Consider the following 42,995-nt stretch of genomic DNA (forward strand, 5'->3'; position numbering starts at 1 on the left):
CGGTTATCGGCGCGTAAGCTATGGACGGAGCGGGGTTAAATCTATGTTATTTATGGCAGCTATGGCGGCCAGACGCTCTAACTCGTCATTGAAAACATTTTTTAATCAGCTTATTTCCGCTGGAAAGAAAAAAATGGTGGCATTAACTGCTTTAATGCGGAAAATCATTGTTATTGCTAATGCCAGAGTGAGAGATGCAGGAACGAAGTTAAATGTGTCAAATTAGGCAAATTTAAATCATTGAAAATATGTTCTGAAACATAGTTGATCTCCCTATATTGGCACCATGCCGCTTTCGGGAGATCCTTCGCGCAAAAAGACGCGCTCAGGACGACGTAGATCGGAGACGAGGATCAGAGGATTTTTTTACAAGCTGCGTCAAATAGAATCGTATACGAAGTTTATGATTGATTTCATGAAAAAATAGGTCTATAACTTGTGCCAAATAATTGTGAGAGGAGCCCAAATAAATGATGTCTGTTGATAATATAACGAACAATAACCAAACGATAGCAGAAGATGATTTCCTCGAATACGCATTAGCTCATGGTTTTGGTGATTTACATTTTAAAGTGGATCCTGAAACCGGGATGAAAGCTATGATTGCCATTCACAGTACCAAACTTGGTCCTGCTTTGGGTGGATGCCGTTTCATTGAGTATCCAAGTACTGCTGCTGCATTAAACGATGCCATGCGTCTTGCCAGAGGGATGAGTTTTAAAGCTGCTTCAGTTAATCTGCCTTTAGGCGGTGGAAAATCAGTCATCATGAAACCCAAGGGTTCATTTGACAGAAATGCTTACATGCACCAGTTTGGTAAATTTATTAATGAATTAAATGGCCGATACATCACTGCTTTAGACAGTGGCACCGTATTAAGCGATATGGATATTATTGCAGAACATACAGATTATGTTGCCAGTCTGTCCAAATATAATGGCGATCCATCACCATCTACTGCCAAAGGCGTGTTACGCGGCATACAGGCTGCTGTTGCATTCAAACTGGGCAAAGACAGTCTCAAAGGCCTTCATGTAGCAATTCAGGGCTTGGGGCATGTAGGTTTTCTGCTGGCACAACATTTACATGAATTAGGCGCAACACTTACCGTTGCTGATATTTCTCCAGCAGCAGTAGAACAAGCTGTTCGCGAGTTCGGAGCAAAAGCAGTACCTACAGAATCCATTCATAAAGTGCCTTGTGATGTTTTTGCCCCCTGCGCTTTAGGTGCAATTATCAATGACATCAGCATTCCCCAACTGCAGACGACCATCATTGCTGGTGCCGCCAATAATCAGCTGGCACACAGTTATCATGGTAAAAAACTGCATGAAAAAGGAATTTTGTTTGCTGCTGACTATGTGATCAATGCTGGCGGATTAATTTTTGCAGCGTCTAAATATCTGCACACTCCAGAAGAACAAGTAAGCAAGCAAATTGATGGAATCCATACGTCACTGACTGAGATCTTTACTCGCTCAGCCAAAGACAATCTGCCTGCAAGTGAAATTGCTGATACTTTAGCTCAAGAAAAACTGGCTTAATTCAGGGGTGTAAAATGAAACATGTAGCACTTACACCTGAATTGTATGACTATATGCTGGATAAATCTCTGCGCGAACACCCCTCATTACAGGGGTTGCGCAAAGAAACATCCACTATGGAACTGGCTAATATGCAGGTTGCGCCTGAACAGGCGCAATTCATGCAATTTCTTTTACGTTTGACAGGTGCTAAAAAAGTCTTGGAACTGGGTACTTTTACCGGTTACAGTGCGTTGGCTATGGCTCTGGCTTTGCCAGAAGACGGCCAGCTTATTACCTGTGATATCAGCGAAGAGTGGACTAAAAGGGCTCATCCATTCTGGAGAGAAGCAAAACAGGATCAAAAAATCAATTTACGTATCGGTCCTGCCCTTGAAACCCTCTATACTTTAATTAATGATGGTTGGGAAAAACAATTTGATTTTATTTTTATCGATGCGGATAAAACCAACTATGTTAACTATTATGAACTGGCATTAAAACTGATTAAACCTCGAGGATTGATCGCTGTAGATAATGTCTTTTGGGACGGCCATGTAGCTGATCCTGATGACAATACTGCCCAAACCCGGGAAATAAAAAAACTGAACGAATTAATCAAAAATGATAAGCGAGTTCATGTGAGCCTGTTACCTATATCTGATGGCTTATTCCTGGTTCAACCAGTTGAGTAATGTTCAGGGACAACAGTCTGAATGGAATGAATATAAGGAGAATCTGACAATGAATACAACAAAAAGTAACCCCTGCGGATTAGATGGCTTTGCCTTTTTGGAATTTTCAGGTCCAGATAAAAATAAATTGCACCAGCAATTTATCGAAATGGGTTTTCAGGCAGTAGCGATTCATCAAAGTCAGGATATCACCCTGTTTCAACAAGGCAATATACAGTTTATTGTCAATGCAGCGCCTGATTGCCAGGCTGCCGCACATGCCAAAACACATGGCGCAGGCGCCTGTGCTATGGGTTTTAAAGTGCGTGATGCACAAGCAGCCTTCCAATACGCTATAACGCATGGCGGTACAGCCTTTGAAGATGCTCCAGCAACCCATCATGGTTTACCGGCTATTCAGGCTATTGGTGGCAGTGTGATTTATTTTGTTGATGATACGCACCAACCCTTTACCGACTTATGGAACTGGAATAAAACATCTGCCGCAACTGGTAACGGCCTTGTAAACATTGACCATCTGACCCATAACGTTTTTCGTGGCAACATGGATAAATGGGCTGAGTTTTATGCGTCCATTTTCAATTTTGAAGAAATTCGCTTTTTTAATATTAAAGGCAAAATGACCGGGCTTATCAGTAGAGCATTAGGAAGTCCCTGCGGCAAAATCAAGATTCCTTTAAATGAATCCAAAGATGATGTATCGCAAATTGAAGAATTTTTGCAGGAATATAAAGGTGAAGGGATACAGCATATCGCATTAACTACAGAAGACATCTATGAAACGGTTCATAGCCTGAGAGAACAGGGAGTAAAATTCCTTGACGTTCCAGATACTTATTATGAAATGCTTGGTGATCGCCTGCCCTGGCATCAAGAGCCTGTACACCTGTTAAATGCTGAAAAAATTCTGATAGACGGTGAAGCAGATCCTAAAGACGGCCTGTTGTTGCAGATTTTCACAGAAAATATTTTCGGCCCCGTATTTTTTGAAATCATTCAGCGCAAAGGCAACCAGGGCTTTGGTGAAGGTAACTTCCAGGCCTTGTTTGAAGCAATAGAGCGGGATCAAGTCCGACGTGGCACCTTAAAAGAATGCTGCTAAGGAGTCATTATGAAACTTGCCAGTTTAAAATCAGCACTGTCTCGCGATGGTGAACTCTGTGTGGTCAATCAGGCATTGACCACTGCCATTCGCGTGCCGCAAATTGCCCCAACGCTGCAATATGCACTGGATCACTGGAGCCAGGTTGAAGCCAAACTTAAAGTGGTCTACCAACAGCTAAATGAAGGTGTTGTGGAAAACAGCTTTGCTTTTGATGAAGAGCAATGCACCTCCCCTCTTCCCCGGGCTTTTCAATGGGCTGATGGCAGTGCCTATGTCAATCATGTGGAACTGGTGCGCAAGGCACGCGGTGCAGAAATGCCCGCTGATTTCTGGACTAACCCATTAATGTATCAGGGTGGTTCGGATGCCTTTATTGGCCCCAGAGATCCGGTTTTCGCCGCAAGTGAAACCTTTGGCATTGATTTTGAAGCCGAAGTTGCTGTCATTACGGATGATGTGCCCATGGGTATTAACAAGAAGGATGCCGAACAGCACATTAAATTATTGATGCTGGTCAATGACGTATCCTTACGAAATTTAATCCCTGGTGAACTGGCTAAAGGCTTTGGCTTTTTTCAATCCAAACCTGCGAGCAGTTTTTCTCCGGTTGCTATTACTCCAGACGAGTTAGGCGCCGATTGGGAAGCTGGACGGGTTCATTTACCGTTGGTAAGCCATCTGAATAATGAATTGTTCGGTCAGCCTGATGCTGGCGTGGATATGACCTTTTCTTTCCCTGAACTGATTGAACATGCCGCAAAAACCAGAATTTTAAGTGCGGGAACAATCGTAGGTTCAGGCACTGTGTCCAATCTGGATCGCAGTAAAGGTTCTTCCTGTATTGCAGAAAAAAGGATGCTGGAAATTATCGAGCAGGGAGAAGCCAAAACACCGTTTATGAGTTTTGGCGATACCATACGCATTGAAATGTTCGATAAACAGGGTAACAGTATTTTTGGTGCTATAGATCAGCAAGTACAATGCTACCCTGCGGATAAAGCATGAAATTATACGATTATTTCAGATCTACAGCGTGTTACAGGGTTCGCATTGCGCTGAACCTGAAAAACATTGCTTATGAAAAAATCGAGATTCATCTGGTAAATAATGGTGGGGAACAGCACAGCCCTGAGTATCAGCACATTAATCCTCAGGGGCTGGTCCCCAGCCTGGATGTGAATGGCCATATTATCAGCCAGTCACTGGCCATTATTGATTATCTGGATGAGGCCTTTCCGCAAATTCCTTTGCTGCCGGCAGATCCTTTGATTAAAGCTAATTTGAGGGCTCTGGCGTTGATTGTTGCCTGCGATATGCACCCTCTTAATAATTTAAGAGTATTAAATCGTTTAAAAGAGCAATTCAAAGCCAGCCAGGAACAGGTCACGGAATGGTATCACCATTGGCTTAAAGCTGGTTTTGATGCTTTTGAAACACAGTTAAGCCAGTTGGAACGCAGCAAGCCAGTGAGTTTTGGTGCAGAAGTTAGTCTGGCAGACATTTGCCTGATACCTCAGGTCTATAACGCCAAACGCTTTAATTTTGATTTGACTGCTTATCCACTGATTCATCAAATCAATGATTATTGCCTGACCTTACCCGCCTTTGAAAAAGCAGCTCCAGAGGCGTCAAGCTAAAGGGTAGCCCGGTCTGCTTGCAGCCGGGATCACATGTGCAATCCCGATCCCGGCTGCAAGCAGACCGGGCTACAGGTTCCGAGAGTCTTGTATCTCAGAGGTCTTCCAAACTCATGAAAATGCTCTCAAGCACATTTTCGATGTTTAACAATACTTCATCATTCCAAAAGCGTAATACGATATATCCCAGAGAATTTAAATAGGAAGTTCTTTCTTCATCGTATTCTTTATTTAAAATATGTTGTCCGCCATCCAGTTCAACAATCAACTTTCTTTGAGTGCAAATGAAATCGATTATGTAATTTCCTATAGGAACCTGGCGCTTGAATTTATAGCCTTGTAAACGGTGAGCTCTGAGATAAAACCATAAATGTTGTTCAGCATCTGTAGTGTTTTGACGTAATAATTTAGCCCGCTGTCTCATTTGTTCATCAGTTTTAACCACTATTATAACCCTCTCCCCCCGCCCTCTCCCGCGAATAGGCTTCAGTTTATTATTCATTGTCCTTTCGCGGGCGAGGGAGCTTTGGCTCAATGCTACATTAAAATTAGCTCTATTACCCAACCAAATTATTTTTCTCATGACAATGACAAGAATCGGTATGGATACCTCCCCCGCGAACAGGGTTCAGTTACTATTCATGTTCCTTTCGCGGGCGAGGGAGCTTTGGCTCAATGCCATATTAAAATTAGCTCTATTACCCAACCAAATTATTTTTCTCATGACAATGACAAGAATCGGTATGGATACCTCCTCCGCAAACAGGATTCAGTTACTATTCATGTTCCTTTCGCGGATGAGGGAGCTTTGGCTCAATGCCACATTAAATTAGCTTTATTACCCAACCAAATTATTTTTCTCATAACAATTACAAGAATCGGTATGGATACCTCCCCCGCGAACAGGGTTCAGTTACTATTCATGTTCCTTTCGCGGGCGAGGGAGCTTTGGCTCAATGCCATATTCTAATTAGGTCTATTGCCTGAACATATTATATTCATTATTTTTCATAAAATGAATGTCCGTTTACCATCAGTGAACCGTTCCAACAAGCGGCACAATCTAAAGCCCCCTCGCCCGCGAAAGGAACAGGAATAATGCGCTGAAGCCTAATCGCGGGAGAGGGCGGGGGGAGAGGGTAATTTTTCCTTCTTTCAAAACCAAACCTTATCAAAATCCACCGTAACCACTCCATTCGGAGTCTTCTCCAACATACTCCAAACTGTCTTGCAGCGCTGCAAATAACCTATTAACAGATTGTTATTGGAACACCGATAACGAACCGGCATCGCATCATACACTTCATTAGTCTGCACCGCCTGACACTGCTCCCCATTAGCTAATTCCACCGCCCAGGGAAACGTTCTGGACATGTCTAAGGTCGCATGCTGCTCATTATTCAAAGGAGCACTTACATTAATCTGTACACTATCCCCTACCCACGGTGACTGAGGACATAGGGCTTCCATCCGTTTGCCTCCTGTTTTAACAAAACAGGGATCATAAAATCTACCTTCCGCCTGACAACGCCAGGCATCTTCACGCGTAATCAATTGCGACTGGCTATAACATACTCCATCTACAACCCTGGTCACTACCGGCTTCACCTGTTCCACCACATCACCAAAAGGCCTATATAATTTTAAGACGGTATCACCAGCCATTGCATGAACAGCACAACACCACAACAACACCAATAAAACTCTTTGTTTCATGTATCACTCCTGCTGATTTTCGTATGTCCTGATTTAGTGTATTATCGCATTTTAAGTATCGTTACCGATTTTGGAGTACATAATGACAGAAGTCTTTAGCATAAAACAATGTCTGGATGGGGAAATCAGTGTTGATGAAACCGTCACAGTCAGAGGATGGGTTAAAACTCGCCGTGATTCAAAAGCAGGATTATCATTCATCAGCCTGCATGATGGTTCCTGCTTTTCCCCTATTCAAATTGTAGCTACAGACGCCTTGTCTAATTACCATGATGAAGTAGTAAAACTGAATGCCGGATGCTCCCTGATTGCTACGGGTAAACTGGTTACGTCTCAAGGTAAAGGACAATCTTTTGAAATTCAGGCGGAGCAGATTGAAGTGGTTGGCTGGGTAGAAAATCCGGACACGTACCCCATACAAGCCAAACGCCATACCCTCGAGTTTTTAAGGGATGTTGCCCACTTGCGCCCCCGCACTAATACCATCAGTGCAGTAACTCGCATACGTCATTGTCTGGCTCAGGCCATACACCGCTTTTATGATGAGCAAGGTTTTTTCTGGATACATACCCCTATCATTACTGCCAGCGACTGCGAAGGTGCTGGAGAAATGTTCCGTATCTCCACTCTGGATTTACTGAATCTGCCTAAAACAGATCAGGGTCAAATCGACTTCACTAAAGACTTTTTCGGTAAAGAAACGTTTTTAACCGTATCAGGTCAACTCAACATTGAAGCCTATTGCATGGCTATGTCCAAGGTATATACCTTCGGCCCAACCTTCCGTGCAGAAAACTCCAACACCAGCCGTCATTTGGCAGAATTCTGGATGGTTGAACCTGAAATTGCTTTCGCCACTCTGAATGACATTTGTGATTTAAGCCAAAGAATGCTGCGCTATTTATGCAGAACCGTATTAAACGAACGGGCAGATGACATGGACTTCTTCAATCAGTTCGTATCTCCTGGTTGTGTTGAGCGCATGGAACTTATGGCCGATGCCGATTTTGAAATAATGACCTATACCGATGCCATTAAAACGCTTGAATCCTGTGGTCACAAGTTTGAATTCCCGGTCAGTTGGGGATTGGATTTACAATCAGAGCATGAACGTTATCTGGCTGAAGTACTCTGCAAAAAACCGGTAATCCTGACCAACTATCCTCAGGAAATCAAAGGCTTTTATATGAGGCTGAATGATGATGAAAAAACGGTTGCCGCTATGGACGTTTTAGCACCAGGAATAGGTGAAATCATCGGCGGAAGCCAGCGTGAAGAACGCCTGCACATTCTGGATAAGCGTATGGATGAATGTAATCTCAATAAAGAACACTACCAATGGTACAGAGACCTGCGCCGTTACGGTACAGTTCCTCATGCTGGTTTTGGTTTGGGATTTGAGCGCTTAATCAGTTATGTCACCGGAGTCAGCAACGTACGTGACGTGATACCATTCCCCAGAACACCGGGGCATGCTGATTATTAAAATGTAGCCCGTATTAGGCAATAGCCGTAATACGGGAGCGTCATACTCATGAACCCAGTATTTCCCGTATTACGGCTATCGCCTAATACGGGCTACGAATCGGGCGTAAATGCCGTTACAACGATGCAACAGCAGGACGATTTTCCTCACATTGACACTCTGCAATGGTTATTCCTGCTTCAGTAGATGCTGCCCTCGACAAAGGTTTATTTCTCGGAGTAAATAATCTTGGTGAAGTCAGTTCGGCACTTGGTATTGGAGCACCTGCATCTTTCTCATCATATTCTTTCTGATTAAAATCCAGACCAGGGATAAAACCTCTGGGAGATGTTGCTGTCTCAGGTTTAATCAAATCATCACCAACATCCCCTTCTAACGCCGAAGTTCTTGATAATGGATGAGAGCTTGATCTTTTTCTGCGTGAAAATAACATCATAAAGGAACTGCTGTTAGGCAGTGATGATGATTGTTCTTCAGTATCATTTTTCGCAATGGTTGAATCTTTCTTGGTTAACATCCTTATTACTCCTTGTTTTTAATACTAATCCTGTAGAGATAAAGTACCCTCATGCAACACAAACACTTTATCCATGCGTTGTGCAATTTGTGGATCATGAGTCACTATAACCAAAGCCGTATTCATCTGTCTATTTAAATCGAGCATCAAATCAAAAACTTTGGATGCTGTGGTTTGATCCAGATTACCTGTAGGCTCATCAGCCAAAACGCAATGGGGCTGATGCACTAAAGCCCGCGCTATGGCTACTCTCTGGCGTTCTCCGCCAGATAATTGCGCCGGCTTATGTTCCTTTCTGTGTTGCAAACCGACATGTTCTAACATGTCAGAAGCCTGTTGCTCGGCATTTTTTACCGCCATACCCGATAATAATAAAGGCATAGCCACATTTTCAACCGCTGTAAATTCTGGTAGCAAATGGTGAAACTGATACACAAATCCTAACCGTTGATTCCGTAATTGGCAACGTTGTTTTTCACTGATTTTTTGCCAATCCACATCACTGATGGTGACTTCCCCACTGGTGGGTTTATCAAGGCCACCCATCAAATGCAATAAGGTACTTTTACCAGAACCGGATGGACCAATAATGGCAATCCTGTCCCCTTTGGCTATGGTTAAATCAATTCCTTTTAATACTTCTACATTTGCAGAACCATCATTGTAGGATTTACATAATTTCTGACTGTTTAAAATGACATTACTCATAATGCAAAGCCTCCGCTATTACCGTTTTTGAGGCGCGCCAGGCGGGATAAATTGTCGCAGCAAAACTCATTAATAAAGCCATGGCACAAATCTGCCACAGATCACTGAATAAAATTTCAGAGGGTAAATAATCCACAAAATAAATACTGGAAGATAAAACCTGCACATGAAACAGGGATTGCAGGTAATTCACTATAGCTGTGGCATTGCTGGCCAAAATAAGACCAGCGCCCAAACCAAGAGTAGTGCCGACAATTCCAACCATCATTCCTTGTACTATGAATACCCATAAAATAGTAGATGGTGTGGCACCTATAGTTCTTAGAATAGCTATTTCAGCCTGTTTGTCATTCACTACCATGACTAATGAAGACACCAGATTAAAGGCGGCGACAGCAATAATCAGCAGTAAAATCATGAACATCATGGTTTTTTCCAGTTTCACCGCTTCGAAAAATGCACCAAATTGTTGTGTCCAGTTACCTACCTGATACTCTTCACCTAAAACATTGGATATGCGTTCAGATAATTCAGGAGCCAGATAAACATTATTAATTTTCATTTTAACGCCGGTCACATCATCACCCAGCTGCAATAGCTTCTGTGCATCAGCGATGTTGATAAAGGCCAGTTTGGTATCAAAGTTAAAACCGGTTCCTGCAGAAAAAACACCAACCACATTGAAGCGTTTAAACCGAGGAATCATGCCCGCCGGCGTCACCGTTGCCTGAGGAATCATGATGGTCACTTTATCACCTAACATTACCCCAAGGCTGTCTGCCAGACCTTTGCCCAGGATAATCCCGAAATGCTTCAAATCGTTCATGGATCCTGCCAGCAATTTATCATTAAGATGAGTAACGGCCTCCTCTTTTTCAGGCAATACTCCTGTCAGGACTATAGGCAAAACCTGTCCCTCATGAGTCAACAAACCCTGGCCACCGACATAAGGGGCAATCGCTTTAATCTCGGGAATGCCTTGCAGTTTTTTTTCCAAATCAGGCCAATCTTTTAACTTTTCATTGAGCCCCGTCACTGTGATTTCAGGAGCCATACCAAAAAAGCGATTATGGATTTCATGATCAAAGCCATTCATCACTGACAGGACAGTAACCAATACCATAACGCCCATGCCAATACCCAGCATAGAGCTTAAAGAGATAAAAGAAACAAAATGGTTCTTTTTCCGTGAACGGGTGTACCGCAACCCTATAAAGAGTGCTAATGGTTTATACATAGTCAGTATATTTTAAGTGAAAGTTCTATTGTAGAGAAAAACTGGGGCTGAGGATATAGCTAGAACATCACTCACAAATGCTCACGGTTTTAAAACCTTAATAATCCCTTAATTAAAATAACTTATAATCTTCTAATATATCATAGGAGTAATCATGCCTTTTCCAAAACTGTCAGCCGTATTAAATAACTGCCCTTTACACGCTTTAACACCAGAAATAAAAGAAGAACTGTTAAAGTTCAGAGAGCATGCTGACTACGATAACAAGCACAATGCTGATTATTTGCTGTTGAAGGATAAATTTGCCGCTTTTTACGGCTTTAATCCCGCGGAATTCAGCTGGAAGCAGTTTGCTGATGTTTTGGGATCTTATAATGCATTTGATACGCAAATTATTATGGGACCAGTTTTACGTTTGTTTATGAAAGACAAGATGATTAGCAATGATTTCATCGCTATCATCGCACAGGCTAATGAAGTCTCTCCCGAAGAGCTTATTAAAAATTATACCGACCTCAATCCAAAAACAGCTCGTTATGAGAGTTTGGCACCCGATGAATTATTTACCGATGTAGGGCAATATTTAGGTTTAAGCCTGCAATACACTCCCCAGGATGGCCCCAGCAGATTAATCGTAGCGCAAGATCCTGTAGCTCAGGTCAACATATTTCATAACGGTGGAGCCGAGGGCGCCCAGACGGGTGGACATTGGGAAAGAACGGCCAAAGGAGAAGGCAGTGTTGATTGCCAAAATCGGGATGACACACAATTAAATCACTTCTTGCCTCTATTAGGACAGGATTCAGCAGTTAACCCTTATGGTTTTGACTTATTAAAAAAACACGTTCAGCTGACAGCTCGCTCTCTTAAAGAGAAAAAGAATTTATATAAAGAATTCGCAGAATTAATTACCACTGCAAATCAGATCAGCCAATATCTGTTTAATATTGTTTCTGTTCCCCGCGAGCTTGCGATAAAACTGCTTGGTAGTGACTTAACAGCAGACGCAGCCCTATTTATTTCCGAATATAAATTTGAAGAAATTCATCCCAATCAGATTTATGAGCAATGGATTAAAGCAGACGCTTCCCAAAAACCAAAACTTGGAGAGTATGAGCAGTTGATCATGAATCGCCTGTTGATGCCAGTAATAGCAGCCAGTTCAGACGCCAATACGCCCGAGAATAAAAGTGGTTTAACTCAGGCACAAACTGATTTTATCAGCCGCGAACACAAAGACAGCCGCCTTTTTGAAACCTGGTATGACAACGAAGACGTATTACGTCTTGTATGGGCGATGCATCAAGACCTCCCTGAGTCCCAGAGAAATCAATTTATGGATCCCTATGTGTTTTTTGACACATATAATAGACACGATATTGATGAAGAAATCGCACTGTGCGTCAGGCAATTAGTGGAGGCACCTGACAGACGTTATTACCCCTTTATCATAAAACCGGAAATTGGCAGTGCTCATTACTATGCCGGAATCATTCGTAAAGACATAGTGAAGGGTGAACCCAGACTGACTACATTCTTATTTAACCCTACCGGCTCTCCCGAACAGGTGGTAAAAAAATTAAAACTGCCCAGCCATGTCCTGATAGGTGGTGAATCTTTAGTATTATCCCCTCATGAAGTGCAAACCAGGGATAAGGATAATGGAAGACTGGTTTCTTGCGGCCCTCTTTGTGTTGAATTTATTGGCTATGCGCTGCAAAATCCAGGCTGGATAGACAGTCTTGATGAGCGATTTGTATTACCTCCGAAACTGCAACAAATCAAAGACAGTAACCTCGAAGAATATCAGGCACACATAACAGCATTGCGCGAACAGCATTATCAGGCTTTGGCAAAAGTTCCTGATGGGCAATTATCAACAATTTTAGATGATCATTTAACATTCAGCACGTTCATTTCAGATGAATTAAAAGCAAAAGCTCGACGTAGACAAATTATAGATTTAAAGGATGATCCTTTTGATGAGGTTGATCCTGCTGATTATGAAGAAGATGGTGAAGATATTTTCAGCTTCAGCTCTGATGGAGAAAACGATCCTCCTCCTGAGCCTTCAGATGATGAGGTAGATGAGCCACAAGTGGTTACAGACGTTTTACCTCAAACGGATATTCTTCTGGCAGAACAGGAAGAGCAGGCTCTTGAAGAAGCAGAACATGCTACACGTTCCAGCTCCGATGAAGAAAACGTTCCTGTTCTCCCTGCTGAACCTTCAGATGATGGAATAGATGAGCAACAAGGGGTTATAGACGTTTTACCTCAAACGGATATTCTTCAGGCAGAACAGGAAGAGCAAGCTCTTGAGGAAGCAGAGCACGTTGCACATTCCAGCTCCGATGAAGAAAATGCTCCTGTTCTCCTTGAACCTTCGGATGATGGGGTAGATGAGCCACAAACGGATGTTGACGTTTTACCTCAAACTGATGTCCTGCTGGCAGAACCAAACGAGGAAGTGGTTGAAGAAGTAGAGCATGTTGCAAGTTCCAGCTCTGATGTAGAGGACAATTCTACTCCCAGAGAACCTTCTAATCTGACAGCCACTGAAGAAAAAAAACACGATGATGGTCATGAAGGTCTGGATAACTTACCAGGACCTGCAGCAATAAATCATCCGGCAACGAGCACACTTACAGAGGTCATAGAAACAGAACTTCTCGCAGAAGAAGAACAACCCACTGCATTCGCTGACAATGTGGTTACCCCGCCAGTTCTCGCAGAGTCTGATAAAGAAAGCTCAGAAGAAGAGCAACCTAATGCATTATCTGACAATGTAGATGCCCAGCCAGTTCTTGCGGAGTCTGACGAAGAAAGCTCAGAAGAAGAGCAACCCGCCGCATTGGTTGACAATGTGGTTACCCAGCCAGTTCTTGCAGAGTCTGATAAAGAAAGCTCGGAAGAAGAGCAACCTGTTGCATTTGCTGAAGAGAAACCTTTTGTAGCAGAGAGAGCTAAGCCTGCTCTCTTGCAAGCAGAACAAAATTTTGAGAAGCAATTTAAGTTTGGTGCACTTGATAAAAAAATTGCGAATCTGTTGGCACGCTTGTCTGAAGCAAAGCTCAATAATGATACTGCTCAATATCATAACTTGAGAGAAGCTTATTTCGCGGCAAAAAATCTGAGAAGAGATTTAACAGCGGCAGGCGTAGTGTATTTCAATAATCCTACTAAGGAACAATATCGCGAATTTAAAACATCATGTGATGGGTATTTAAAAACAGCTCATAAAACGCTGGATAAACACCGCGGTTGGTCAGAATTTCTCGTGAATCTTGCCATAGGCATATTTACTGCGGGATTAGGATTGTTGATCAAAGGGGGAATTAATCTCGCAAATAACCATTCGTTCTTCCATGTCCATAAAACGGCTTCCGCCAAACTATTAGATGACATCGAAGAAAGTGTTAAAGACGCAAGCAAAATCACACCAAGCGCTTAAGCTTACTGTAGCCCGGGGGCAGCATGACCTCAAGTCACTAATGGAGGATACTCAATGTCTTCCGTTGTTTGTTTTCTGAACTTTTTTCCGCCTAGAAGAAGCGAAAACAGGGCAATGGCTATGATAAATCCATGGGCGCCTGCTTTTAATTGACAGCGTTTTGATTGCAGGACGTCCTCACCCACCCTGAAATCCTTTCTCCAGCCTTTGAAGCGTCTGCTTTTGATTGCATCCCAAATTCCATGAGTGAGCATGGCTACTCCCAACATTTGCGGAGAAGACAATGGCGCTTGCATCACTTTTCTTTGAACAAAAAGATCAGCTAAATCATGTTGCGCTAATAAAAACAAACCACTGGTTGCACGAGGGTTGCATTCGATGATGTATAAACCGCTACTCGTGCGGATAAAATCAAAAGCAATTTGCCCGGTAAAATTATATTTTCTGATAAAAGCCTCGCAGAAATGGCGAATATCCTCATCTTCAACCGGTTCAAAATAAATAGAAGCCGAATCATAAAGCCGATGTTTGGGCAAATAAGCCGTATGAGCGAGCAACTTCCCCTTAGAAGCAATACTGTAGCTGCAGTATTCTTTGCCTGGCAGATACTCCTGCATCAACCAGCCACCAGAATGAGATTTTTTCAATTGCTCAAACTGTATGGAGCTTATATTTTTATAACAAGCCGTACCGAATCGTGAATAAATCTGCTTGATCACTTTATTCCGAGTTTCCGCAAAAGAGGTATCCGTAGTCAATAATCTGGTTTTAGGTATCTGTATTGGTAAACCCTCCACCAACTGCAATACCTCTTTTTTATTGTGCGCTGCAACCAACAACTCAAAATCATCACAAAATACTTCTGTCCCTTGAGGTAAATCATCCTTTATCTGCGCCACATAAAAAATTTCTTCGCACAAGGGAATAATTAAATCAATTTGATATGTAACACAAATCTCAATCAACTCTTCCTTAAATACTAAAGGTTCAAAGCGCGGTGAAGGTAAAAGACGGTACCCCCTGCTTCGTTTCGCAAAACGAACCAAAGGATATTTACAACTGTCCGCACAATAAACCTCATAACCACTGGCGCTCAGATTATTTAATAAAGTTAAGCCCACAGGAGTTCTTATACCGGTTAACAGGATTCGTTTGACCATAATCGTTATACCAAAGTAGCCACATGAATATCGAGCCAGAATTTCCTGGCTTTTTCGCCGCCTCTAATCACTTGCTCCACGTCATTACCCTGAGCTTCGTCACTTAATTCCTTTAAACGCTGCCCATGATCTTCATCAGCAACCAGATGAGTCATGATGAATCTGGATTGTCCTGGCTGCAAAGCAAGTCTTGCAAAATGAGGCATGAGATAAGGCTTGATATGGCTGGCTATGTTTTCCAGGACATACATGGCACCCACATATTCAAACTGGTCATCAGGTGTAATACCCATCCAGTACTCATGAAAAGCCACAGGCTCAGGGGGTGAATCATCACTAGGCTCAGTTCCCATGTTTTGCAGATCAGCCTGTGCTAATCGATAATGGTATTGTTCCTCTTCAGCAAGCTCGCTAAACACTTGTTTCAATTTGGGATGAAGGGCTTTTTCGGCGGCAAATTTCAATCGGTCACCACTTTTTAAAGTGTAATGAAACATCATATTCAAGAAACGCCGGTATTCGTCCATCCCTGAATCAACAAAATGGACACTTAAATCCTGCGCCATAGAGTGACACATTGCATCAAGTTTTTGAGTTGCCTGGCTGTGCTTTTTTTCATCTGTCATAATGTGGCCTTATCGTTAATGATGGGAAATAAATGGTGACAATGAGCTAATATCTGCGATTTTTTATTAAGATGCTTTTGAGGAAGTTCGGATAACAACATGACTCCTCTTTGCAGCATGCCGCCTTTTTCGGGACGTCCGGTAAATACTGGAACTGGCATTGCCTTATCTACTGACCAACACTTCCCTGTATGGGTCAGGGATAACTGTAAAATAACGCCTGTTTTGCAGGCCAAGGTGGGCATAATCGATAAAAAATTACCTAAGGACCAGGCAATCATCCCCAGCTTTGCCGCCCCTTCTCTTTCAACTTGTAAAGGACAGGCCGGATCAAAATGATTGATGGACACATAATCAATGGGTTGTAACACATGGGGTGAATGGCCAATGATGACATCAACGCCCAGTTCTATTAACGTCAGGGCATGGTCACGCTGCAATTGATCAGGCCAATATTCATATTCATAACCCCAATGAGGGTAAAAAATAATGAAATCACAATGCGCTTTTAAATGGTGCAACGTCTTTTTAATCCGCTCCCAATCCGGTGATTGATGGCTGTTACCAAAATGCTGGACAGGAATACTTTGTGGTGGCGCAGCCCCTGCTTTCAAATGATTGATACCAAAAGAGGCTGAAAAAACACCTATTGTTATCCCGTCTAACGATACGATTTGATAATCTTCATCAACCCCAGCTCCACCAATACAATGAAAACGAGCATCTTTTGCCAAAATCGCCTGGCGAGTGGCCTCCAAACCCTCTACTCCCTGATCAAGAGCATGATTGTTACATAATGAAAACAGGTGTTGGCTTGATGCAGGCAGTCCTTGCCAATTATCAAGGTACTCAACAGGTGCATTATAATGAAAGGTTTCATACACCAGTCGCGGAACCGGTTTATTGGGTGCAATAGGTGTTTCCATATTGTTAATGGTTAAAGAAGCCTTACTCAATACATCTTTTACTCCTGGTGAAAGGGCATTTTGCCATCCTTCACGAATCCACATGATGTCACCCACTGCAGCAATATTGACATGACGCTCTGGGCAGCCCGTGTTGGCCGCAAGATAATTTACCGTCCATTGCCGCATGGCCTGATAATGCTGAAAGTCAGTTAGTGTAAGCGGATCACATCTGTGCTTAAAACTCTTCCGAATGTACGCCCAGTTTAAATCCCAACGCCATAAAGGCCAGCGCTGGTATTCATAACGAATGTGCTGATACCACTTCATGTCTGGCGTCATAATAATACTTCCGGACCACGTCTGAATGCAGACCACCATATTTTTGCATAACCCGAATAAACCGGTGCTTTTTCCTTCGCTAACAAAGGCTCCAGTTCCTGATGGATTTGTTTTAAATTGTAACCGGGCACTCCGGGAAATAAATGGTGTTCAATATGATAATTCAACCCATTCCAGATATAAGTCGTGAAACGATTTGATTTCACAGTAGTTGCCGTATGCAAGGGATCGCCCTTCCACTGGTTGCAAAAATGATCCGCAACTGATTTAAGACCATTCCATGGAGAGGTAAGTAAAATGGGTAACAACCAGCACTGCACCATGTGTTGCTGCCAGTTCAACTGGCAACCCAGCCACCAGATGAAGCCTAAAACTGAAACAAGCACGGCAAGTTGCAGGCAATGCCTCAGGATTTGCTGGCGGTTATACTGTTGCAAAGGATAGAGTAAATTAAAATGGATTATGGCTAATGGTGCACCAATGAGAAAGACCCCATAATACATGAAGTTCAGCTTCAGAGAGGCTTCACCGGTATTGTACGCATCAGGATCTTTCTCCGTCCTGTTATAGCGATGATGCAATACATGGCCATGACGTGCCGGCGCATAAAGCACCAGGAAAATAAAGGATAAAAAATGCCCGAAAAACGCATTCAACTTGCGACTGTTAAATAAATTGTAATGCCAGGCCTCATGAATGAGCTGGATTAGCCCATTGATAAAAAAACCTAACAGCAAGCCAACAATGAGTTTACCCGGCCAGGAAAGCTGTAAAATCAATGCGGCTCCCGCTGCCCAAATACTAAAAAGGGTGATTATTTTCACTACTACATAAGCTGTTCGCTTTTGCCTGGCTCGTTCAATCAAAGCAGGCGATATCCCCCAAAACCGATCTTTATCCATAATGCAGACCTCTAGAAATAAACGTAACGTGGCACTCTTTTTTGATAGTGCAGATAGGACATACCAAAACGCTTGTGTAAGAATTGCTCTTCAATCAGCACCAATTGATGAATAAGAATAGAAATCAACAAAAGCGATAATAAAACAGGTATGGTACAAGCCCAACTTGAAACTACCCAGAGAAAGAGAGTAGAAAAGACATAAACCGGGTTTCTTGAATAGCGAAAAATTCCATGCTCCACCAGAGTGCTCTGCTGTTGCGATGTCTCACTTTCCTGACCGATACGAAAGGCACGTCCCATAGCAAATTGACAATAAAGCATGCCCAGAAGACAGATTGCAGCAAGAGTCAGCCCCCAAAGAGGTGACATATTTATAATGGGTTGGTTCATTGGCAGACTACGAAAAGAAGCTGAAGTCAGAAACAAAGTCATTAGCGCAAACCAGACAATTACCGGTAAAGCCAGCCATTGCGACATTTGCTGATGCCGATTAGGTTGTTTTGTCTGATAGCAGATAAGCGGACTTTTGCCGTAACGAAGCCTGTAAAGCATTGACGAGCCGAATTGCCCAAAAAGCAAATGCAGGCTGATAAAAAGCAGATAAACATACGGATGCTGTAAAACTGAAAAATCACTCATGTTACCACCCTGTCGATAATAGAATCCCTGGTTAAAAAATCAATAATGTATTGGCTAAATTGTTGTTGCACCTCTGGTGGCCAAATACCCTCAAAACAACTGAGATTGATGTGCATGTTATCCTGATATATAAAGCCATTCACTCCCCAAACCGGGGTATGTGATCTGACATCGAGCAAATTAAAAGGTTGTGGTGGCGTGATAAGATGACTCACTTCCCCCATGAAGGTAATGACCAGACTACTGGAGCGATGGTTACCTAATAATTCTTGTGGTGCTGCGTGATGCATGCTGGACTGGCTGGCTATTTTGCTTGCCAACAGGCATTCCAGGGCATTGGCAATATAGAGTTCGGAACGCAGTTGCTGTTTGAATTTAGCTTCTATTACCTGAATCATTCTTTGTGGATTGGCGTAAAACAGGGAGCGCATTTCCTGTAAATCAAATTCCACAATTATTGCAGAACAGGCGTTGCCAATACTGGTAAATGATAAATTAAATGGTTGGCGAACATCCACTGGAACGCGAAGCCTGATGTTTTTGCTCACATCCTGATCTTCCAGGCGGATGATTGCGGCTAAAATGGCTGCGTAAAATAAAGACGATGGTTTCAGTTCGGCTAACAGTCCCTTATTCACTTTAAAAGATAAGAGCGTTGGTAAACCAATATGTTGTGCTTCATGTTTTAAAGGTGAAGCTCTTCTGGCCAATTGCCGGTTTTCACTTTTGGCTAATTTTAAGAATTGGCCTGGTTGTTTTAATATGCGCTTGATTATCATCCCATCCGTTAATTCAGGCTGGCTGATTGGTGTTGGATTTAATGGAGCAGAATGAAGCGCATGCTCCAGGATTTGCCAAAATCGTTTAATCAGTAAAATGACGGAATGCCCATCCCCTGCCCCGTGATGAAATTCAAGAGTGAGAAGAGAAGCCTCCTGACCATGATCACTAACCGCACCATAGCTTAATCTGACAGGTAAATCGGCCAGCGAATTGTCACGGTTAGCGAGTATCTTTCTGATCCGCTCATTGGTAGAAAAAAGCTCCCTGTCATACGGCAGTTTGATTCGTGCCTGAATCGTAGCAAAGGATTGCTCATGCCACTGTTGTGCATCCTTAACCCAAAGGCTTCTCAGTCTTGGTGTTTCAAGAATAAGTTGCCTGAAACTCTGCACAAGCACTGTTTCATCTATGGGTTTATCAATGACCAGAAACAAACGATTCCAGATGGGAGCTATAGACCCATCCAATTTCATTAATAATCTGTCGACAAAATTTGCTGTATAAGAATATGCCATTGGGCCAACCATTCCTTCGTTGATTTACATGCGATCTTCATATCACTTAACCAATCCCCTAACTGGCTTTGATACGGTTTAATACGTTGAAATATCAGTTCATCATCCTGATAAATATGCGGCCTGATGCCGCAGGGGAAATAACCTTGTCGCATTAACAAGGGCGCTATATCTGCCATTAATGCATAGTCACTCATAGGAACATGAATCAAATCTGTTTTGCATAGAGCAAAGGGAATGTCTCGGACTTTTTCGCTGGAATCCGGGTGAAAAATAATGCGTCTTCGTTGCAACTGAATGCATGGATTGTCTTCTATTAAATGCAACCCGAAGGAGCAGGATGGCGTATGGGATGAACCACAAGGTTTCAATTGTACCGGTAATCCCAGCCTTGTATAGGCGTCCTGAATCCAGTTAAAAAACTCATGAGGAACATAGGCTGTTTTTACCGGATAAATAAAGGGATTTAAAACGGTGGTCATAATTAAACTGTGCATTTGCCTGCTGTCTGTTTGTATCCCTTGTAATCGTTCATTTTCAACATAATTCATGATCACACCACATGCCTGAGCGCGCATGTATTTTTTGGCATAACGTTGCGCCAAAGGATGCCATGTAGTGCACTGCTGATGGATAAAACTGTATTTTTGTGCCAGGGACAGGAATGCATTTTGCCACTCCTGGTGAGTATCGGATACAGTTGCGGCCAGATTGGTGTATGGAAGACGGAACGAAACACCGGATTCAGCGTAATCGCCATCCTGTTCTTTCACCCAAAAACCACTGTGACTGACTAAACGACGATCCGAGGTAAATTCTCCATATGAAATCAATTTTCCACTTTGCAATAATGCTGCAAATTCACCCTTGAGATACAAATTCTGATAAGAGTAGCTCTGGCCATAAACTGCGGTAAGCAATTCAATAAACTTTGCTTCATCCTGAGGGCGCAAGCGTCTGATGTAGGGTTTTAAAGTGTGCTGACATTCTGATGCAATGCTCATAAATACAACTCCTAAATCAGATTGGTGATTGACATAAAGACAGGAGATTGGGTCTGTAAGGACACCACATGTTTGGGTTGCGGTTCTTCACCGGGCAATAAATCCAAATCAAAATTTTGTAGCAGGTTAACCAGCATGGCTTTTAATTCCAGCATGGCCAGATTAAGGCCAATACAAATTCTGGGACCATTTAAAAAAGGCAAGAATGAGAATTTGTGGGGTAGTTTTTCGACGAATCGTTCGGGATCAAAACTATGGGGCTCTGACCAATAATCAGGGTTGCGGTGGATGCCGGCTATATTAAGAATGACAGTGGCCTTAGCAGGTATGGTATAACCCATCACTTCATCCGTTTGAAGACAAACCCTGGGTACTGCCGGAAATGGTGGGTAAAGCCTTAAAACTTCTTTTATCAGGTGATCAAGTAAAGGCATTTTCATTAAATGTTCCATAGTAACCAGGCCATCATGACATACCTGATTAATCTCTTCCCTGATCTGTTGCCGTATTGAAGGAAACTTTGAAAGTGTAATCAAAGTCCACATCAGGGCTGTAGCAGTGGTCTCATGGCCGGCAAAAAGGATTAAGGCAGCTTCTGATATCAACTCTTTTGAAGAGAATAAAGCGTGGTTTTGCTGGTTTAAATGCTGTTGCATTCTGGTGATGAAATTATCAGTGTCTAACCCCTGGCAGTTGGACATGATATTCATCAGTGTGCTGTTAAATTCTTTTTGTCTGCGATTAAATTTGGAACTTAATTTGGGAATAAAAGGTAATGCCCACAATTTACGCTGATTCACCAGCAAATTGGTGAAGTAATCAATATGGTGTGCCAGTTGCTCAATTTGCCCTTGCCCGATGTTGGAACCGAACATCAGTTTGGTAATGACTTCCAAAGTCATTGAGGTACAGAACTGATTCATATTAATGCGCTTTTGTGCCTGTATTACATTAATGTAGTTTTGGGCAGTCTGATTAATGTCGTCAAACATGTTCTGAATCGACTGATGATGGAATAAGCCCGCCATCAGTTTGCGGTGTTCGTTCCAATAGTCCAGATCATTAGTGGTAAGAATATTCTTGCCAATAACGTGTTCAATCATGTTATAAAAATTATCTTTTGGGTAGTTGGCGATATTATCTTTAAGGATATGTTCTGCAATGTGCGGATCATTAACAAAAATAATTTTTTGCCAACCCAGTTTGTATTGGCAAACTGGTTCATCGGAAAGACTGCATAAAAAATTGAAACTGTCAGAATTTAAGATTTTGAATAAATCTAAAAGCCTTAAACGACACTGGGGAATTATTTTTGCTTCTTCTTTTACAAAGTTCATATGCATCCGACCACCAGAACAAATTAGAAACACCATAGATTAATTTCATTCAGGATATTACCGTATGTTGTACGATAATATCCATCAAATAGGAACAAATGATACAAGCGCTGCAGAGTGAAAAATACCGTATAAATTACCGTAATGTGTCGCAGAACATCGTGTCAAGAAATACCACCGAGTAAATACAAGACGGTAGCCCGGTCTGCTCGCAGCCGGGATGGATTATGTAAGACTTTGATTTCGTTTCACTACATCAAGTCCACGTCGTCCTGAGCGCGTCTTTTTTGCGCGAAGGATCTCCTGAAAGTATGGTGCCAGTATTTGGAGATCCTTCGCGCAAAAAGACGTGCTCAGGACGACGTGTTAATTGATTTCTTTTTGAAATTAGAGATAAGCTTTATAAATAAGGATGGAATATATGTAAATCTGGTAAGATTATATTTGGTGCCCAGGGCCGGAATCGAACCGGCACGGACTTTTGGTCCGAGGGATTTTAAGTCCCTTGCGTCTACCTGTTTCGCCACCTGGGCAATTGACGATTTTGGAGGCTGAGGCCGGAATCGAACCGGCGTACACGGCTTTGCAGGCCGCTGCATGACCACTCTGCCACACAGCCCCATTTTTGTATCTCTTTAATGCTCTAAAAAAAAAGCGACTTTGTCGTCGCTTTAATTTGGAGCGGGAAACGAGACTCGAACTCGCGACCCCAACCTTGGCAAGGTTGTGCTCTACCAACTGAGCTATTCCCGCGTCTCTACGGGGTGTGATTCTACCGAAATTAAACTTGGTGTCAACACCAATTTTAATTTTTTTTCATTAACTCGGGCCACGCGATGCCCAAGTAAATAACCATAGACCAAATCGTTAAAATTGCGGACACATACAGGAGAATAAATCCGCTGAGCCCCCACCATGAATCAACCGGATTGAAAGCAAGCAATAAAACCAAAGCGATCATTTGGAACGTTGTTTTGACTTTACCAATATATCCCACTGTAACACTTGCACGCCGTCCGATCTCGGCCATCCACTCCCGTAAACCGGAAATAACAATTTCACGGCCTACGATGACTATAGCGGGAATAGTAATATAATTAATGTCTTTGGCGCCGACCAATAATAACAAACTGGTTGAAACTAATAATTTATCGGCAACCGGATCAAGAAAAGCGCCAAAAGGAGACATCATTTTCAGTTTTCGAGCCAAATAACCATCCAGCCAGTCGGTGAACGATGCCGCAGCAAAGATTATTGCTGCGGTTAAATGAGCCCATTTAAAGGGCAAATAGAAAATCATGATAAATACAGGAATAAGAACAATGCGCAGCAAAGTTAATAAATTGGGTAAACTGGTTAAGGTACTCAAAGCCTGATACTCCCTTTTACATATTGGGCAACTGTATGAAGTCCGCCAATTTCTGATAATCATCAAATACTGCCAAAGCACCTGCTGCCATGAGAGAAGCTTCTTGCTGATGATAAAAATCCACGCCAATGGCGTTAACATTGATTTGTGCCGCCATTTCCATATCGGTTGACGAATCACCTATCATCAAGGTGGATGAGGCACTACAACCAAATTCATCCATAATTTCTTCCAGCATTTGCGGACAGGGTTTGGCTGGAACCTGGCCTGCAGAGCGGGTAACCTTGAACAATTCATCCAGCCCCGTGGTTTGGAGAGCCCGCAACAAAGACTGATGGCCCTTATTAGAGGCAATGGCCAGATCTATTCCTGCATCGTGTAATTTATGGATAAATTCCAACACCCCAGGCAGCAAACAGACTTCTGAGGGGCGTGAAATCATTGCATGCTGAACGGCTTGCAATAATTGCTCATGCTGAGTCATGGATAGTTGTGGCAAGAGTTTTTTAATAGCCTGAACTAAACCCAGTTCCACGTATTTTCTGGCTTGGTTAGGATCTATTTCACCAAAACCGAGCAGACTGGCCTCATTTGCCACGGTGTGCAATATTAAACCCAAAGTGTCTGCAATTGTTCCTTCCCAGTCAAAAACCACTAATTGATATGGATTACTCATTGCTCACTATGCTCCTTGCACGCAAATTTTTCAGTGTTTCAGCGAATCGGTTATCCAGATTTGCCTGAAACAGCTGTTTTACGCCATTCAGATTAAATTGAATGGCTCTCGCGTGTAAATAAAGACGACTGTGGTGATTATCTATCCCTTCCACTTCTCCTGCAAGAGATCCGTACTTTTCATCACCAACTATAACATGCCCCAAATGTGCGCTGTGCACGCGAATCTGATGCGTACGGCCTGTTTTAGGGCATGCTTCAACCCAGCATGCCTGCTTGTAATTCTCCAGAAGTTTAAAGTCAGTTTCAGAGGCTTTTCCTTCTTCCTTTACGGTAACAACTCTCTCACCGGATTTCAAAGTGTTTTTTTCCAGAGCAGCGGTCACTGTAACTTTCTTTTTACCTTCCCAGGGATGAGTTAATAAAGCCCAGTAAGTTTTTTGAATTTCACGAGCTTCCAGCAAAGCCTGAATGGCTCTGAGTGCACTTCTCTTTTTGGCCAGCATCAGACAGCCTGAGGTTTCTTTATCCAGGCGATGCACTAATTCCAGATACGATAAATCGGTTCGGGTCTTTCTTAATGCTTCAATAACCCCCAGACTCAATCCGCTGCCACCATGCACTGCAATACCTGCCGGTTTATTAATTACCAAAAGGGATGGATCTTCAAAAATGATACATTCATTAAGCCGTTTTGCCAAAGCATCACCAACAAAAACTTCTTTAGCTTCTGAGGTTCGGACAGGAGGAATTCGTACCATGTCTCCAGCATGCAAACGCGAACTGACCTGAGCTCTTTTTTTATTGACGCGAACTTCGCCACCTCGAATAATTCTGTATATATGACTCTTGGGGACACCCTTTAAAATACGAATTAAATAATTATCTAAACGTTGCCCCTCTTCTTCATCACTGATTTCTTTATAACTTACTTCACTCATTGTCAATAAACCTGTTTGCTGAGCGTGAATTTTTTGATATAATTATATATCGCATGGGAATACTCCCTAGCGACCGAATTATAACGCATAAACAGAGAAAAAGTTTAAAAGTCGATTAATTATCGACAAAGATTTGTCGTTAACTCACTAAAGTACCTGTAAATTCCCTGATTTTTTATCAAACATAGAATAAAAAGTCACCAGAATGAAGTTATTTTAATTGATTTGCTGACAAATAAATAATGAAGTTCCTTTTCAATCATGTGAAAAGAAACTTTTAAAGAAAAACAAGATGCGCTTCCATTTAAGTCGAAGATATAAGGAAGCGACCCAATACCAGAGCTAAATTGATAACTATTTCGACAGATACCTGCGCATGCCAGACATGCTTTATACCGATTACGAATTATTTACGGGCTTTCGCACGCCTCATAAAAAGGCTTTTACTTTCCCCCCACTTAATACGTAAACAGTACATTTCACAGTGTGCACCTCAAATTATTCAGGTAACATGCGTACGGTCTGTCCACAAGGTCATGGGTCAGCTTAAAGATCATATCCCTAATCGTTCAAAGAGAGTGTTTACCAGCACCAGACTTGGACTATCAGGATAGGCGTTATCTGCATTTCGCCAGAAAGAGTACCTGATGTTGATTGCATTTCACGAGCAAATCAACACGCTGGTCTCAATCAAAAAGAGATGAAGATAACCCCTGTATATTGAGCCTTACACTATCTCGGCTTTCATGTCGGCGCCCTAATTATGGGGTCACAGATGGAAAAAATGTTAATTAATGCAATGCAGACTGAAGAAGTTCGTGTTGCACTTATTAAAAACAATCATTTATTTGACCTGGATATTGAATGTCCAGGAGAAATCAAGAAAAAAGGTAATATATACAAAGCAGTAGTAACACGGCGCGAACCAAGCCTTGACGCCGTTTTCGTGGAATACGGTTCAAAACGTCAAGGGTTTCTCCCTCTTAAAGAAATTGCTCCTGAATATCTGAGTAAAAATCCCGAAGATTTTGGTGATGACAAGCCACCAATTACTACACTAATACGCGAAGGCCAGGAACTGTTAATTCAGGTTGACAAGGAAGAGCGTGGAAATAAAGGCGCGGCATTAACCACTTTTATCACTCTGGCGGGTTGTTATCTCGTTCTGATGCCAAACAATCCTCGTTCTGGCGGCATATCACGACGCATAGAAGGTGATGAACGCGATGAATTACGTGAAACCTTAAATGCCCTGACCCTGCCTGAAGACATGGGTTTGATCATACGTACTGCAGGGGTTGGCAAAAGTCAGGAAGAGTTACAAGATGACCTGAACATGCTGTGCAACCAATGGCAATCCATTCAAAATGCCTATAATGAAGAACTGGCTCCTTGCCTGATTCATCAGGAAGGTGATGTCATTATTCGCTCAATACGTGATAATCTGCGTAAATCCATCAGTGAAATTATTATTGATGATCAAATTTCCTATATTAAAGCGAAGCAATATATAGAGCGCGTAAAACCTGAATTTTTGCCTAATTTGAAGCTGTACAATAACAGCGTACCCCTATTTAATTTCTATCAAATTGAAAGTCAGATTGAGACAGCGTATCAACGTCAGGTAATGCTGCCATCTGGTGGTGCTTTGGTTATCGACAGGACTGAGGCTCTGGTATCTATAGACATTAACTCAGCTAAAGCAACTGGCGGTTCTGATATTGAAGCAACAGCCTTAAATACCAATCTTGAAGCTGCAGACGAAATTGCACGCCAGTTAAGATTGCGTGATTTAGGTGGCCTGGTGGTGATCGACTTTATCGATATGAGCTCCAGCAAGAACCAGCGTGATGTTGAAAATCGTTTAAAAGAGGCATTACAAGCAGATAGAGCGCGTATTCAGGTAGGCCGTATATCTCGCTTTGGCCTTCTGGAAATGTCTCGTCAGCGCCTGAGGCTTTCTTTAGGTGAAACCGCACAGGAAATTTGCCCACGTTGCGAAGGACGCGGTACGGTTCGCAATATTCAATCTCATGGTTTGTCTATTACTCGCCTTATCGAAGAAGAAGCTTTAAAAGAGAAGACCGCTGAAATTCAAGTACAGCTACCAGCCGAGATGGCTACTTTTATCATGAATGAAAAGCGGGATTTTATAAAAAACATTGAAAAAAGACATGGCGTCAGCGTAGTGATTATTGCGAATCCTTACTTGCAATCACCACAGTATTCAATTACTCGCTTAAAAGAAGACAACGTAGGTAAATCGAAAAAGCCAAGTTATACCCTGATTCAGCAACCTGAGTTGCAGGTTACCAACAGCGATAATGAAGCCATACCCCATGATGAACCCGCAGTTAAATCATTTGCTGAACATAAAACAATAAAGCATCCTCAAAACAGCTTTATCAAACGCTTATGGACCAGTCTCTTTGGTGGGCATTCTGATTCTTCCACAGCAACTTCAGAGCCAGTACGCAAGCACCATAATCGTAACCAAAACCAGTCCAAATCAGGCGGCAGAGGCCAACAGAGTGGTGACAGACGTCCAAATAACCAAAACCGCAGACGTCGCCCAGGTGGTGGAAATAATCAACAACAACGAAGCAATACGGGTAATGCTGCTGCGAATGCGAACGGAAACAGCAACCAGAATCCGAATCAGAACCAACAGCGAAGAAGATCTAACCCTAACCAGCAAAATCAGGGTGGACAGCACAAAGCAAATGCGGGTAAAAATGAAGGCAACAAAAGAAGAGAACCTGCATTAGCTAAAGAACAAGCTGAAAAGTAAAACCTAAGAAGGATCTCCCAGTATTCAGGAGATCCTTCGCTACGCTCAGGACGACGTGCAGTGCGGTCGTGGATGATCTCTTATTTCATTAAATTACCAAGACGGTGTTCAATATTTAAAGCGTGATTGTAGACATCTGCAAAATTGGCAGCTGTGGGGATGCTGGATTCGCCAGTCCAAAAACTACGCCCAGCCTGAACCATACGGATAAGATTGACGCCCAGGGACGCGGTATTAAGCGAGTCAGGAGCTACAGCTTCCCACAAATGCAAAGCAATATCGGGAATATATTCTACTGCACGCGCTTGCTCATTTTGTACCAGATCTAGTGTTACTACAGTTGCAACCAGAAAATTCCATGCCCTATAGGCATTTTTTTTAGTTATATAATCAGTGAACATACCTATATTACTCCTAAGCTAATTTAATCTGTTGCTGTTCTGAAACTTCCTGCTCATTGGGAAGCAAAATTCCTACAGCGCTGGCGGCTAATAAAACGCCCATAATCTCGCTGGGTACAGCGAAACCTAACAATCCCACAGCCATACTTATATTATGTTTGAATGCTGCTGTGGCGGCTAACATTAAGGTTCCACCAATTACAACACGCGTGCCCTGCTCTAACATTGGATGGGCTTTAAAAAATGTGTCTAGTGACATGTACGCTCCTCTAAATGCATTCGCTCTCATTAGTAGAGTGAATTTTTTATAATTTAAATATATTGCGAATTGCAGAATTCCCAGTTCTGCAGGCGCAGCATAACATCAATTTGTTTATAATTGAATCTTTTTGGCGCATTTAAGAAAATCGGCCATAGCCGTGAGGTTTAGGTGTAGCACTGTATAGTGACATAAAAATAACTCCTGCCCCTTGTCCAATTGAAAAAAAAGTAACCAAAGAGAAAAGAAATCGTTATATTCCTCCTTGTACGGCGCCAAAGTACTACAATTAATAACTAACATGAAGTTTTTGGTCTATGTTGACTTGTTCAGGTCAGGATGCAATTTCCCATCACAGATGCTTTCAAGGAAGTGCTGTCAACAAACCTCCAGGGTAAGGATGGTTGACTCTAACGGAGAGCTTGTATCATGTCTATTATTTTAGGTGGGAATCAGGCAGACACAATCAACGGCACCTCAGGTTCGGACATTATTATATCAGGAAATGGCAATGATGTGATTAATTCCGGTGCCGGTAATGATGTGGTGACTGCTGGTAATGGCAATGATGTTGTGAACGGCGGGGCTGGTGATGATATTGTTGATGGCGGCAATGGCAATGACATCCTGGATGGAGGTAGTGGTAACGACATTGTCTACGGTGGTAACGGTAATGACATATTTAATTATGACATCATTGATAACCTTGGTTTTGTTGATCTTTATGTGGGTGGCAACGGCTCTGATACTTTAGTTATGCGTTTAGACCTTGCCCGATATAACAGTTCCATGTTTAATCTGGAAACACTGACCCAAATGATTAACAACTTCAATAACCACGCTTCACCAATTTTTACCTTCGCGGGCATTAACATTGATCTGGCCATTTTAGGTATCGAGAATATTCAGTTGCAGACCTATGGACAAGCAATCACTTTGCTGGCTCAGAATGATAATTATACGCTTAATGAAGACGGTTCTATATCAGGCACTCTGCTAACGAATGACACAGCTCCGGCAGGTGTTTCTGTGTCATTGGTAGGTAATGCACCAGAGGGCTTGACACTCAATGCTAATGGTACTTTTAGCTACAATCCGGCTCTGAACTTTAATGGTCAGGTGAGTTTCAATTATAAATTGACTTACAATGGCGTGGAAAGTAATGTGGCTGCTGTTAACTTTACGGTGAATCCTGTCAACGATGCACCTACAGGCAGTTTGGTGATCAACGGCGTGCTGGAGCAAGGACAAACACTGACAGCAAGTAATACTCTTGCAGATGTTGATGGTCTTGGGGCTATAACTTATCAATGGCAGGCTGATGGTGTAAGTATTACAGGGGCTACAGGAGAAACGCTCTTGCTTACTCAGGCATTAATTGGCAAAAGCATTTCGGTTGTTGCCTCTTATGTTGATGGTCACGGTACTGCCGAAGGCGTGACTTCAGATGCAACTGCTGCGGTGACAGCCACACCTTCAGTTACCTACAATCCGTCAACCATACAGGATGGTGCTGTAGTTACTCTTAATGGGGTCAATGATGTTCTGGATACCCGTGGTCTCCCGGCAGTGAGTTATGTGACAAGCACTGGTGTGTTATCGGAAGTGGCTAACAGTGCAAACGATATGGTTGTGACCGGCGCCGAACATTATATTCTGAAAGGAGGAGATAATATTCGTATTGATAGTGACGGACATTATGATGTCTATGCTACCGGAAATGCCGTTATAACCCTGGTTGAAGGACATTCAACAACTTTGTCGTTTACGAGAGATCTGGCATCCCCCATTTTACAAATGGAATTTAATAATCAGGGACCTAATCTGGATAATGTTGCTACATTGGATTTTAACAATAAAGCATTTAGTTTCAATGCTACTGCCATAGAATATGGACTAATTGCGTCTCTTATTTCCCCTGGTGTTATTTCCGCTTTGGCTCCTTATAATTACATCACTACTGATTTAAGCGGCGTGAGTGGGGTAACGGCAAAAGTGACGGGGTTATTAACATTACCATCAAACTATTTCAGTCAATACGATCAGTCAAATCCATTCATCGTAAACGTCAATATTGGGGCTGATTTATTGAATGCTAATCAAGTGGCGAATCCTGATACAGCTGATTTTTCCGCTATAAATCAGGGGTTAAAGCTTTCCTCTGGTCCTGTTATTTCGCTCAGTCCTGATGGAGGTGAATCCTATATTACTCCAGTTACTCAGCAAGGTGCTTTTGCCATAGGCTACAATCTTATCAATTTCGAAAAAGTCATATTGACTGATCATGATGATGTAATAGTGAATCAATTAGGGAATGCAGTAAAAAACTTCATCAATGATACAGTGAATTACGTGGATATGGGCAATGGGTTTGATACGATTGATTTTAGTACTGCTATTACAACAAGCCCAAATGCGGTAAGCATTCGTTATGATGGCAATTTAAATGAATTGAAGATTACAAATGCTGCAGCAGAATCAAAAACCATGACTGTTTTAAACGTAGAAAAGATCATTGGCACAAACAGTAATGATACCTTCATAAGCGGTCAGCAAGATGAGATATTCAAAGGAAATAATGGGGCGGACAATTTTGTTTTTCTGCAAAACAATGGTCATGATGTCATTGAAGATTTTACTGCTGGAGATAAAATTAACCTTCACGACTTTGGAACTTCCTTTGCTGAGCTGGCAATGTCTCAAGAGGGTGCAAATGTTCAAATTCAATTGGGTACGGATAATACTCTGACTTTGAACAATATGACTCTTGAGAATTTGCATGCAAGTGATTTTATATTCTAAGTCACCAGAGAATCCCACGGCTTGTCCGCGGGATCCAGAAATCTCACTCCGAGCTTAGATCCCTGGATCCCGCGGACAAGCCGCGGGACGGCGGAGTCCTTTGCCCCCTGCCAGGGAGCAAGAGACAAGATCTCCCTAACCTATTACTTTATTTCTCATGAAATGCACGATTAAAATTATCTACTAATGGCGCGATAAGATAAGAAAATGCAGTTTCATGATCAACAATAATAACCGCCTCAGCGGGCATACCAGGGTAAAGTTTTACGTGATTCATCTTGTTCAATACCGCGAAAGCTTCAGGTGTAAATTGAATGCGGACGTTATAATACAGGCGTTGGGTTGTCTGTTCTTCCTGAATATCGGCCGATACTTCAGAAACCACGCCGTCAAATGTCGGGACTATCCTTTGTTTGTATGCAGTTAATCTGATTTTGGCAGCCAAACCTGGTTTTACGACATCAATATCAATGGGGCTTACCTGCACTTGTAAAATGAGTTGGTAATCAGAAGGAACAATATCACAAATATCCTCACCGGGTTTGATTACTCCGCCTATAGTATTTGCTTTTAAATTCAATACTATGCCTGCTTTAGGTGAACGGATTGTTGTTCGCCTCAATACATCAGTACTGGCTTTTACTTTTTCTCGCAAGTCATTGAGTTTTTCTTGTACATCATTTAATTTTTCAAGCAGGGCTTTTCGTCTATCAGCAGTTAAAGAGTAAATCTGGTATTCTGTTTCACCTATGCCCTGCTCCGTCTTGGCAATCATACCCAGGTATTCGTCTTTATCTCCCAGCAACTTGGCTGCATTTCTTTGCAATTTATACAATCTGGGTTTGTCTATTAATTTTCGATCACTCAAGTATTTAACCGCTTCTAATTCCTGATTCATTAAATCAAGTTGCGCTATGTTTGACTTTACCTGGGCCTGATAACTTTCAATTTGCTTTTTATATTGGGCAATTCTTTGATTTAATACATTTTTTTGTCCTTCATAAGAGTTATTGTTGGCAACGAACAGCCGTTGTTCTGATTCCATTACCTTTTTTACAGCAGGCTGGTTTTCGGCATTGACCAATTCATCCGGGAAATCAATGGTTGGGTCATTATTTAATTCTGCAAAAATCCTGCTTTCGGTGGCCAGGTATTCCCATAGCTGTCCCTGATACAAATCCAATGAGGCTCTTATCTGAGTGTCCTCAAGTTGCAGCAGTACTTCTCCTGCCTCCACTTTCTGGCCTTCTTCAATGTTAATCTGTTTAACAATACCCCCTTCAAGATGCTGTACTACTTTTCGTTCACCAAGAATAATAAAGCGCCCATTCGCAATGGCACCCGTATCCAGATGAAAAAGCAAGGACCACAATAAAAAACCACCTAAAAAGACGGACAATATAATCCAGCCCCATTTTACAGGCTGGTCAATTTCAGGATGCTCGCTGACATCCGGCATATCTTTTTTGAGCTTTTTCCATCCCATATTTCAGCCCTGTCTTAGGTGGCTTTACGCTGTAATGCTTCTAAAATCTGATCCCTCGGACCTGCTGACTGAATTTTTCCCTGCTGCAGTACGACAATAGTATCAACAAACTGTATTACATTGAATCGGTGGGCAACGATTAAAACGGTCACTCCCCGTTTTTTTAATTTTTGTAATGTCCGTGCCAGTGCTTCCTCTCCCTCACCATCAAGGTTGGAATTAGGTTCATCCAATACTACTAATGAAGGATTACCGTATAAGGCACGTGCCAAGGCAATTCTTTGTCTTTGTCCGCCGGAAATCTGTGGGCTGCCCGGTTTGATTATGGTGTTATAGCCTTCGGGTAAATGTAAGATCATGTCATGACACTCAGCCAGGCTTGCGGCTTCAATTACTGCTTCATCATCAACGGCTCCCATTCTGGCAATATTTTCCTTAACCGACCCCAAAAACAGTTCTATATCCTGAGGTAAATATCCTAAATAGTGCCCAACATCGTCTCTGTTCCAATGATAGATATCTGCCTCATCCAACCTCACAAGCCCACCACTAGGTTTGGTCACGCCGCAAATTAAACGCATGAGTGTGCTTTTTCCAGCAGCTGATGAACCAATAAAAGCAACCATTTCACCTGCTTTAATTCGTAAGCTGATGTTTTGAATGATAAATTTGTTCTCGGATTTGCTGGTTGTCAAATAGAGATTTTCCAAAGTTAAATGACCTTTAGGCTTAGGCAGCATCAGGTCGGTATTTCTGTCAGCAGAAAAATTAAAATGTTCTTGTAAGCGATATAAAATGAGTTTTACCTGCTGGAATTGACGCCATACGCCCATAGCCTGTTCCACTGGTGCCAAAGCTCGTGACATAAGGATTGAGGACGCAATCATCATACCCGAAGTAATACTGTTATCTAAAACAAGATAGCTGCCTATGCCCAGAATGAGGATTTGAAAGGCTAACCTCAAAAACTTGCTGATGCCAAGAAACATCCCTGACAATTGACCGTTTTTTTCATGCAGACTCATCATGTCCTTGTTTTGATTTTGCCATTGTGAGATGAGCGATTTAAGCATTCCCATGGCCTGAATCACTTCTGCATGTTTTAAATTATTGGTAGTTGTGTAGATATTGGCGGTCGCCATCTCGGATGAGGCATTCTGCATTTTGCGGGTCATCCTCTCATTTAACCAGGCAGTCAAAAAGATTAGAACCGCTCCAATGGTTGCGATAATTCCCAACAGCGGTGAGATAGCACCAATAACAAGAAGGTATATCGGTGTCCAGGGGGCATCAAAAAAGGTAAATAAGCTGTTTGAACCAATAAACTGTTTTAGCGTCTGAATATCCCTTAAAACCATCATAGGATAGCTGTTTCCTTTCAGGACTTGATCGGGACTGAACAGCAGCGCGGCTGTACTGAGTATTTCGTCATACCAGGAGCTCAACTTCATCGCAACATGTGATCTGACTATATCTATCACGGACAAAATTAAAATGGCAAAGAAGGCAATAAGGGTCAGGAATATTAATGTCTGATAACTATGTGATACCAATACTCTGTCAAAAAGCTGCATCATATAAATCGGGATGGTCAACATGAGTACATTAATAAAGAAACTGAAGATCCCCATATGAATAAATGACCGTTTACTCCGTTCATAGATCATGCCTAAAATAGAATCTTTTGATAGGGTCATTGAAGTGTCTTAGGTCCACGCATATGGATAAATATAGCACACAAAGAGTTAATTGTTCGGACTTTGCAAGTAAAGCCTGGGCTCTGGCACAGAGCAACAAAAATTCCGCTTCCTGACGGTCGCGGCTCGGTTTCCGGTGCACGATGAAGTATCTACGAACGCACGAAAACCGAGCCGCGACCGTCAGGAAGCGGAACAGTGATACTGACAGGGACTGTGTTTCTGCCCTGAAGTCAATCCCAGATGGTGCTCTCAGAGTTGAGCTATGTAACGAGCATCAGTTCCCGGTTGCAAGCAACCGGGCTACATCAAATTGATGAAAACTACTGAACGGTAACCATACTTGGCGCTTCAGGGATCACATTCACAGGGTTCAGTGGCTTTTTGCTGTACATACCATGTTGATGTAACCCTTTGACATTGACCCGAGGTTTCATGTTTTCCAAACCAGGATTATCTGCTTCCATTTTCTCCAAACGAAGAACCTGGGCTTCCTGTCTGGCCAGTAACTCACGATACTCTTCATTGGTACGCCTTAATTCATCTTTAACCGCTGCAAGCTCTTCTTCCGTTTTAGAAATGCGTTCCGCTACCTGATCAAAAGATGCATTTTCCTCATTAAGGAAAGTCTTGAGTCTCTGTTCATAAGATTCACGATGTTGCTTGTCTTCGAGAACGGTTCCTGTCAAAGTTTGTAACGCACCTTGCAAGGTACTTCCAACTTTCCTGGCTTTCTCAAGTTCAGCAGTCATTTTCTCACGCACACCATGTAATTCAGCAACTTTATCGCTTAATTGTTCCTGGCTTTTGGCGTAAGCTTTCTTGATTTTTTCTAATTCATTTTGATTGTCTTTCAGCAGTTCACTTTGCTCATCAACAGAAGCCTGTAGTTTTTGGGATGTTTGTTCCAAATCATCTTTATTCTGGCGTAATATTTTTTCTGTTTCAATAAAGAGTTCCACCTGAGTACTCAATGACTCCACCTGATCACCTAAATTGTTAATATTTTCCTGAAGACGGAAATTTTCCAACTTAAATTTTTCTATTTCTTGCGCAAGCGCCTGACGAATCTTGTCTAAAGCATCAATGGTAATTTGTAATATGTCAGCCAGGCTGAAAATACCCTCTTTTAAACGTTCCGCTATATTCACATTACAGTTATGGTGATCATCAAGGACAATACCACTTGCTGTATAGGCAACACCGGTAACGCCTCCAATAACCAATAAGACGCCGATATGGGCAAAAAGTCCCACAGCCACGGTTGGGCCCGTCAATAAAATACCACCAGCAATTTTCTGCCATAAGGGTAATTCTCCCCATGCTGTGGCTGCCTGGGTAATAAGGCTGGGGTTGTCAGCAATAGTATCGACAATAAGACCCAGTTTGTCTTTTACTTTGATAAGCTGTTTCTGGCTGTCAGTAATTTTTTCAAGACTGGCCAAATCTAAATTTTCAGGATGTTCAGTAAGAGCAGAATCTTCAATCACTTCATGACGTTCAGAATCTTGCAGGGGATGAGTTACCGTATCATTTCCGTTAGAAGTAGTTGGTTTCGCGTCCTTTTTTATCAAAACCTCAAGCTCTGTTTCATTGATAGCCATAATAACTCCTTACGATTAAAAACCTTCCTTAGAACACCATTTTTAATCAAAATTTGCGAATAAGACAAGCAATAAATTATTTTTTTCTATTTAATTTATATAGTTGCCGCAAAAAAGAGCACACAAGGCATTTTATGGATCTTTTGCCGCATCCTCAGCGGAGGCGAGTAGTTACAACTAATGTCTCTTTGTATAAAAAATTGATACAATCACCGCAAATTATAAAAGCCAAATAAACCTCAACTATTTAACTTTATCTTCAAAGAGGACGCTTGCCCCATGACATTTACCATTGGCCAACGCTGGATAAGCAACACAGAATCACAACTCGGTTTGGGTATCATTACTGAATTAAACGGCAGACAAGTCAGCATCAGCTTTCCTGCAGCAGAAGAAGAACGTATTTATGCCATAGAAAATGCCCCCTTAAGCAGAATCATTTACAAGGTTGGCGAAGAAATTCTCACTAATGAAGAAAAGAAGTTACAGGTAACCGCTGTGCACGAATATCATGGACTCATCGTGTACACAGGTATTGATGAAGAAGAGCAGGAACAGCAGATTACCGAGTTAACAGTGAATTGCTTTATCAAATTAAGTTCACCACAACAACGTCTTTTTAGCGGGCTATTAGATAAGCTGGATGCCTTCAAATTAAGAATCGATACCCTAAACCACATCAGCAGACTGCAGCAATCCAAAGTCAGGGGATTATTGGGCGCACGCACCAGCCATTTGCCACATCAGGTGTACATTGCCAGCGAAGTGGCCCAACGCCATGCGCCGCGGGTTCTTCTTGCAGATGAAGTAGGTTTAGGCAAGACTATTGAAGCGGGAATGATTCTGCATTATCAGTTACATACCGGCCGCGCCCGACGGGTGCTGGTGGTGGTGCCAGAAGCCCTGATACACCAATGGCTGGTAGAAATGATCCGCCGCTTTAATCTTTATTTCTCCATCCTCGATCAAGGCCGTTATGAATTACTCCAAAGTGAAGAGTGGGATGAAGAAAATGAAATAGAGCAGGCTGAGAATCAGGCAAATCCCTTTGAAACTGAAGAACTGGTTTTGTGCAGCCTGAATTTTCTGATGAGCAATGAAGAGGCCCGGAAGCAAGCACAGGAAGCGGACTGGGATTTGCTTGTGGTTGACGAAGCGCATCATCTGCATTGGCATGAAGAGGAACAAAGCCCGGAATATCAATGCATTGAACAATTATCTGCAAAGAGTAAAGGTTTGCTTTTATTGACGGCTACTCCAGAGCAGGCGGGTATAGAAAGCCATTTTGCCCGTCTGCGCCTTTTGGATCCTTCCCGCTTTTATAATTTTGCCGAGTTTAAAAAAGAAGAAGACAGATATCAGGACATTAATAATGTAGTACAGAAATTAATTAAACACCGCGAAGATACTGCTTCAGATGAGCTTAATGAAGCATTAAAAACCGAATTAAAGCCTTATTTGGGAGCCAGTACCTCTGACAGTATTAATGACAGCATTGCCCAATTGCTTGACAGGCATGGAACCGGACGCGTCCTGTTCCGTAATACACGTGCCGCTATAAAAGGCTTTCCAGAACGACATGTGCACCCCTACCCATTGCCACAGCCATCGTTATACTCTTCCTTAAACGAACACTCAGATTCTATTATTTTGTATCCTGAACATGATTTGGGAACAGACCAATGGCTGGCCCATGATCCAAGAGTTGCCTGGCTTAGCGAAACACTGGACAGCCTGCACCCTGAAAAAATTCTGGTAATTTGTGCCAAAGCACACACTGCAATAGCGCTGGAACGGCATTTCAAATTAAAAGAAGGCATTCGTTGTTCCGCCTTTCATGAGCGTTTATCCATCATAGAACGGGATCGCGCAGCAGCGTATTTCGCTGAGGAAGAAGATGGCGCACAAGTCTTGTTTTGCTCTGAAATTGGCAGCGAGGGGAGAAATTTTCAATTTTCCCACCATCTTGTTTTATTCGATTTGCCACTGAATCCCGATTTACTGGAACAACGCATTGGCCGCCTGGACAGAATAGGCCAAAAACACACCGTAGAAATTCATGTTCCTTATCTTATGGATACAGCTCAGGAACTGCTCTTTCGCTGGTATCATGAGGGAATTAATTTATTTGAAACCAGTTGTTCGGTTGGTTTTTCCATTTTTGAAACCTTTGAAAGCCAATTGCTGGATATTTTGAAGACCAATCCCAAAGGGGAAGAAACCATTAATCAGTTGATTGCTGAAACCAGACATTATACGGAGCAATTGAATCTGGCTCTGCATCAGGGACGTGACAGGTTACTGGAATTAAACTCATGTAATGCGCCTGTGGCCAATGAACTGATTGCTGAGATAGAAGCGGAAGAAAGCAGTCTGGAACTGGAAAATTACATGGCTAAAGTATTTCATGAGTTTGGGATTGATCATGAATATCATTCTGAATTTGCTGAAATTTTGCGCCCGACCGAGCATATGAAAACAAGTCATTTTCCTGGGCTAAAAGAAGATGGAAACAGCGTTACTTATTCTCGCAGCAAAGCGCTCGTTCGTGAAGATATGGAGTTTCTTAGCTGGGAACACCCTATGGTGAATGACGCGATGGAAATGATCCTGAATTCAGAAACCGGGAATGCGACCGTCACTACCATTTCGGTCAAGAGTATAGCCCCTGGTACCTTATTTCTGGAGACTTTTTACACTGTAAATTGCGCGGCACCAAAATACCTGCAGCTGGATCGATTTTTGCCCTTTACTCCCATCCGTATTTTAATGGATGTCTCTTTGAAAAATCTGAGCAAAGTACTTGATTACAATCAGCTTAATGCCATGTGTGAGCCAGTGAAACGCCATTTGGGCTATCCTGTTATCAAACAGGTTTCAGGAGATATAGAAAAAATCCTGCAACAAAGCAATGTGATTGCAGAGCAGCAAATGAAAGATGTCATTGAACAGGCAAAAGTAACAATGATGACCAGCTTAGACCAGGAAATTACACGTCTTGAAGCCTTACAAAAAATTAACCCTGCTATTCGCGATGAAGAAATTGACTTCTTCAAACAGCAAAAAACAGATAGCGAGCATTTTATGAATTCAGCGACCTTGCAGTTGCAGGCATTGAGGGTGGTGATTAATAAATAACAGGATTAAAAAAACTGTAGCCTTGATGCAGCGACAGCGCTGAGTGATCCTCTCATAATTTTAACCTGTAAAAAGATGCAAATAAGCAGGATGATCAGCGCAAGTAGCCCCTCCACCTCCGGGGGAGGGTGCCCGACAGGGTGGGTGGGGGGATCAAAAAGAGAACTCATTTAAGGTAGAAAGCTCTAAAACAAAATGGTCTATTTGATAGAAACTCCTTTTTTGATCCTCCCATCCGCCCTGTCGGGCACCTTCCCCCGGAGAGGGGAAGGCGATCCTGCATAGTTCTGAGTGATACTCAATATGAGAGGATCACTCAGAGCGACAGCGTAATCAAGGCTACGCCTGTTTTATTTTATTACAGCCCCGTTGCAACCGGGTTCACACCAATATTGGGATTTATCCCGCAATCATCCAGAACCTTTAATAAATTATTCCCCTTACGAGTAAGACGCTTGACGCAATACTCATCAAGATAACTTTTTAAAATATAATAATACTCAGGAAGCATCAGGATGCTTAATATCTTTTCCGCCCTTTCCATATGATTTCTATTACCATGATCACAAGCCTGAAACAAAACACCTCCCAACATAGCGGCAATACTGGCTTTGCGCTGTGGATTAGCTAAATAAAAACGTTGTATGCACTCATCCAGTGCCCTGTCCTTGTCCCATTCAACCCATTCATCGTACAAATTCAAGGCAATGTCCGGGTTAAACTGTTCGGCTGTAGTCAACTCCTGTACCGCATAAGCCACAGGAACCACCGCCTGCACATTAGCCCAGGAGCAATTGCCGCTTATTTGGGAACTGACGGGAATTTGTGCTATAGGCAACAATCCTAATTGCTGATTGATCACATGATGGAAATAACGCCTGTTTTGCTTTTTATATAAAAAATCCTGAACAAAATTAATGTTCAAGGCTTCGGGTCGGGTCAATCTGTAGATATTTACAGATCCCTCCTGCAAGCTGTTTTCCCCTCTGTCGATTTTCACCCACCATTGATGAAAACGGACGAAACACAAAGCATGGCCGCGGCTTGCCGCAGGAAGAATCAGCATGGGCGATTTCAGGATTTGAGCGATACGCTTCAAATGCTGGTCAGTAAGCCTTGGTTGATGCTGGAACTGCAACAACTCCCCTGCCTCGCTAAACGCATCCATAATGATATGGAATAAAGGGAAATAATCCCTTAAATGACGCGTGGAATAACTGCTGATAAAACGACGCAAGGCATCTTTTACAACAGCTACGGTAAATTCAAGAATAAAGCCTTCATAGTCCAATTCAATAAATTCATTATTGGCATTAACTATGTCAACGTCACCCTGCAATTCAAAACGATGTCCCAAAAGTTTGGCATTAATAAAATCCAGGGCGAAATCAAGTTTGGCACCATGATGGTAAAGTAATTGCTTTAATGCATCCTGCCCCCGTAAAACAGGATACACCAAAACAGACAGCCCGTTGCGCGTGAATGCATTAGGATCAGCACCATAAGCCAACAACAAGCGGGTCATTTCGAGATCATTATTGTCTACAGCCCAATGCAATGGGGTTCGACCAGTCACATCAGGCTTGTTCACATCCACTTTACGGGCAATTAATTGTTCTGCAATCTTGACCTGGCGAGTAATGGCACACTCAATCAACGGAGTAAAGCCATACTCATCAATGTCATCCAAAGAATCACCTTCACGAAGATAGGCATCAAATTCAGGCATTCTATGGCTGATTATATCGTTCGCAATAGTCATTTAAGGTCCCTTGGGCGTTGGTGCTGTAGTAAATTTGGGCATATTACCTAAACGTAATTGCTTTTCTTTGTCCTGCTCTCTTTTTTCATTATCAAATTCCCGGCGTGCCTCGGTATTTAAAGGCGGTTCCGGATTCAAATTCGGATCAATACCATCAAAACGCTGGCTGTCCAGCTCAGGATGTTGCAAAATATTATTCTGTAGCTCTCCTTCGGGACTACTCTGCACTTCCACATCAGAATGTTCCCTGGCCTTCACTGCCGCGAATTGCCTTTCCCCCTGCTGCTCTGCAAGTCGCCTTCTCCGCTCCATAGCCCTGGTCTCAGCCACAAGAAAAGTCGTTTCTTTAGCTCCGGGTGGCAACCGCTCCGGTAAATCAATGCTGGTTTCTTTTTTTAATAGTACGTAGACCGCATCACGTCCTTCATCTTTGGCTTGGGCACTGTGAAAGGCCTGAACTTCCTTGAATTGCGGTAACCAGTGATTGATTAAATTTTTCAATAAGGGCGGCGCATTTTTTGCGCTTTCTTGCCCATGAACGATGAGCACACACTGTTTGTTGTTTTGCACCTGCATCTGAATGAACTGAATCAAAGCTTCCCGCGCCTCTTCAATCTTGATACCGCGTAGCTCAAGTCTGGACTCCCAGGGGAGATATCCATTTTTTAATTCATTAAACTTTTTCGCAGGCATGCCTGGTACAGCATAAGACAGTACACTGTGAGCAAAGACAGTATCTTCAATATCATCAGTTAAATAATAATTCCTGACCATGGTGTTCTTAAAGCAAAACGTTATTATTAAAGTATAACTTAGGTTGAGGAAAGTAGAGCATTTTTTCTGATATTGATTGGCATTACGCCCACCAATCGCTTGTTTGCCGATGCGCTCCAGCAAAAGACTTCATGCCGCCTGCTTTTTCATCGACAACAACCTCATTTCCGCTGCCATGCGGATTTCGAGTTTTAAAAATTCATAATCATCCAGAAATGCTTCCAGATACACCCTTTTATCTTGTGACTTATTCGCCCGATACAAATGGCGCACCAACTGCAATGAATCTTTTTTCATGTCCTGGCCAAGTGTGTACTTATGCTCCCTGCCAAATTCTTTCGTATACTCAAACACCCGAAGAGCCAACTGCCAGGCATCACGAAATACGGGTAAATCGGTGTACAACGACATCATGCCTCCTCGAACACAACCCCGGTCTGCTTCACGCAGCCCGGGGATTNAAATAGATAAATAGGTAAATGGATTAAAAGCCTCGCACACAACGAACACCCGGCTGACTGCTCTTAGTGCTGCCGCCCTGGAAGCTGTTGCCACTGGCGGCGAAGAGCTGGTACCACGCGAAGTCCTGCGGAAGGGTCGAGACCTCGGTAGAACTCCAGTACGCGCCAACAACAATACCGCCAAAACCATGCTGACGCAAATTGGTATAGATATTATCGATAGAACAACTATTCCCTGAATTACTCCATTCACATATAGCAGGCAAATACCAGTCATTGAAGGTGCCACCATTATATTGGTCACATATTCCAGCTGCATAAGTAGCGATATCAATAGACGATGACGGAGTGTTAACGCAATTGTCTTGATTCGTTAAACAATTTATAATACGTGTTGTATTACATCCCCCATCATTTTTGCCATCACAAGGGTCGCCACCTGACACCGTAGAATTTTGATTAATCCCTCCGACTTCATAACCATACCCACCCCATATAATACCAGAAGAAATATTCGCCTCCGTTACGACCTTGGTCACCCC

General features: G+C 42.5%; 35 protein-coding genes, 3 tRNA genes and 2 pseudogenes. 12 read left to right on the forward strand and 28 right to left on the reverse strand.

All coding sequences use genetic code 11. The features are described from left to right. The 6 genes and pseudogenes from B094_RS0108005 to maiA form a co-directional block, all read left to right on the forward strand. Window positions 1-226 (forward strand): annotated as a pseudogene (locus tag B094_RS0108005) (hypothetical protein); the annotation flags it as partial. 244 nt (window positions 227-470) lie between these two features. Further along, window positions 471-1,544: a Leu/Phe/Val dehydrogenase gene (locus B094_RS0108010; protein ID WP_018577291.1), complete on the forward strand. Its 1,074-nt coding sequence runs from the start codon at window positions 471-473 to the stop codon at window positions 1,542-1,544. Window positions 1,545-1,558: 14 nt separating this feature from the next. Continuing rightward, entirely contained in the window at window positions 1,559-2,218 is a 660-nt protein-coding gene (locus tag B094_RS0108015) for a class I SAM-dependent methyltransferase (RefSeq protein WP_018577292.1), read from the forward strand. Between the two features lie 49 nt (window positions 2,219-2,267). Next, window positions 2,268-3,320 carry a 4-hydroxyphenylpyruvate dioxygenase gene (gene hppD, locus B094_RS0108020; protein ID WP_018577293.1) on the forward strand — a complete coding sequence of 351 codons (1,053 nt, stop codon included), beginning with the start codon at window positions 2,268-2,270 and terminating at the stop codon, window positions 3,318-3,320. A 9-nt stretch (window positions 3,321-3,329) separates the two neighbouring features. Further along, entirely contained in the window at window positions 3,330-4,328 is a 999-nt protein-coding gene (locus tag B094_RS0108025; RefSeq protein ID WP_018577294.1) for a fumarylacetoacetate hydrolase family protein, read from the forward strand. Continuing rightward, window positions 4,325-4,960, forward strand: coding sequence for a maleylacetoacetate isomerase (maiA, locus tag B094_RS0108030; RefSeq protein WP_018577295.1), 636 nt, complete (start codon window positions 4,325-4,327; stop codon window positions 4,958-4,960). The genes B094_RS0108025 and maiA overlap by 4 nt, the downstream gene beginning before the upstream one ends. 94 nt (window positions 4,961-5,054) lie before the next feature. Here maiA and B094_RS0108035 read toward each other — a convergent pair whose 3' ends face one another. Further along, window positions 5,055-5,405: an endonuclease domain-containing protein gene (locus B094_RS0108035; protein WP_018577296.1), complete on the reverse strand. Its 351-nt coding sequence runs from the start codon at window positions 5,403-5,405 to the stop codon at window positions 5,055-5,057. An 81-nt stretch (window positions 5,406-5,486) separates the two neighbouring features. Here B094_RS0108035 and B094_RS0108040 point away from each other — a divergent pair, with 81 nt between their 5' ends. Then, a complete protein-coding gene (locus B094_RS0108040) occupies window positions 5,487-5,930 on the forward strand; it encodes a hypothetical protein (RefSeq protein ID WP_018577297.1) in 444 nt (147 codons plus the stop codon). 185 nt (window positions 5,931-6,115) lie between these two features. Here the strand turns inward: B094_RS0108040 and B094_RS0108045 are convergent, their stop codons facing one another. After that, a complete protein-coding gene (locus tag B094_RS0108045; RefSeq protein WP_018577298.1) occupies window positions 6,116-6,676 on the reverse strand; it encodes a hypothetical protein in 561 nt (186 codons plus the stop codon). 82 nt (window positions 6,677-6,758) lie between these two features. Between B094_RS0108045 and asnS the strand changes: the two genes are divergently transcribed. Then, entirely contained in the window at window positions 6,759-8,162 is a 1,404-nt protein-coding gene (asnS, locus tag B094_RS0108050) for an asparagine--tRNA ligase (protein ID WP_018577299.1), read from the forward strand. 115 nt (window positions 8,163-8,277) lie between these two features. On the opposite strand, the gene B094_RS0108055 is transcribed toward asnS, so the two are convergent. The 3 genes from B094_RS0108055 to B094_RS0108065 are packed head-to-tail and all read right to left on the reverse strand — an operon-like array spanning window position 8,278 to window position 10,624. Then, a complete protein-coding gene (locus B094_RS0108055) occupies window positions 8,278-8,679 on the reverse strand; it encodes a hypothetical protein (RefSeq protein ID WP_018577300.1) in 402 nt (133 codons plus the stop codon). Window positions 8,680-8,703: 24 nt separating this feature from the next. Further along, window positions 8,704-9,387 carry a lipoprotein-releasing ABC transporter ATP-binding protein LolD gene (gene lolD / locus B094_RS0108060; protein WP_018577301.1) on the reverse strand — a complete coding sequence of 228 codons (684 nt, stop codon included), beginning with the start codon at window positions 9,385-9,387 and terminating at the stop codon, window positions 8,704-8,706. Continuing rightward, on the reverse strand, window positions 9,380-10,624 hold the full coding sequence (locus B094_RS0108065) for a lipoprotein-releasing ABC transporter permease subunit (protein WP_026253943.1): 1,245 nt from the start codon (window positions 10,622-10,624) through the stop codon (window positions 9,380-9,382). Before B094_RS0108065 ends, lolD begins: the two co-directional genes overlap by 8 nt. Window positions 10,625-10,778: 154 nt before the next feature. Here B094_RS0108065 and B094_RS0108070 point away from each other — a divergent pair, with 154 nt between their 5' ends. Continuing rightward, window positions 10,779-14,078, forward strand: coding sequence for a hypothetical protein (locus B094_RS0108070; RefSeq protein WP_018577303.1), 3,300 nt, complete (start codon window positions 10,779-10,781; stop codon window positions 14,076-14,078). Between the two features lie 29 nt (window positions 14,079-14,107). On the opposite strand, the gene B094_RS15920 is transcribed toward B094_RS0108070, so the two are convergent. The 14 genes from B094_RS15920 to B094_RS0108140 form a co-directional block, all read right to left on the reverse strand. Beyond that, window positions 14,108-15,238, reverse strand: coding sequence for an ATP-grasp domain-containing protein (locus B094_RS15920; RefSeq protein ID WP_018577304.1), 1,131 nt, complete (start codon window positions 15,236-15,238; stop codon window positions 14,108-14,110). 5 nt (window positions 15,239-15,243) lie between these two features. After that, window positions 15,244-15,864, reverse strand: a complete 621-nt coding sequence (locus B094_RS0108080) for an iron-containing redox enzyme family protein (RefSeq protein ID WP_018577305.1) — start codon at window positions 15,862-15,864, stop codon at window positions 15,244-15,246. Further along, window positions 15,861-17,111, reverse strand: a complete 1,251-nt coding sequence (locus B094_RS0108085; protein ID WP_018577306.1) for a CapA family protein — start codon at window positions 17,109-17,111, stop codon at window positions 15,861-15,863. Before B094_RS0108085 ends, B094_RS0108080 begins: the two co-directional genes overlap by 4 nt. Beyond that, window positions 17,108-18,013 (reverse strand): fatty acid desaturase family protein, encoded by a 906-nt coding sequence (locus B094_RS0108090; protein ID WP_018577307.1) that lies wholly within the window; start codon window positions 18,011-18,013, stop codon window positions 17,108-17,110. Before B094_RS0108090 ends, B094_RS0108085 begins: the two co-directional genes overlap by 4 nt. Before the next feature lie 11 nt (window positions 18,014-18,024). Then, entirely contained in the window at window positions 18,025-18,654 is a 630-nt protein-coding gene (locus B094_RS0108095) for a methyltransferase family protein (RefSeq protein ID WP_018577308.1), read from the reverse strand. Then, complete coding sequence (locus B094_RS0108100) at window positions 18,651-19,952, reverse strand: non-ribosomal peptide synthetase family protein (RefSeq protein WP_018577309.1); 1,302 nt, start codon at window positions 19,950-19,952, stop codon at window positions 18,651-18,653. The genes B094_RS0108095 and B094_RS0108100 overlap by 4 nt, the downstream gene beginning before the upstream one ends. Next, a complete protein-coding gene (locus B094_RS0108105; RefSeq protein WP_018577310.1) occupies window positions 19,910-20,956 on the reverse strand; it encodes a hypothetical protein in 1,047 nt (348 codons plus the stop codon). The genes B094_RS0108100 and B094_RS0108105 overlap by 43 nt, the downstream gene beginning before the upstream one ends. A gap of 11 nt (window positions 20,957-20,967) precedes the next feature. Continuing rightward, complete coding sequence (locus B094_RS0108110; protein ID WP_162263951.1) at window positions 20,968-22,293, reverse strand: cytochrome P450; 1,326 nt, start codon at window positions 22,291-22,293, stop codon at window positions 20,968-20,970. A gap of 445 nt (window positions 22,294-22,738) precedes the next feature. After that, window positions 22,739-22,826 (reverse strand) — tRNA-Leu (locus B094_RS0108115). Between the two features lie 12 nt (window positions 22,827-22,838). Then, window positions 22,839-22,912, reverse strand: a tRNA-Cys gene (locus B094_RS0108120). A gap of 58 nt (window positions 22,913-22,970) precedes the next feature. Continuing rightward, a tRNA-Gly gene (locus tag B094_RS0108125) sits at window positions 22,971-23,046 on the reverse strand. A gap of 52 nt (window positions 23,047-23,098) precedes the next feature. Beyond that, window positions 23,099-23,662, reverse strand: coding sequence for a CDP-diacylglycerol--glycerol-3-phosphate 3-phosphatidyltransferase (gene pgsA / locus B094_RS0108130; protein WP_018577312.1), 564 nt, complete (start codon window positions 23,660-23,662; stop codon window positions 23,099-23,101). Window positions 23,663-23,678: 16 nt separating this feature from the next. Continuing rightward, the gene (locus tag B094_RS0108135) at window positions 23,679-24,338 is read right to left on the reverse strand and encodes an HAD family hydrolase (protein ID WP_018577313.1); all 660 of its coding nucleotides are present in this window, start codon (window positions 24,336-24,338) and stop codon (window positions 23,679-23,681) included. Then, entirely contained in the window at window positions 24,331-25,278 is a 948-nt protein-coding gene (locus B094_RS0108140; RefSeq protein WP_018577314.1) for an RluA family pseudouridine synthase, read from the reverse strand. The genes B094_RS0108135 and B094_RS0108140 overlap by 8 nt, the downstream gene beginning before the upstream one ends. Before the next feature lie 775 nt (window positions 25,279-26,053). Here B094_RS0108140 and B094_RS15925 point away from each other — a divergent pair. Beyond that, on the forward strand, window positions 26,054-28,069 hold the full coding sequence (locus tag B094_RS15925; protein WP_018577315.1) for an Rne/Rng family ribonuclease: 2,016 nt from the start codon (window positions 26,054-26,056) through the stop codon (window positions 28,067-28,069). Window positions 28,070-28,149: 80 nt separating this feature from the next. Here the strand turns inward: B094_RS15925 and B094_RS0108150 are convergent, their stop codons facing one another. Both B094_RS0108150 and B094_RS0108155 read right to left on the reverse strand, forming a co-directional pair. Then, a complete protein-coding gene (locus tag B094_RS0108150; protein ID WP_018577316.1) occupies window positions 28,150-28,470 on the reverse strand; it encodes a hypothetical protein in 321 nt (106 codons plus the stop codon). A 13-nt stretch (window positions 28,471-28,483) separates the two neighbouring features. Continuing rightward, window positions 28,484-28,729, reverse strand: a complete 246-nt coding sequence (locus tag B094_RS0108155) for a hypothetical protein (protein WP_018577317.1) — start codon at window positions 28,727-28,729, stop codon at window positions 28,484-28,486. A 429-nt stretch (window positions 28,730-29,158) separates the two neighbouring features. On the opposite strand from B094_RS0108155, the gene B094_RS16490 reads away from it, so the two are divergent. Next, window positions 29,159-31,531 carry an Ig-like domain-containing protein gene (locus tag B094_RS16490; RefSeq protein ID WP_018577318.1) on the forward strand — a complete coding sequence of 791 codons (2,373 nt, stop codon included), beginning with the start codon at window positions 29,159-29,161 and terminating at the stop codon, window positions 31,529-31,531. 148 nt (window positions 31,532-31,679) lie between these two features. Here B094_RS16490 and B094_RS0108165 read toward each other — a convergent pair whose 3' ends face one another. From B094_RS0108165 to B094_RS0108175, 3 genes are all read right to left on the reverse strand, one after another. Further along, window positions 31,680-33,017 (reverse strand): HlyD family type I secretion periplasmic adaptor subunit, encoded by a 1,338-nt coding sequence (locus B094_RS0108165; RefSeq protein ID WP_018577319.1) that lies wholly within the window; start codon window positions 33,015-33,017, stop codon window positions 31,680-31,682. A gap of 14 nt (window positions 33,018-33,031) precedes the next feature. Further along, window positions 33,032-34,714: a type I secretion system permease/ATPase gene (locus B094_RS0108170; RefSeq protein WP_026253944.1), complete on the reverse strand. Its 1,683-nt coding sequence runs from the start codon at window positions 34,712-34,714 to the stop codon at window positions 33,032-33,034. A 323-nt stretch (window positions 34,715-35,037) separates the two neighbouring features. Further along, a complete protein-coding gene (locus B094_RS0108175; protein WP_018577321.1) occupies window positions 35,038-36,318 on the reverse strand; it encodes a LegC2/C7 family Dot/Icm T4SS effector in 1,281 nt (426 codons plus the stop codon). A gap of 279 nt (window positions 36,319-36,597) precedes the next feature. On the opposite strand from B094_RS0108175, the gene rapA reads away from it, so the two are divergent. Then, entirely contained in the window at window positions 36,598-39,456 is a 2,859-nt protein-coding gene (gene rapA / locus B094_RS0108180) for an RNA polymerase-associated protein RapA (RefSeq protein WP_018577322.1), read from the forward strand. Between the two features lie 358 nt (window positions 39,457-39,814). Here the strand turns inward: rapA and ankH are convergent, their stop codons facing one another. From ankH to B094_RS17450, 4 genes and pseudogenes are all read right to left on the reverse strand, one after another. Beyond that, the gene (gene ankH / locus B094_RS0108185; RefSeq protein WP_018577323.1) at window positions 39,815-41,218 is read right to left on the reverse strand and encodes a Dot/Icm T4SS effector AnkH/LegA3; all 1,404 of its coding nucleotides are present in this window, start codon (window positions 41,216-41,218) and stop codon (window positions 39,815-39,817) included. After that, a complete protein-coding gene (locus B094_RS0108190) occupies window positions 41,219-41,992 on the reverse strand; it encodes a Smr/MutS family protein (RefSeq protein WP_026253946.1) in 774 nt (257 codons plus the stop codon). Between the two features lie 129 nt (window positions 41,993-42,121). Next, entirely contained in the window at window positions 42,122-42,406 is a 285-nt protein-coding gene (locus B094_RS15935) for a four helix bundle protein (RefSeq protein WP_237762310.1), read from the reverse strand. 70 nt (window positions 42,407-42,476) lie between these two features. Then, a pseudogene (locus B094_RS17450) lies at window positions 42,477-42,995 on the reverse strand (DUF1566 domain-containing protein); the annotation flags it as partial.

Origin of the sequence: Legionella shakespearei DSM 23087 (assembly GCF_000373765.1) — a bacterium.
GTDB classification, from domain to species: Bacteria; Pseudomonadota; Gammaproteobacteria; order Legionellales; family Legionellaceae; genus Legionella; species Legionella shakespearei.

Coding starts and splice junctions, on each gene's coding strand:
- B094_RS0108070 (WP_018577303.1), top strand. CDS start 10,779: ATGCCTTTTCCAAAACTGTCAGCCGTATTAAATAACTGCCCTTTACAC.
- B094_RS0108010 (WP_018577291.1), top strand. CDS start 471: ATGATGTCTGTTGATAATATAACGAACAATAACCAAACGATAGCAGAA.
- B094_RS0108100 (WP_018577309.1), bottom strand. CDS start 19,952: ATGGCATATTCTTATACAGCAAATTTTGTCGACAGATTATTAATGAAA.
- B094_RS15920 (WP_018577304.1), bottom strand. CDS start 15,238: ATGGTCAAACGAATCCTGTTAACCGGTATAAGAACTCCTGTGGGCTTA.
- B094_RS0108095 (WP_018577308.1), bottom strand. CDS start 18,654: ATGAGTGATTTTTCAGTTTTACAGCATCCGTATGTTTATCTGCTTTTT.
- B094_RS0108085 (WP_018577306.1), bottom strand. CDS start 17,111: ATGACGCCAGACATGAAGTGGTATCAGCACATTCGTTATGAATACCAG.
- B094_RS0108175 (WP_018577321.1), bottom strand. CDS start 36,318: ATGGCTATCAATGAAACAGAGCTTGAGGTTTTGATAAAAAAGGACGCG.
- asnS (WP_018577299.1), top strand. CDS start 6,759: ATGACAGAAGTCTTTAGCATAAAACAATGTCTGGATGGGGAAATCAGT.
- ankH (WP_018577323.1), bottom strand. CDS start 41,218: ATGACTATTGCGAACGATATAATCAGCCATAGAATGCCTGAATTTGAT.
- B094_RS0108080 (WP_018577305.1), bottom strand. CDS start 15,864: ATGACAGATGAAAAAAAGCACAGCCAGGCAACTCAAAAACTTGATGCA.
- B094_RS0108090 (WP_018577307.1), bottom strand. CDS start 18,013: ATGGATAAAGATCGGTTTTGGGGGATATCGCCTGCTTTGATTGAACGA.
- B094_RS0108190 (WP_026253946.1), bottom strand. CDS start 41,992: ATGGTCAGGAATTATTATTTAACTGATGATATTGAAGATACTGTCTTT.
- rapA (WP_018577322.1), top strand. CDS start 36,598: ATGACATTTACCATTGGCCAACGCTGGATAAGCAACACAGAATCACAA.
- B094_RS15925 (WP_018577315.1), top strand. CDS start 26,054: ATGGAAAAAATGTTAATTAATGCAATGCAGACTGAAGAAGTTCGTGTT.
- B094_RS0108105 (WP_018577310.1), bottom strand. CDS start 20,956: ATGAGCATTGCATCAGAATGTCAGCACACTTTAAAACCCTACATCAGA.
- B094_RS0108155 (WP_018577317.1), bottom strand. CDS start 28,729: ATGTCACTAGACACATTTTTTAAAGCCCATCCAATGTTAGAGCAGGGC.
- maiA (WP_018577295.1), top strand. CDS start 4,325: ATGAAATTATACGATTATTTCAGATCTACAGCGTGTTACAGGGTTCGC.
- B094_RS0108110 (WP_162263951.1), bottom strand. CDS start 22,293: ATGAACTTTGTAAAAGAAGAAGCAAAAATAATTCCCCAGTGTCGTTTA.
- B094_RS0108025 (WP_018577294.1), top strand. CDS start 3,330: ATGAAACTTGCCAGTTTAAAATCAGCACTGTCTCGCGATGGTGAACTC.
- lolD (WP_018577301.1), bottom strand. CDS start 9,387: ATGAGTAATGTCATTTTAAACAGTCAGAAATTATGTAAATCCTACAAT.
- hppD (WP_018577293.1), top strand. CDS start 2,268: ATGAATACAACAAAAAGTAACCCCTGCGGATTAGATGGCTTTGCCTTT.
- B094_RS0108140 (WP_018577314.1), bottom strand. CDS start 25,278: ATGAGTGAAGTAAGTTATAAAGAAATCAGTGATGAAGAAGAGGGGCAA.
- B094_RS15935 (WP_237762310.1), bottom strand. CDS start 42,406: ATGATGTCGTTGTACACCGATTTACCCGTATTTCGTGATGCCTGGCAG.
- B094_RS0108135 (WP_018577313.1), bottom strand. CDS start 24,338: ATGAGTAATCCATATCAATTAGTGGTTTTTGACTGGGAAGGAACAATT.
- B094_RS0108055 (WP_018577300.1), bottom strand. CDS start 8,679: ATGTTAACCAAGAAAGATTCAACCATTGCGAAAAATGATACTGAAGAA.
- B094_RS0108065 (WP_026253943.1), bottom strand. CDS start 10,624: ATGTATAAACCATTAGCACTCTTTATAGGGTTGCGGTACACCCGTTCA.
- B094_RS0108170 (WP_026253944.1), bottom strand. CDS start 34,714: ATGACCCTATCAAAAGATTCTATTTTAGGCATGATCTATGAACGGAGT.
- B094_RS0108150 (WP_018577316.1), bottom strand. CDS start 28,470: ATGTTCACTGATTATATAACTAAAAAAAATGCCTATAGGGCATGGAAT.
- B094_RS0108015 (WP_018577292.1), top strand. CDS start 1,559: ATGAAACATGTAGCACTTACACCTGAATTGTATGACTATATGCTGGAT.
- B094_RS16490 (WP_018577318.1), top strand. CDS start 29,159: ATGTCTATTATTTTAGGTGGGAATCAGGCAGACACAATCAACGGCACC.
- B094_RS0108045 (WP_018577298.1), bottom strand. CDS start 6,676: ATGAAACAAAGAGTTTTATTGGTGTTGTTGTGGTGTTGTGCTGTTCAT.
- B094_RS0108165 (WP_018577319.1), bottom strand. CDS start 33,017: ATGGGATGGAAAAAGCTCAAAAAAGATATGCCGGATGTCAGCGAGCAT.